This is a genomic window from Candidatus Villigracilis saccharophilus (genome assembly GCF_016711665.1).
Map to the genome: position 1 here is coordinate 1 of NZ_JADJSO010000050.1, position 56,398 is coordinate 56,398.

Below are 56,398 nucleotides of genomic sequence, written 5' to 3' on the forward strand. Positions count from 1 at the left end.
TTTATTCGCGTTGGCGTGGCAAAAAATTACAGCGTCAGCGATGTGTCCTGTTGAAGCATGCGTACGTGAAGATTTGAATAAAACATCCTACGCCGTATGGCCGTCATCAAACCTGAAAGTGGTGATCGATAATTATCCCGATGGCCAAACCGAAGAGATGGACGCGGTCAATAATCCAGAAGACCCGAATGCTGGCACGCGTAAAGTTCCGTTCTCGAAGGTGCTTTACATCGAGCAGGATGATTTCTGCGAGACTCCCGAAGTATATCGTCTGTTCCCGCAGCAATGAAGTGAGACTGCGCTATGCGTACTTCATCAATGCACGCACGTTGTCAAAGATGACAAGGGCGAAGTGACCGAAGTCCATGCCACATACGACCCCACACACGCGGCGGTGACTCAGCCGATGGGCGCAAAGTCAAATCAACGATCCATTGGGTTTCAGCGCAAGACGCCAAAGAAGCGGAGAGATTCGGCTTCTATGACCGCCTCTTTACAAGGAAGATCCGAGGAAGGCGATGAAGGTTCCTTGCGCATCAACCCGAATTCGCTGATCATATCCACTGGATATGTGGAACCGTCTCCTCCTTGATTTAGAGAGCGTTATCCAGTTTGAACGCCGGGATATTTCTGCGTCGACGCCGACTCTCGACATCGAGAAACCAGTTTTCAATCTGACAGTGAATCTCAAGGATGCATGGTCGAAGATCGAGAAAAAAAGGAAATAGCCTGACACTCATCCTGCTCTAATGTAAACTGACAGCGTAATTAAAATCTAACGAAAGGAGCGCGCTTCAAAATGCAGAAACATATCATCATAGCTAAACGTAATCCAAACTGCATCCATCTCGAAGTGCGCCTGTAGACCGTTAAAGGTTCACCTTCTTGTGCCTTAGCCACGGTGCACTTCTGCACCGTGGCTTTTATTTGTAGACACGCAGGGCGACCCGTCAGGAAATGACCAAGTCGCTTGACCAACATTGGCGGGTCGCCTTACATTACCGAAAACATCATGAAACATATCATTCAAATCTTATTGGAACTTACTCTCCGACCACATCCGCCCGCAAAAGGGACGGTTCATCCTGCTGGCTATCTTGATGTTCGGTAGTATCGGTCTGCGCATCTATGCGCCTCAGATCATGCGGGAATTTATTGACTCCGCGTTGGCTGGCGTAGCTTTGCAAACACTCACATGGACAGCGATCGCTTTTATCGGCATCGCATTGATTCAACAAGCAGTTGCAGTGAGCGTGACCTACCTCGGCGAAAATGTCGCATGGACAGCCACCAATGACCTCCGCGCAGAATTGGCAGAACATGCCTTGAACCTAGATATGAAATTTCACAATGACCATACGCCCGGTGAACTGATCGAGCGCATTGACGGAGACGTGACTGAGCTGGCGACCTTCTTCTCGCAGTTCGCATTGAACCTGATCGCGAATGGACTGCTCCTCATAGGAATTTTGATCGCCTTATTCATTGAAGATTGGCGAGCGGGTCTGGCTTTTACTGTTTACTCATTCCTAACCATCACCATTCTTGGTCGTCTCAAGGATATTGCAGTTCCGCACCAGAAAGCCCGCCAGAAGCAGAAGCGCACTTATACGGTTTCGTCGAAGAGCAACCTTGGCCGGCACAGAAGATATCCGCTCCAGCGGCGCAGTGGATTTTTCCATTCGCGAGTTGTTCCGCCACCAAAGTACGATCCTTGGGCATAACCGCAAGGCGCACTTCAAACGCTGGATCATCGAAAACGCAATGGGCTTTGCGCTCACCCTCGGCAGCCTGCTCGCCATCACCAGCGGATACTGGCTTTTCTCCGCAGGCTTGGTCACCATCGGCACAGTTTATTTATTTGTACATTACATCAATCTGCTTGAAGAACCTTTCTGGGCAATGACTCATGAGATCGAAAGTTTCCAAACCATCGGCGCGTGTGTTGAGCGCCTGACCGAGTTCCGCAATTTCAAAGCGGAAGTGGTCAATGGTGTGGGCGTTGAAATCCCTTCCAAACCGCTTTCTCTGAGTTTGAGGGTGTATCTTTCTCCTACAACGGAGGGACTCTAGTTCTCAGCGAACTTTCCTTTGACCTGAAACCTGGTTCCATCCTTGGGCTGCTCGGCCGCACAGGCAGCGGCAAAACCACACTTGGACGATTGATCTTCCGCCTTTACGATGTCAACGCTGGCAGGATCAAAGTCAACGACTCAGATTTGCGTGAAGCGCACCTCGAAACATTACGGCGTAACATTGCCATCGTCACTCAGGATGTGCAACTCTTCCGCGCCAGCATCCGCGATAACCTGACCTTCTTTGACCGTTCGATACCTGATGAAATAATCGTCACGACTCTCGAAGAATTGGAACTCGGCGATTGGCTGCGGAATCAGCCCAAAGGCTTGGACACTGAACTCGACACAGGATCAAGATCCCTGTCCGCAGGTGAAGCGCAGTTGCTTGCGTTCACGCGAGTCTTCCTGCGAAATCCAGGACTGGTGATTCTCGACGAAGCTTCGTCGCGTCTCGATCCCGCAACAGAACAAAAACTCGAGCGAGCGATCGACAAGTTGCTGCAAAACCGAACCGCCATCATCATCGCGCATCGACTGGACACGATCCATCGCGCCGACGAGATCATGATCTTGGATAACGGTAAAGCAAGCGAATACGGCGAGCGTAAACAATTAGCCGCAGACCCGACCTCGCGTTTTTATCAACTGCTGCAAACTGGCATGGAAGAAGTATTGGCGTAATATGACCATCAACCGTGGACGGTAGGCCCGTTCAACATCCGCCCCGTCCACCATGGAGAAATTATTATGGAAACAACCTTCACACAAAAAATACCCGCGCTCCCCGCATGGAAAGTCATTTGGGAAATGCTGCGTTTTCGACCCTGGCTTTGGTTTATTGATCTAGTCAGTGTGTCACTCATTCGCTTCTGTTGGCAGGTCGCCCCTGCGCTCATCATCAAAGCCTTCTTCGACATGGTCACGGGCGAAGCGCAATTAACCTTTGGCATCTGGGCCATCGTCGCATTTTTAGCCGCCACATGGATCGGGCGCGTCATCGCAAGCTATGGCTTTTATTATGCCGATGTGCCCATCTTCGCCGACATGAACACCCTGCTGCGCAGAATCTTTTACGCTATATCTTGAAGCGGCCCGGCGCGTCACAACTTCCCGATTCAGCGGGCGAAGCCGTCAGCCGTTTTAAAAAGGATGTGGATGAAATCCCTTTGTTCGTTATTTTGATCAACGATGTCATGGTTGGGCTTGTCATCATCGCTGTCGCCATTATCCTCATGACACAGATCAGTCCATCGGTCACGGTCATGGCGCTCATTCCGCTTGTGATCGTCGGCGTCATCGCCAATGTCGCAACGAGCCGCATCGAACATTATCGCCGCACATCGCGTCAGGCTGGCGGCAAAGTGACTGGTTTCATCGGCGAATTCTTCGGCGCGGTACAGGCTGTCAAAGTTGCAACTGCCGAAAAGAATGTCATCGGCTATTTTCACAAGCTCAACGATGAGCGCCGCATCCTGACCATCCGCGAAAAACTTTTCGACGAAGTGCTCGGTTCGATCTATCGCAACATGTCCACGCTTGGCACGGGTGTCATTCTCGTCCTCGTTGGCCAGTCCATGCGCACGGGCAATTTCACTCTCGGCGATTTTTCGCTCTTCGTTTATCTGCTTCAAAGCATGGGTGATCTCACTACTTTTGGCGGTATGTTATGGGCGCGTTACAAACAACTCAACGTCTCCGTCCAGCGCATGTATCACCTCATGGAAAATGCACCGCTGGATGCCTTGGTCGAGCATAGCCTCATTAATTTGGAAGGTCCACTGCCCGAAGTGATCTACCCGCCAAAGAGCGCATCAGACCGACTGAATGAACTGGTCGCTGACCATCTAACATTTCACTACACTGGATCATCGAACGGCATCAATGACATATCGCTCAAAATAAAACGCAACACGCTGACAGTGGTCACAGGCCGCATAGGCTCTGGCAAGACAACATTGCTGCGTGCCCTGCTCGGATTGCTTCCGCTTGAATCAGGAGAGATACGCTGGAATGAAAACATACTTACATCCCCCGGAGATTTTCTCATCCCGCCGCGCTGCGCATACACCGCACAAGTTCCGCGACTGTTCAGCAATACCCTGCGTAACAACATATTGCTCGGCCTGAACAAAAGCGATGATGAAATTTACATGGCAACAAAACTAGCCGTCATGGATCGTGACCTGGAGCAGATGGACGACAATCTCGAAACTCTGGTCGGCGCACGCGGTGTGAAACTTTCGGGTGGACAAGCGCAGCGAGCTGCGGCCGCGCGCATGTTCATCCGTGAACCTGAACTCATCGTCTTTGACGATCTCTCCAGCGCACTGGATGTCGAAACCGAACAGCAGCTCTGGGAACGCATCTTCGAGAAACAGAATTTGACTTGTCTTGTTGTCTCCCACCGCCGTCCGCTGTTACGACGCGCAGACCATATCATTGTGCTGAAAGACGGCAAAGTCGAATCTGAAGGCACGCTGGATCAATTACTCGAAATCAGCTCAGAAATGCGCGAGCTGTGGAAATTGGAAGAAAATGGAATATCGTAGGGGCGAAGCATGCTTCGCCCCTACTCAAGGAAAATACATCATGGACATTATCACTGGCAAGATTCTAAAGTTAAACAACTGGCCCGACGGAAAAATTATCGGGATCGCAAAGACCATCTCGGCGCAGCTGGCAGCCCAAGACGTGGAACGCGACGCGATCCTCAACCAGCTCGATGCAGTTCGGCAGGAGCCCAGTCCTTTTCTCGCCGATCCCCTCATGGCAGGCCTCGCACGCGAGTGTATTCGGCTTAACAAGAAGGATGAGCCTTCAATAGACACACTGCTTGAAAGCCCAATCCCCTTCCCAATTTGGGGGCGGGAGCATATTGACGATGAAGCCGTCAAACAAATGGACAGTGCCATGCGCCTGCCTGTTACAGTGGCGGGCGCGTTGATGCCTGATGCCCACGTCGGCTACGGGCTTCCGATTGGTGGCGTACTCGCGACTGATAATGTGGTCATCCCTTACGCGGTTGGAGTGGACATTGCCTGCCGCATGAGACTCTCTTTGTATGATGTCTCACCGCATTTACTTGGACAAAAGAAAAGTGTTTTCGAAAATTCCTTATGGAACGAAACCGCATTTGGAATGGGCGCAAAATGGACAGGAAGTAAGAAGGCACAGCACGAGGTCTTGGACGATGACTCATGGTATGCCACTCCTCAACTTAAGATGTTGAAGGACACCGCCATGAATCAACTTGGCACAAGCGGCACGGGCAATCACTTTGCTGAATGGGGATCGTTCCACTTGACCGAGCCGATGTTTGGGCTTGAACCCGGCGTTTATCTTGCACTGCTTTCACACAGCGGCTCAAGAGGCGTCGGCGCAAAGATCGCAGACCGCTATAGTAAGTTGGCAAGAGAGAAGCACCCTGATCTCGATGCCAGCGTGAAGTATTTGGCATGGTTATCTTTGGATTCAGAAGAAGGTCAGGAATATTGGCTTTCGATGGAACTCGCGGGCAGATTCGCTTCGGCCAATCACTACATCATTCACCAACGGGTTGCCGCCGCAGTTGGCCTCAAGGAAGTTGGCGTGGTTGAGAATCACCACAACTTCGCATGGAAGGAAAAAATGGTGGACGGCAGAACGGTCATTGTGCACCGCAAGGGCGCGACGCCTGCCGGTGTTGGTGTGCTTGGAATCATCCCCGGCTCGATGGGCGATGCGGGCTATCTCGTGCGCGGCAAGGGAATCGCATCTTCGCTTGAGTCCGCTTCACACGGAGCAGGCAGGCTAATGAGTCGGAGAAACGCGTTGAACTCGATCAGCAGGTCGGCGCGGGAAGAGTATCTCAAGACGAATAACGTCACCCTGCTCGGCGGCGGCATGGACGAATCACCGCAAGCATACAAGCCGATCGAAGCCGTCATCAAAGCTCAGACCGAGCTTGTGGATGTACTCGGCAAGTTCACGCCAAGGATTGTAAGAATGGCGGATGAGCCGGGCGATATTTAATAAAAGCGGGCTGCGTTATCATCTTAACGCAGCCCGCTTAATACAACAGGAAAATAAAATGAGCATTGAACCTGACTGGGAAAATATTTTGTTCGAAGCGAGGGTTGCCATAACAGACAATCCGCGATTTAATGACTGGTACGGAACCTTACCATCTCTTGTTCGCCAGCTTCTCGATGAGATTCTGGATCACGAAGTCACTCCGGCGATCATCTGCCTCGCACAAGAATGCTCAGAGGAAGACTGGGAGAAGAATATGTTCATTCAAGCGCTTGGGAATGGGAACCCAAGCCCCACCGCAGCCAATGACCTGACCGACGTTGTGCTCGGTCTTGTGCCGTGGAGTCTTGGCTGAGCAATTTCCCCCATTGCACAAACCTGGTGTTTTGGGTTATGCTCAAACTGACAAGGATGAACTTATGAGCGAAGAAAAATATAAACACTTTCAAGATTTGATCCTTCAGTTCGCCCGCGAAACAACAGCCTCAGGCAGACAAACACTTGAAGAACACCTGTGGGAGGAGTTCGGCGCAGAACGGGTGGTCTTTGTTCTGGATATGTCCGGGTTTTCATTGCTCACCCGTAAATACGGAATCATCCATTACCTGTCCATGGTTTCCCGCATGCAGTTGATATCCGAACCGATCATAAAAACATATGGCGGCAGCCTGATCAAATATGAAGCGGATAATTGCTTCGCAGTTTTTCCCGACACACTTTCTGCGATTCACGCGGCAATCACATTGCAATTGGCATTCGAGGCCTCCAACCTGTTGACGTCCGATGATCTTGACGTTCACATCTCATGTGGAATTGACCACGGCAGGATTCTGATCGTCGGCAACGAAGATTGTTTTGGCGACGCCGTCAATCGGGCATGCAAATTAGGCGAAGATGTTGCCGCCAAAGGAGAGATCCTTGTCACAAAAGACGCCATTGATACCATCTCAACAGACTTGGAGTTCAAGACAAGCGAGGTAAACATATCCATCTCCGGATTAGCTATCTCAGCTTATTCCATTGACTACCGTTCACGTAACTAATTCAGGTCTTGTTTAAGTAATTTTGACAGTTTTCTTGTAGAATAATATTAACGATCCAATTATTAGAAAAGGAGATAAACCATGTTCATCTATTTGTCCGTTGCCGCGGGCGTCGCGGTAAGTGTCATCCTGCCTTTAATCCGCCCTATGCTTCCCAAACCCCTGAATATGCGAAGTGCTCCCGCAGATTTTTGGGCATATGCAAAGCCATACCTAATCACAGCTTTGTTCTCCCTGATCGTCGCCCTCATTCTTGTCGCCTTTTTGGGAGAAACGTTAAACACCTGGCAATCGGCATTCCTTGCCGGCTACACTGCCGACTCAACTCTGCAGAAGATCACGACCGGAAACACATAAAGTCAGCCCATCGAATCAAAAATCCCCTCGTGATTATTGCACGAGGGGATTTTTGATTTTATAATCTTAAATTTTCTTCAAAATCTCGACCGAATTTTTTATCCGCGCAAGACATTTTTCTCTGCCAATGATCTCCATCGACTCAAAGAGCGGTGGACTGACCTTTTGCCCCGTCGTGGCTACCCGCAAGAGACCAAAAACTTGATTCGCATTCAATCCACTTTCCTCAACATAAGCCCGCAATGGCGGCTCGCATCTTTCGTGACTGATATCTGGCTGTGCCGCGAGAATATCATACGCCTTTTGAGCGATCTCTGCTGACTGACTCGCGTCCAATCCTTTCGCGATCAAATCTTCGGGAGCAGGCGTCACATCATCTTTAAAAAAGAAACTTCCAAATGAAAGGCAATCATCCAATGTGACAAGTCTCTCGCGCAACAACGGGACAATTTTTAGCAAAACCTCATCATTAACGTTCAATCCCTCACGGGTGAAATAAGGCTTGATGCGCCCGGCCAGATCCTCGGTTGTAAGGAGGCGGATATGCGTCGCATTGAAATGATCCAGTTTCTGAAAATTGATCGCCGCGGGTGAAGGAGTTAAATGGTCAATTCCGAAACGCGTGATCATCTGGTCGAGGGTCATCACGTCGTCTTCGGCAACACCCCAACCCATCAACGCGATCCAGTTGAGCACGCCTTCGGGAGTGTATCCGAGTTCTTTCATATCCCCAAGAAAAATGGAATATCCATCTTTCATGGCGTCGGCACGGTCGCGCTTGCTCATTTTGCCTTTGCCGCTGGGTTTGAGGAAAACGGATAGATGGGCGAAAACAGGCTCGTCCCAGCCAAAGGCACGGATGACATGGATGTGCAACGGCATGGACGGAAGCCACTCAGAACCGCGAATGACATGAGTGATCTCCATCTCGTGGTCGTCCACCATTGCAGCGAGGTGATATGTAGGCAAGCCATCGGACTTTAAGAGGACGGTATCATCAAGCGCAGAGTTTTCCGTTGTGATTGAACCACGCAGAAGGTCGGTGGTAGTGATCGAGCCTTCTTTTGGCATCTTGAAACGGATCACATATTTCTCACCCCCGTCCACGCGCTGCCGTGCTTCTTCGGGAGTAAGTGCGCGGCACAAACCGTCGTAACGCGGATTCTGTTTGCTCTTCAATTGCTCTTGACGCACATTTGCCAGTCGTTCGGAAGTGCAAAAACAAGGAAAGGCCTTATCCTGTTCCACCAATTTCCAGGCATGTTCGTGATAGCTGGCGCGTCGTTCGGTCTGGCGATATGGCCCATGCGCCCCGCCGATATCGGGACCCTCATCATAATTCAGGCCAAGCCAGTGCAATCCGTCAATCAATTCTTGTTCTGCGCCAGGCTCATACCGTTTCTGGTCGGTATCTTCAATTCGAAGGATGAACGTACCACCTAAACGGCGCGCAAGCAGGAAGGGATAGAGTGCTGAACGGGCGTTGCCGATATGCATACGCCCGGTGGGAGAAGGCGCAAAACGAGTACGAACGGGTTTGGTAGACAAAAGAAAATACTCCTTAATTTAAAATTCGGTTTGGGAATGGCGCATTACAACGCTTTCAACAAGTCCAATCCCAATCATAAGCGCGGTCAGGCCACTGCCGCCATAACTGATAAATGGAAGCGGCAAACCCGAAACAGGAAGTACATTCAGATTCATACCAATATTTACGGCAGCCTGAAAAAAGATCAGCGTCGCAACTCCCATGGCAATCATCGAGCCAGCTACATCGCGGGCTTTTTGCGCCGCGCGAACACAACGCCAAACAATAATCCCAATGTAATAATGATCAGCGCGCCCCTGATCATACCAAATTCTTCGGCACTGGCAGCAAAAATGAAATCAGTATGACGGACTTTAAGAAAACGCAGCTGAGTCTGAGTCCCATGCCCATACCCCTGACCAAACACACCGCCCGCGCCAACAGCGATCAATGCCTGTCTTACGTTATAGCGATTGCCGTAGGTGTCATTTGGGTCTGGCACAACAAAATTCACAATGCGTTCCTGCTGATACGCCTGCAAAAATGGAACCCGCACACCAAGCACCGAGAGCGCCACCAAACTTGCCATGGCAATAGCGCCGATCGCAACCGCAGAGAGCACATGCTTAACCTGCACTCCATTAATCCACAACATCACCGCAAGAATAACAGATAGCAGTAACACGTTACTCAAATTGGGTTGTAGAAGAATCATGAGGATGATTCCAGACGCCCAGAGAACTGCGCCAAAAACCCATTTTAGATCGCGAGGCTGATATTGAACAACTTCAAAATAGCGCGCCAAAATAATGATCGCAACGATCTTGGCAAATTCAGTCGGTTGAAGAAAAAGAACACCCACTTGAAACCAGCGCTGTGCACCAAATGCAGATTGGCCAAACCCGGTCAACGTCACCAGGAAGATCATAATTCCCAAATAGATAGGGCGATACAAAGCCAGCCAGTAACGATAATCCACTGAAGCAACCAAAAATATAAGCACAACACCCAGCAAGGCAAAATAAACCTGACGCGTAATGAGCGGCTGTAAAACCTCATTTCCCGCGACAGCGGAGCGGATCATCGCTGTGCCAAAAGAAGACGCAAGCACTACTGCGCCCAATAAAATAAAATCAAAATTACGCCAGGAAAGTCCACGAGTCATAAAATAAAAACACGGATGCAACCAGAAATCATCTCAGAGGTTGATCCGTGTCTCCAAATGTAAATAAGATCAACCAGTGCGATGACGGGATACGCCTCGCAAAGGAATATCCGCAACCAGCCGTTGAGAACGGCCATCTCGTTCCAGTCCAATTTGGACCGCATCCGGGTCGATGTCAATATAATTCGAGATCGCCTTAAGCAAATCATTTTTCAAGGCATCAAGCTGAGCGGGGGTCAAGTCAGTCCGGTCATGCACCAAGACAAGCTGCAAGCGGTCTTTTGCGCTTTCAGCGCTTCGCTTTTTCTTAAAAAAATTAAACATTATTTCCTCCCAGTAAATCGCTGTAACGCCGACCATAAAGCGTTTTTTTGCTCCAGATCCATGAAAGGCACGTCCTGACCTTGAATACGCTTCGCAATATTTCTGAAAGCCTGCCCAGCCCGACTTTTTGGTTCTGTCACAACTGGCGCCCCGCGATTGGAGCCAATGATAACAGCCTCATCCTCGGGCACAATTCCAATCAATTGAATCCCAAGCAAATCGAGAACATCATCCGCAGAGAGCATGTCATTATTTCTAACCAATGCCGGGTTTAGCCGATTAAGGATCAGGGCCGGGCTGCCTTTTTCCTCGGCTTCGAGAATACCCACCACACGATCCGCATCCCGCACCGCGCTGACCTCGGGGTTGGTCACGATCAAGACACGGTCTGCCGCAGCGATGGAATTTCGAAAACCGCGCTCAATACCGGCAGGCGAGTCTATCAGAACAAAATCAGCAATCGGGCGTAGTTCCTTGCAGATGCGCACCATGTCTGTTGGTGAAACCGCGCTCTTGTCGCGCGTCTGCGCAGCGGGAATCAAATACAACTCGGGATAATGCTTATCGCGAATCATCGCCTGCTTTAATTTACAACGTCCTTCGATCACGTCCACGATGTCGTACACAATTCGATTTTCAAGTCCCAGAATGACGTCCAGATTTCGTAAACCAATATCGCCATCAATACAGACAACTTTCATACCATCAGCGGCAAGGGCGGTGGCAAGATTGGCAACAGCGGTGGTCTTGCCCACGCCGCCTTTTCCGGATGTAACTGTAATTACTTGAGCTGTCATATTCTATTCCTATAAATGGATTAACCAGTGTGCCAGCGTTCTGCTTGTAAACGGCCTTCACTATTAATACTGGCTACTTCGGGCTTCGGGTCTTTTTGGGGTTTAAGCGTCGCCGAAATTTCATTGGCAATGCGAAGTTGATTTGCAGAAAGATCAAGCGCACAAATAAATGCCGACCGATTTCCTTTTGATCCAGCATGAATCATGCCCGCACACGTCCCCAAACGATGACATTTCCTTCCGCAACGATCTCGGCGCCTGGGTTAATATCGCCCATCACCACCACATTACCCGGATATTCAACCCGTGTTCCGGAACGAAGTGTCTTGTTGATAAACAAGGCGGTTTCATCGGTGATAGTGTTCGTAAATTGTCTCTGTTCTTCCGGTCGAGGTTTCGAGATGCGGGTCGCCAGGCCAAGTAATTGAGAAGTCTTCTCAGTGGTCGGTGATTCGCTCACGACAGCCCATAAAACGACATTACGCTCCGAAAGTCGATCACGCAAATCAACCAGATCATTCACTTTCAGCACTTGCGAACCAACATCCATCGCGAGGCGCGCACCTTGAAAGAAGGCGGACCGCTCATCAATTTGCGCAAGCAAAGCGGCACATTGGTCTTCCCAAGACGCATCCAAAAATGATGCGAGAAGTCCATCGCGTATGCCTTTGATCTGAACGAGCGAGGTTGTTTGCTCCATAATTATTTTTGCACAAATTATACCTGACGCCGTATGTGAAATGGCGGTATTGTTATAAAATCCCGATTCAATAATTCAAGACTACTGCCCATCAGATGGATTTTCTTTCGAAATATCAATGGATTTCAATTCAAAGTACGCCTTAATGACCCTCTCAACGATCGGACCTGCCACGCTTGCACCCTCGCCGCCATTGTATGCAAAAGCAACCACGATAATCTCAGGGTCCTCATACGGTGCATATGCCAAAGTCCATGAATGGGTTGGCCAAGCACCGAAATTACAACGGTTCGCCTTGCGGGCAACATCATCACAATATTCCGCGGTACCGGTCTTGCCTGCCACAGCAATGGGGAAACTTGAGAACAACTCATTAAGTGTTCCACGTGAATCCGTGATCGAAAGACGAGTACCACCACGCACGGCTTCAACCGTCTCAGGATCCACGATCTTTAATTTACTTTCATCCAGACTGCAAACACTACCGTCACAAGAGTAATTTGCGATCTTCGGAGTAACCGTAATATCCCATTTCAAATTTGGTGTGAAAGGTGATATCTGATAACTGCCTGGAGTCTGTTCCGGAGAAACCGTAAATTGTTGCGGGTCAGGATTGAACCACATTTCAACTGGATTCCCCTCGCCATCGGTCACTTCGCGCACGATCGTTGGCTGCATCAATTTACCGCGATTTGCAATCGTCGCACCGGACATCAATATCTGCAACGGGGTCGCGAGCACATATCCCTGCCCCACGCTCGCGATGTATGTGTCACCGGTTGACCAGTTCTCACCGGTATTAATACGTTTCCATTGCGGGTCAGGAATTAATCCATCTGCTTCGCCTTTTAACTGGATACCTGACCTTTGATCATACCCGAGCGCCCGGGCGTATTGCTGGAGGCGTTCAATGCCCAGCCCCTGCTTGATCTCGTCTTCGAAGCCGCCGCCCAGCTTATAGAAACAAACATTACTGGAATACGCGATGCAATGTTGAAAATCAATCTGCCCAAAACCGTCGGGGTTTTGTTCAAAGATCCAATCCACGAAGGGTCGTGTGTTGCTGTCAGTACAGGTATCATTCGGATTGAATTTTTCACACAGGAGCAATTGTCCCGGTGCTTGAATGACCGTATCCAACTCAACGACATTTTCATTATAAGCGCCAGTAGCTGTGGATAATTTGAACACTGACCCTGGCGGAAACTCAGCAGCGATCGCATTATTCAATAAAGGATTGCGCGCATCCTGACTTAATTGTTCGTAATAATAAGCAGGGATCAAACGCGCGAAACGATTATTCTCATAAGACGGATAGGAGACCATCGCAAGAATTTCACCAGTTTTCGGATTCATCGCGATCACCACACCGCTGGAGATACGCACTGTTCCAAAATAGGTATTCCAAAAGTTAATCTCCTGAACCAAGGACGCTTCAGCCACTGCCTGTAATCTTGTATCGATGGTGAGATACACATTTTGCCCTGGCACTGTAGGCCTGGGCGGTTCAAGATTACGAAGTTCCTGCCCGGCCACATCAATCTCGACAACACGTAAGCCATTCCTGCCAGCCAGAATATCCTGCAAAGAATCCTCGACGCCAGCATATCCGATCTTGTCGCGGTTGGGAATAAACCCTTTATCTCGATATTCCTTTTCAAATAGCGCCGGAATCGGACCCAGAAATCCCACAAGACTGGCTGTCAACGAACCTGTCGGGTAGTCACGAATCGGATCGATCTCAACAGACACACCGGGCCAATCGATCGACCTCTCCTCAACAACGCGGGCAACATCTTCAGAAACGTTGCACTTCAATTTTACCGGGCTATATGGAGCGAGCGTATCTTGTAGAGCAACAAGCTGGGCTATTCCTGGCCCAGGCACACAAGCAGCAAAAAGTTTCGCTTCTTCCAGTGACGCGTCTGTCACCACCCCGCCAACAGGGACATCGATCAGGTCGGATAATTGTCGATAAATGCGCTGAATATCTGATTCATCATCAGGCAAATCGGCAGGGGTGATCACTATATTATAGGAAGCCACATTGCGCGCAAGGATATAACCATTGCGATCATATATAATTCCACGCGGAGCCGGCACGTTCACTTCATTGGTGTAATTATCGATCGCCTGAGCCGTCCAGTCGGATTCCTGTAAGACTTGTAAATTGACAAGCCGCATAAGCAGCCCAGTAAATGCCAGCACCAAGACTATATAAATGGCTGCAATCCGCCATGTTTCAAAACGGGCTGGTCGTGGTATCGAACCAGTACTCATTCAATCTCCTCTAAAGGATAAACCCAACGCGCCAAATCGCGCATAAAAGTATAAACCGGAATCGAGAAAAGCATATTGAGCAGCAGGCTGGGCAACACAACCACCCCGACAACATCGCTAAATGGTAGAGATGTACCGAGGATTTGTAATGCAATGAAAGACAATAAATTCATAAACAAGGTGCCAATAAAAGTGATACTGAACATCGCCAATAAAGGGGCCTGCCACACCCGTTTTTGTAATGCCCGGGCCGCAATCACGATGGCCAGGTAACCGACCAACAGAACGGGCCAGGGCATTTTCGAAACAATACCTAACATTGCGCAGGCAAGCACAGCCCAATGCCACGCGGATTTAACCCGTTCCTGCAATGCCCATGCCGCAATCAAGATCAAAGGCAAATCAGCAAAGCCGGAGAGTAATTTAACCTGGCTGACAACCGAGGATTGCAGGATAACAGCCAGCGCGAGCAGCGGGAACGCAACAAGATTTCGCATGGCAAATATGATTATGGAACGATTTGGGGTTCAAGCGGAGCGATATCCACAGGACTGAAGTTAGTGATGACAAGAACGATCGCAAGGCGGGTAAAGTCAACGGCTGGCTGGATGGTCGCCTGCTGAAACAGTTCAAATTCAAGGCTGCGGATCGTAAGTACCTGACCGATGGGAATATCAGAAGGATAACCGCCACCCAATCCTGAGGTCAAGACCAAATCGCCCGCCTGAACCACTACATTCTGCGAAATCATATCCAGAGAAATATCGCCAGTTACCGACCCAAATGTGACGGCGGTCGTTTTTGCATTTTGGAGGGAACTATTGATGGCGGACCCTGGATCAGTAATGAGTTGGACACGGGCGGCATCTGCAATGACAGCATCGATACGCCCAACCAATCCCTGGTTTGTGACCACAGGCATGCCGCGTAGGATCTCATCGTTCGAGCCGCGGTTAATAATGATGTAATGTAAAAATGGAGAAGGGTCACGGCCAATAACCGCCGCAGCTTTATAAGTGCTTTCAGGATTGGTCCGGGAAAAATCAACAAGCGCGGCGAGAATTTCTGTCTCATTCACGCGCTGTTGCAATTCGATCACTTGCGCCTGCAATTGCGAAACCTGAGTCTCAAGTTCAACATTTCGTGTTCGCAATGAGACAATATCACGAGGCGCTGTGAAAAAATCTTGAACACCAAGGAAACGAGCGGACATCCATGTTTGAATTTCAATAAACACCGAATTAAATTGTCTTGAGGCGGATCCAAAGAAACCACCCAAGGCCAGGGCTAGGATGCCACCGACCACAAGGAAGATAATCGTTGTTTGTAAAGAACGGGAGTTCATAATTTACAAGACCTGAAAGATATGCGGGAAACCTTGATCAATAAACAATACATTTCATGTGCGCATTTTTTCTCATCAGATCGTTTATGGGATTTACCAGATATGAAATTATCCAATTATATGTCGCGTACTGCCGCGTTCCAGTCCGACCAGATAACGTCCAAGGGAATCCAGATCTTCAAAGATCATTGCCGCGCCGCGCGCCACACAAGTCAGCGGATCTTCCGCAACCCAAACGCGCAGCTTCATTTCATCAGTCAGACGTTCGGCAAGCCCTTGAAGCAGAGCGCCACCACCAGCAAGACATATACCAATATCCATTAGGTCTGCCACAATCTCAGGCGGGATTTCATCCAGCGCATCGCGCACAGTGTCAATAATCACCTGAACGGATGCGCTCAAGGATTCTCGAATTTCAACTGAAGAAATTTCAACTGTTTCAGGTAAGCCACTCACCAAATTACGGCCACGCACCTCCATGGTCTTTTCCGGTTGTAATGGATAAGCTGAACCAATTTGCCATTTGATCTGCTCGGCATTGCCTTCACCGATCAGCAGATTATATTTATTGCGAAGATACTGCACGATATCCTGATCCATTTCATCGCCAGCGACACGCAGGGAACGTGAGGCAACGACACCGCTCATGGACAACACCGCGACTTCAGTCGTCCCACCGCCTATATCAACCACCATCGAACCACGGATCTCTCCGACGGGCAGACCAGCTCCCAGCGCAGCCGCGATCGGTTCCTCAATCAACATGGCCTGACGCGCGCCAGAGGCCATGACTGCGTCATAGACAGCACGCTTTTCGACTTCCGTCACACCTGTGGGCAACCCAACGATCACGCGCGGGCGCGGTAATGGAACCATACTTTGTTCATGTACCTTGCCAATAAAATATTCCAGCATGACCTGCGTCACGTCAAATTCGGCAATCACGCCATCGCGAATAGGACGCACCACCATAACATTACTTGGTGTGCGGCCGACCATTTCTTTTGCTTCGAGACCAATGGCAACAGGCTGGCGCAACTTCTTATCGACAGTGACCCAGGATGGCTCATTAATAACTATTCCCTTACCGCGAACGTGAACTAAAGTGTTCGCAGTGCCAAGGTCTATGGCGATATCCAGAGAAAAAAGGCCTAACAGCCAGTTAATAGGGTTGAAGGCCAAAATAGGCTCCTAAGTGAGGGTTCATGCGAGGTGAGGGTAACAAAAAGAATTATACCATGAGCCTTAATAACAGCTTTTCTCCAAGCGCAATCCCCCACTAGGGTAAAATTGCCCGAATATCACATTCCATTGTTCGGAGGAAGTAATGTCAAAATTTGCAGTTGTCACAGACAGCACAGCTTATATCCCCACAGAGTATGTCGGGAAGCACAATATAACGGTCGCCCCGCAGATATTAATTTGGGGAAACGAAACTTTTCGTGACGGGATCGATATCCGCTCGGATGAATATTTTAGCCGTTTAAAAACATCGAAGGTAATGCCATCCACTTCGCAGGTCTCTCCTGCCAGCATGCAGTCCATTTTCCAGCCCCTGGTGGATCAGGGATTTGAAGTGTTGGGAATTTTTATTTCATCCAAACTCTCCGGGACTCTGCAATCTGCCATTCAAGGGAAAGCGTCAATGGGAACCGCTGGAGAAAAAGTGACCCTGGTAGATAGTCAATCTACGGCCATGGCACTCGGATTTCAGGTACTCGCCGCTGCACGCGCACTGGAAGCTGGCGCCGGTATAAAAGAAGTCGCTGCACTGACCGAAAAAGCTCACGAAAAGACAGGTGTTCTTTTTGCTGTGGATACGCTGGAATTCCTGCACCGCGGCGGGCGCATTGGCGGAGCGCAAAGGTACATCGGCGCAGCGTTAAATCTAAAGCCGATCCTTGCACTCAAAGAAGGAAAAGTGGAAGGAATCGAACGAATCCGAACCAAAGGCAAGGCACACGACCGAATCCTTGAGCTGGTCGCAGAGAAAACAAAGGGCAAGTCAAATGTTCGGATCGCCTCGCTGCATGCGAATGCCGCTGATGATGCAAAGATATTGCTGGATGCTGCCGCGAGGAAATTAAATCCTGTGGAAACGCTCTCGACAGAACTCAGCCCCGTTGTCGGTACACACACCGGTCCCGGCACGGTAGGACTGGCGTTTATGTTCGACTAGTACATCTACATGATCGACTCGAATCAATTAAAGCGTATCTCACTGTCCCTGCCCATGCTCCAGCAGGCGGACTCCTTGTTTATACGTGAGTTCCAACAAACGGCTTTTTTAGCTCACGTCCCCGCTGGTCACGATGTATTCCTTGAAGGCGACCGTGTCGAAGCGATCGCCCTGTTGATCTCAGGTGTGGTGCGTGTCTACAAGATTGGCGAGACAGGTCGTGAAATTACCCTGTATCGTTTTGGGAACGGCTCATCGTGCATCTTGACCGCCAACGCCATTTTGAGTCAAAAGACATTTCCTGCCATAGCCACAGTTGAACAGAACGCAGAGGCTGTAATGATCCCTGCAAGTTCATTTCGTGATTGGGTTCAGCGCTATGATATGTGGCGGGAGTTCATCTTTGATCTATTATCTCAAAGGCTTTCGACCATGATGGCGGTTGTGGACGAAGTGGCTTTCCAGCGCATGGACCGACGTGTTGCTTCCTTACTGGTAAAACAGGCGCAAACTAAAAACCCATTGCATATCACCCATCAAGAGATCGCAGCTGAATTGGGTAGTTCGCGCGAGGTCATCAGTCGACTAATGGAAGATTTTGTCAGCGAAGGAAGTATCCGCTCCGGACGGGGCACAGTCGAGATATTGGATTTTGAATTATTAAAATCCCGCTCATATGTGTGACATTGTCACGGACGGAAATTGAGCCATCCACTATACTGTGGTCATCAAACCAATTGACCAAAGGAGATTTTCAATGAAAACCAATTTATCCAATATTGATCGTGTCGTTCGTGTCGTTCTTGCGGCAGTGTTTGCCTATCTGTATTTTGGCGGAATCGTCACAGGAACCCTTGGAATCGTGCTGGTAGTTCTCGGCGTGGTATTCCTGCTCACTGCCGTAGTTTCATTCTGCCCGTTATACGCAATCTTCAAATTCAGCACCAAATAAATTGCTGCGACCAAATAGAAATCAGGGCGAATGAGAGATCATTCGCCCTGATTTCTATTTGGCTAAAAACTCACAGATCGCGATTCATTTTGGTTGGCCGGTTACGGATAAAATTAAAGCAAAAAATACCGGTCATGGACTATAATCGCGCTTATGAATCATAATAGTCCGCTGGTGATCGGCATCGCAGGCGGGTCCGGCTCCGGCAAAACGACTGTTGTACGGGAAATTCTCAATCGCATTGGCGCTGATCGAATTGCATACCTCCAGCACGATTCGTACTACAAGGATATGAGCGGATTTCCTTCCGCCATGCATTCGGAAATAAATTTCGATCATCCCAATTCACTTGAAACTGAACTCTTAATAAAACATGTTAAATCCCTGCGAAACCTGGAAGCTGTTGAGGTCCCGATCTATGATTTCGCCACTGACAGTCGCACTGCGGAAACCTTCACAGTTGCACCGCGCGGCGTAATTTTGGTTGAAGGTATTTTGATCTTTACCGAACCAGACCTGCGAAAATTATTTGACATTAAAATCTTTGTGGATACAGACGCAGACTTGCGTCTAATTCGCAGATTACATCGTGATATAACAGAACGCGGGCGTTCAACCGAATCAGTTATCAAACAATACGAAGCCTCGGTGAGGCCCATGCACCTTGAGTTCGTCGAACCTTCAAAACGATACGCAGACATCATCATCCCGGAAGGCGGATTCAATGCAGCTGCGCTGGATATGGTCGTGGCCAGAATAGAATTGCTATTACAATCAAAGTAAATGACATGTTTATCTAAATAACCCAATTAAGGAGATTATAGAATGGCAAAACAATGGACAACACCACCCGAAATGCAGATCGACCCAAAGAAAACCTATAAAGCCAGTATGGAAACAGACAAAGGCACAATGGTTATCGAATTATTCGCTGCCAAGACACCCATAACGGTCAATAATTTCGTATTCCTTTCCCGCGAAGGCTATTACGATGGCGTTATCTTCCACCGTGTCATTAATGATTTTATGGTTCAAGGCGGCGACCCAACTGGCACCGGTAGAGGCGGACCCGGGTATAAATTCGGCGATGAATTCGATTCAAGCCTGAAACACGACAAGCGCGGAATCCTATCCATGGCAAATGCCGGCCCAGCTACAAATGGATCGCAATTCTTCATTACGCACGGCCCCACTCCCCACCTGAATGGAAAACACACCGTCTTTGGCCAGGTTGTGGAAGGTCTGGATGTACTTATGGCCATTCCCGCGCGCGACCCAGGCAACATCAATGCGCCTGCAGTGAAAATCATCAGTGTCACCATCGAAGAAAGCTAATCGGCAGAATGCGAAGTCACGCAATCAGGTGGACGCCGTAAATAAAGAACGAACGTCAATTCAAGAACAAAAAAAATCGGGGATTGGCGTTTTTATTTTAAGGGTGCTTGCGCTGACTGTGGTCATTGGGATAACTGTCTATATTTTCAGTATTCGCGATCATGTGCAGGATTTTGCAGGTTACGGTTATCCCGGCATCTTTCTCGTGATGCTGCTGGCAAATGCAACAGTAATCATCCCCGCGCCTGGCGTGGCAGTGGTGTTCGCGATGGGAAATATTTTCAATCCTTTTTGGGTCGCGCTCGCCGCAGGGACAGGCGGCGCCATCGGCGAGTTGTCTGGTTACCTGGCGGGATTCAGCGGACAAGCCCTGGTGGAAAATACGCGGGCATACAACCGCGTAGCGCCCTGGGTACAAAAATATGGAGCCTGGGCAATTCTTACGCTATCCGCATTTCCCAACCCGTTCTTTGATCTGGCGGGAATCGCAGCAGGCGTGGCCAAAATTCCTGTTTGGAAATTCCTGCTCTTCTGTTGGATAGGACAGATCATCAAAATGGGACTATTTGCATTTGCCGGCGCTTATTCAATAGACTGGATCGCAAACTTCTTTCAATGACTTCCAATTAAAAAGGAGACCATCATGGATGATTTCAAAAAAATAGACGCATATTTGTATAAAAATTTTAATAAAAGCGTCGCAGAACTTTCACGCTATGTTGCCCAGCCAAGTATTAGCGCGCAAAATATTGGATTAAAAGAATGCGCTCAACTTGTAAAAGAAATGTTGATGGCGCGCGGCTTTAAGGCCCGAGTCATGGATACAGACGGAGCGCCGGTTGTATTCGCAGAAAGACAAGGCAAAAGCGACAAGACACTGCTCATCTATAATCACTATGATGTCCAGCCGCCAGAACCGCTGGAGTTATGGGACTCTCCTCCTTTTGAGCCAAGTCTGCGTGAAGACAAACTGTACGGCCGCGGAGTCAGCGACGATAAAAGCCATCTGACTGCGCGCCTGTTTGCGATCGATGCAATTTTAGAGAATGACGGCGACCTGCCTTGCAACATCAAATTTATCATTGAAGGCGAGGAGGAAACCAGCAGTGTTCATCTTCATGATTTCATCAAAGAAAACCTGGGCTTGCTGAAAGCCGATGCCTGCATTTGGGAATTTGGCGGTGTGGATCATCGCGGAGTCCCAATGCAATATCTTGGTCTGCGTGGAATTTGCTATGTTGAGTTGAGTGTCGAATCCCTTGGAACAGATGTGCATTCGGGGTTGGGTGGCAGTATCCTGCCCAACGCTGCGTGGCGTCTCATTTGGGCACTGAACAGCCTCAAAGGGTCGGACGAACATATCCGCATCCCGGGCTTCTACGACAATATCGTTCCTCCATCTGCCCGTGACCGCGAGCTTATGGATGCTCTTCCAGATGTGGCAGACGAATATAAAAAACGCTACGGCGCAAAGGAATTTATCAAAGGCTTGACCGGCGGCACGGACCTCAAGATGGAAGAAGTTTTCACACCGACCTGCACGATCTGCGGTTTGACAAGCGGATATCAAGGCCCGGGTTCGAAGACAGTTCAACCCGCGTTTGCGTCTGCCAAAGTTGATTTCCGACTCGTCCCCGGCCAAATGCCGGAAGACATCGTCGCGAAACTTCGCAAACATCTTGATCATGAAGGTTTTGATGATGTGAAAATTAATTTCCTGGGCGGAGAGCCAGCCGCGCGTACCGACCCGGATGACCCATTCATCAAGATCGTCGTGGAAACAGCTGAGGAGGTTTTTGAATCGCCAATGGAGATCGTCCCAATGATCGGTGGATCTGGACCCAACTACCCGTTCGTGCATGACCTGGGACTGCCCGTTGCGACGATGGGACATGGCTACCCCGATACGAAAGCACACGCACCCAATGAAAATATTCGCCTTGACCTGTATCTTAAACACGCACAGCATATGGCACGAGTTATAAAAGAATTTGCAAAGTGACCTTATTCACTCCAATTTCGTGACTTTCTTTTATTCAAGTCCGTTTATAATCGACTTGTAACAAATTTCACGAACAAGGGCTTTTCCTGTTCTGTTAATCCATTGGAGGTAAAAATGTTCGTCGGTGAAAGAATGTCCCATCCTGTTATAGCGGTGTCTCCAGAAATACCCGTTCATGATGTACTGGTCATGTTCAAGAAAGAGCACATCCGCCGTGCGCCGGTTATGAAAGATGACAAATTGGTTGGCATCGTCTCGGAACGCGACCTGCTCAACGCATCCCCATCCCCAGTCACCAGCTTGAGCGTATGGGAAATGAATTACCTGATCAGCAAAGTGACCGTGAAACAGGTCATGAGCAAAAAGGTCAAGACCATTGACATAGACACCCCAATCGAAGAAGCCGCCCGCATCATGGCTGATTCCAAAATTGGCGGTATGCCTGTGGTTCGTTCCGGCAAAGTCGTCGGCATGATCACAGAGACCGACCTGTTCAAGATCTTCCTTGAGTTAATGGGCGCGCGCACAAAGGCAATTAGAGTCACAGCGGAAATTGAAGACCACCCCGGTCAGCTGGCCAAGATCACAAAAGCCATCGCTGAAGAAGGCGGCAACTTTATTTCCTTCGGCCAATTCTCAGGAACCGACCCCAGCACAAAGATACTCACCTTCAAAATCGCGGGGATCAAAAAAGATAATGTTCAAAAAGCACTTTCGAAATATGTAAAGAAATTCTGGGATATCAGACAGAGCTAATCAAGACGATCATAGAAAAATCCACTGCCCGAAACGAGCAGTGGATTTTTCTATTTCAACGGCGTTTGGTACGCGGACGATCCGTACGCTCAACCCCGGTCTTTTCTCTGGTGGCAGGCTGCTCGCCACGACTGCGATTTAATGGGCGAGGCTTGCCGCCTGAAACACGTTTTCGTTTATCGGTTGGATGAAGACGGTTATCACGAGGCCGCTCCCTGCGGCCTTCTGCTTTCGTAATTTTCTCGCCTCTTAACTCCTTGACCTCATCCTCAGTCAAATGACGCCATTGGCGAGGCTTTAGACTGCCCAATTTCAATGTACCTATCCGCAAGCGGATGATCTTCACGACCGGCAGCCCCAACCGCTTCCCCACTTCACGAATCTGACGTTTCTTGCCCTCACCCATGATTACACGGATCCAAGCACCTTTTCCTGCCATCGAAAGAGTAATAACATCAGCAGGTGCGGTTTTATCACCGTCTTCGAGCACAACGCCGCGCCGCCAAGCCTCCAATTGTTTCTCATCGGGGCGACGGGCCAACAAAACCCGGTATTCCTTCTGGTGACCATAACGCGGATGAGTTAATTTATTCGTCAACTCACCGTCATTGGTCATCAGGATCAAGCCTTCGGAATCAAAATCAAGGCGGCCAACAGGATATAAATGTCCTTCCAGCGGAATCAGATCGCGCACCGTTTGGCGGTCATCCTGACCTTCCGCTGCTGACAACACGTTCCGAGGCTTATAGAGCGCGATATAAACATAATTCAAAGCCTCTGCTTTCGGCAAAGCCCTGCCGTCCAGCGTAACCTTGTCGACGGTGAGGTCAGCCTTCTGACCAAGCAATGCCACCTCGCCATTCACACGTACGCGGCCTGCTATAATAAATTCCTCACAGGCACGGCGTGACCCATGACCAGCCTGAGCAAGTAGTTTTTGTAAGCGTTCCTGCATATTTACAACTATCCTTTTAATAACACGTTATGTTCGCCATTTTCTTCGACAGGTACGGCTAGCGGAGGCAATTCAGCGATCGAGCTCAGGCCAAAATGCTGTAAGAATTCTGGTGTCGTGGAATATAAGATCGGACGGCCAGGGCCTTCTGTGCGGCCTGATTCCTGGACAAGCCCCTTACTTAACAGGCTCTTCATCATTCCATCACTGTTAACGCCGCGGATCGAATCCACTTGCGGACGGGTAACGGGCTGCTGGTAAGCGATGATCGCCAAGGTCTCGAGCGCGGCACGGCTTAGGTGCGTGATCGCCTCGAGCCCAAGGAAAAGCTCAACCAGTTCAGCCAATTCAGGCGCGGTTGTCAATTGCACACGCCCGGCATTTCGCTGCAAACGTAATCCGCGCGTTACAAGGGATTCATCCAATTCTTTCAACCCGCGCTCGACCACTGAAGCAGTGACATCCAACGCCGCAGCCAGCTGCCCAACGGGAACGGGCTCGGCAGAAACAAACAACATTGCCTCTATTTTCGCCGAAAGGGTCACATCGACGTTTAAAGTGGATTGAGAGTCGCTCATGCTATAATTACTCCGCTTAAAAAATTACTTTCAAAAGAAAAATCATGAAAACTAAAAATTCCTATCTTACTTTCTTCTTAACACTTTTGCTTGCTTCCCTCGCCTGTTCCATCTCGGCCGGTGGGCCAGACTACCCGGCTGAGGGCATCCCAGTTTCTGCGGATGAAGTACAAACCATGCGCACGCAGATCGAGCAGGCCTTTATTGACGGCGCAGAAACCGGCCTTATCACCTTACAGATCACTGAAAGCCAACTCACATCCTACATTTCGCAAAAGATGCTGGAACAATCCAACCCGCCATTCACTGATCCGCAAATCCTTCTTCGTGACGGTCAAATGCAATTGTACGGCAAAGTTGCAAGCGGCATGTTCAATGCGAACATCTTAATCACAATGAATGTTGGCATTGACGAAATCACCGGCCTGCCAAAAATAGAAATTACATCCGCAGACTTTGGGCCCATCCCGGCGCCAGAAGGATTAAACACAGCCATCAGCGCCATCATCGACGAGGCCTTCACCGGTTCACTCGGACCAGTCGCGACCGGCTTCCGTTTGGAAACGATCACGATCGCAGACGGCATCATGACGCTCACGGGTCGGATCAAATAGCGGCTGGATTATACCCGACATGCACTACGCTCCGCTTCGCATTCACTCGAAACTGGTTTTGTTTCTATTTGCATTCGCATGGCTGACAACTTCATGCCGCTCCCCGCAAATTGGCAGCGAAATCAAGATCAGCATTAACGCAGATGGAAACACAAGCGAAGTTAATGTGGCAGCAGGAAGCACGGTTTCACAAGCCATGCAATCTGCCGGCATCATCACAGGGAAACTAGATCGTATCGAACCACCGTTATACACGACCCTAAGCGACGGGGACAAAATCACCATCACGCGCGTGGAAGAAATATTTGAGACAGAACAAAGAATCATTGCCTTTGAGCGTCAGATCGCGCGCAACGAGACACTTCCCGAAGGTGAAACAAGAATTGTCCAAGCCGGCGTCAATGGATTGGAAGAAATAACTTATAGAACAATTCTTGAAGACAAAGTTGAGGTCAGCAAATCGGCAGTCAAGACCGTCACACTAAACGACGCGCTTCCAGAGATCGTCATGGTCGGGGCGCAATCATCTTTCACGCCGTTAAATATACCCGGCACCATAGCCTACCTGGCCGGCGGCAATGCCTGGATCATGGAAGATTCAACAGCCAATCGCCGTATTATTGTCAGCAGCGGCGATTTGGATGGACGAATTTTCTCGCTGTCCCCAAATGGCGAATATTTGATCTTTACCAGGAAATCCAACAAACCCGCTGATGAAGAGATCAATACGCTATGGGCGGTGCGGACAAAAAATCTCGAACCCAAGCCTGTTTATTTACAGGCTAAAAATGTTGTGCACTTTGCGGCCTGGATACCTGGTACAAACTCCGTCGCTTATTCCACAGTCGAGCCGCGCAGCGCCATTCCCGGCTGGCAGGCAAATAACGACCTGTACCGCGTAAGCATTACGGGCGGCGGTCCGCGTAAATTGTTGGACGCGAACAGCGGCGGTGTCTATGGCTGGTGGGGGATGTCATTCGCGTTCTCTGCAGATGGCAGGCTGGCATATTCCCGTCCAGATGAGATCGGGCTGGTCGATCAGGACGGCGGTTACCTAAAACCATTGCTGGAGATCACGCCGCTCAACACGCACAGCGATTGGGCGTGGATACCACCCATCACCTGGGGAGCCGATGGAGAGAGTTTATATTTCGTAGCTCACGCGCCGGCACCGGCACCGGTCACAGCGGAAGAATCGCCTTTTTTTAACCTATCAGCCACCTCGTTCAGCAGCGAAGCGACCGTCTCCATTATTGATGCAACCGGCATGTTCGCTTATCCAGCGGTTTCAGAAGTAAAGCTTGAAGGACGGGAAAAATCCTATCAAGTAGCATACCTGCAATCGATCTTTGTTGAGCAAAGTGAAACCAGCCGTTACCGATTATTTATCATGGATCGTGACGGTTCGAACAGAAAAGCGCTTTTCCCACCTGCAGATTTAAGCGGGCTTGAGCCACAAAATGTCGTATGGTCGCCAGGCTTGATCGAGGGACAAACAGGCGATTTTATTGCAGTGAGGTATCAGGGAAACCTTTGGCTCGTGGATAGTGGAAATGGTGATGCGTATCAAGTCACTGGAGATGGTTTGATCAGTGGAATTGATTGGAAATAATTTTTGGAGGATGGTAAATAAATGAGAATATTGATCACAGGCGCAGCCGGATTCCTCGGCTCACATCTAAGCGACCGTCTGCTGGGAGACGGCCACGAAGTCATCGGCATGGATAATTTTGTCACGGGCAGCCCGGATAACATTGCCCATCTGGCAAACAACGAAAGGTTTTCGTTCTACAAACGCGATGTTTCTAATTATATTTTTGTGCCCGGCAAAGTGGATGCGATCCTGCATTTCGCTTCACCCGCCAGCCCAAACCCACTTTCAAAATCAGGATACTTCAACCTGCCCATTCAAACCATGAAAGCGGGCGCGCTGGGAACGCATAACTGCCTTGGAATCGCGCGCATTCAAAATGCAAGATTCCTGCTTGCTTCGACCAGCGAGATCTATGGCGACCCGGAAGTGCATCCGCAGGTTGAAACCTACGCGGGGAATGTAGATCCGGTCGGCACACGCGCTGTGTACGATGAAGCCAAACGGTTTGCTGAATCATTAACCATGGCTTACCACCGTTTCCATAACGTGAACACAAGCATTGTCCGTATCTTTAACACCTACGGCCCACGCATGGATCTGGAGGATGGTCGTGCCCTTCCAAATTTACTAAAGCAAGCCCTGCTCGGACAGTCGCTCACAGTTTATGGAGATGGAAGCCAGACCCGTTCATTTTGTTTTGTCGATGATCTGGTTGACGGGATCGTAAAACTTCTTTATTCAGACGAGCATTATCCAGTCAATATCGGCAATCCAGTCGAAATGACCATCCTGCAATTTGCAGAAACCATCAATAAAGTCACAGGTAATACCGCGGGGATCACCTATATAGACGATGCCCGCAGCGCGCGCGATCCGCAACGACGGAGGCCAGATATCACCCGCGCTCATGATTTATTAAATTGGGAGCCAAAGGTGAATCTTGAAGAAGGCGTTCGCCGCACGATCCCATTCTTCAAACAAAGATTGGGAATTGAATGATCCTGACTGACACAAAAGAACGTACAAGATTTTATAAATTTGCACTGGTGGGCGCACTCGGCGCGGCAATTGATTTCGGGGTCATGAACCTGTTGTCACATTTCACAAGCCTCTCCCTGGTTTACGCAGGCACAATTTCGTTTACCTGCGCTGTCTTTAGCAACTTCATCTGGAACCGTTTTTGGACATACCCAGAATCGCGTTCGCGCACGTTACTGCATCAACTTGGGATGTTCTTTCTCGTCAACACAGCCGGTGTGGCGATCCGCATTCCCACTTTGCATTATCTTGAGCCGCCCATGCTCCGATTTTTTGAAAGCGTATTCCACGCATCCCATAAAACAGCGGAGTTTTATGCCAATAACGTGACCCTTGCAGCCGCGGTGGGAGTCGTGATGATCTGGAATTTTTTCGTCAACAGATATTGGACGTATAATGACATTGACATTACATCATGAGGTAGTCAATGAGCAATCCACAACGCGCAGCCATTCCCATTTACACAACAAATGGCGACCCGGAAGCATTTTTAGCATATCCATATTTGTTCAACAGGAACGGTGACTGGATCGGATTCGTAACTGCAAATCGCGAGGTCTACTCAGTGATCGGATTTTTCGTAGGCACATTGACCAATGATCCGCGCATTATCCGTAAGAAAGCGACCTCCACGATCAAACCCCGCCTGAAACCGCTTCCCAAACCCCAGAGAATTCAACCACCCGCTACAATCCCACTTCCACCCATGATGCCCGAATTAAGTCACTCGGTCATTGACGTATTACTGGATGCTCCCGAATTGCTGCACACAACAGACAGCGGAGATCAAAGACAAGATATGGATTAATTGACAAGATATGAATTTTTTAGGTACATAAGATGACAAAAAATTTTTCACCAAAAACCATCAGCGCATCCCGCATTCAGCTTGCCCAATTGATGCAGCCGGAACATGCCAATAATCACGGCAACGTCCACGGCGGATGGATCATGAAACTTGTAGACGAGGCCGGAGCGCTGGCATGCATGCGCCACTCTCAAAGCAAAGTCGTTACCGTCGCCATTGACTCCATGACCTTCCGCAATCCCATCCGCATTGGCGACCTTGTGATCCTCAATGCAGAAGTTTCATTTGCAGGCCATACTTCAATGGAAACAGAAGTAGAGGTTATCGCCGAAAACCCGATCACCGGCGAACGCACTACAACGAATAAAGCCTATCTGGTATACGTCGCCCTTGGCGATGATAATAAACCCCAGCCAGTCCCACATCTGCTCGCAGAAACGGAAATACAAAAACTGCGTATGGCACAAGCCAAAGAAAGACAAGCCTACCGTATCGCAAAAAAATAACTTTTCATCTTGCAAAAAATCCGCAAACACCCGATCTATATTCTATTGATAATCAACATCGCAGTGGGGTTATTCACCTTCCGCGATTACGGTCTGTCATGGGACGAGCCACTTTTTTACGATTACGCCAACGCGCTCGGATATGCCTACACGCCGCGCGAATGGTTTAGCGGAAATTTCAATTTAGAGAATGCGTTCGGATCCAGCGCAACAGACCATGCCAATCGCGGCCCAGCCTATATTCTTCTTGCACATCCTATCGTATCAATTATTACATCGTTTGACGTAGATCATGCCTCCGCATGGCATTTGGTGAATTTCCTTACCTTCCAGCTCGGAGTGTATATCCTATATCGACTCGTCAGAAGGTGGGTAAATCCATCCGCGGCGCTGGCAGCAACCGCATTATTCGCGTGGCAGCCACTCCTATGGGGGCATGCTTTTATCAACCCGAAAGACCCGCCATTCCTGGTTTTCTTCCTCGGAGCAGTTTGTTTTGGATTTGAGATGATCGATAAAATCATACAAACCGCCCCAAGCAGCGCACATCCCAGCAACTTTTATGAGTCAGGCAAAAAAAATATGGCAGCCCTGCTGCTCGCGGCGTTTTTTCTCGGTGTTGCCACCTCGATTCGTATTCTGGGACCGCTGGCAGGGATATTGGTGGGTATGTACGCGCTTGGCAAACTCAACAGGTCCACGGCAACTACCCTGGCAAAATATTTATCAGGCTACCTCGTTGCAACTACACTGATCGTATTTATAACCTGGCCGTATTTATGGACAAATCCGCTTCAAAAATTCATTGAAGTCTTTGGATTCATGTCCGATAACCCCACACAGCTGCCTGTACTTTTCAACGGGCAAATATATCAAGCGGATAAACTGCCCAGAAGATACCTACCCTCACTGCTCGGCTTAACATTGACTGAACCCGTCTGGCTCTTATTTATCCTTGGATTGATAATCGGATTTTGGAAATCGAACAATCAAAAGCGATTATTACTCGCCCTCACTTTGCTTTGGTTCATCATTCCCGGCGCATATGTTATATTACGAAAACCACCGATGTATGATGGTTTTCGCCATTTTCTATTTATCCTGCCGCCAGTTTTTATCTTTACAGGCTTCGCGTTCGAAAAATTATTCCTGGCTACAAAAAAACAATGGGGCGTCATCGCCATCATCCTATTTGCCCCCGCTATTTTGGGATCCATCAAACTTCATCCCTACGAATACACATACTACAACTTATTCACAGGCGGAACCAGCGGTGCTTTCCGAGTTTATGAAACAGAATACTGGCTTACATGCTATAAAGAAGCTGTGCAGGGATTCCAAGAACAGGACGCACAGCTTTTCATCAAACGCGAACCTTACATCGCAGAATATTACGCAAATAAAAATATCACCATCCGCGATTATCGTGTCGAATTCAACAAGATCCAGCCCGGCGATTTCGTACTTGTAAACTCACGTACAAACGAAGATCTCAAAACATTCAAGGACGCTCCCATTGTCCTTTCCATTCAACGTGGAGATGCTGTGTTTTGCGCGATCAAGAAAATTCCCTAACTACAAAATATAAACAATGCAAATTCTTCGCGCAAAACTTTCCCGTCCCATTGTTCTATTTTCATTCATAACGCTACTTGGTTATGGATTGCTCCTTCCATTCACAGGTTTTTATTGGGATGATTGGCCTTTCGCATGGATCACAAAATTTCTCGGCCCTTCTGAATTTATTCAAGCTTTTATGCCGTTTCGCCCATTTTTAGGACCAATCTTCTACGCGACCACCAGCCTTATCCCGCCCATCCCGCTTTACTGGCAAACCTTTGCACTGATCATCCGATTCCTTATCGGATTTTCGGCATGGTGGACTTTCAGCCAGATATTCCCAACCCGGCCACGCATCGCGCTAACCATCGCCCTGCTCATCACAGTATTTCCTGGATACAGCCAGCACTGGGTGGCATACACGCACATCAATCAGGAATTAATTCCTTTTCTTTTTTACACACTTTCCTTCGGATTTACTTTCAAAGCCTTGAGGGCCGCCCGCCCACTTCCGTATTTCATCCTGGCCATCCTTTTGCAAATATGTGGAATTTTTCCAACCGAATATTTTTTTGGTCTGGAAGGCATGCGCGTGCTCTTAATTCTGTTCTTCCACAAGTTGGATGGAAATTTCATTCTCCGAGTTCGCTCGACGCTCAAAATCTGGCTGCCCTATTTATTAATTTGGATCCTCAACGCATTGTGGTTAATCTATTATTACAAATTTGGGCCGTACAACTCGTATGAAGTTTCAGCGGCAAAAGATGTGACCAATGCCAATTTACTTCTTGAAATTGCAGATACGCTATGGAAAGTGTGCTTCTATATATGGGGGCAGGTGCTGGTGTTGATCTCTTCCAATATTTTTTCGCCAACATCCTTGCTCACCCTGGTATTGATCTTCCTCACCTTTATATCTCTCTTTTTTTTCATGCACTTATTCGATGGAGAAACTTCACATCGCAATTTTGCTATATCCCTAATCTTCGTCGGTTTGATCGGCATCCTGCTCGGACGATTACCATCCCTGGCCGCAGAACTACCCTTCAGACTTCAAAGCAGCTATGACAGATTTTCCATCTCGATGATGATCGGAGGAAGTTTTTTCACCGTCGGCCTGATCGAATTACTGTTTCAGAATTCAAAAATACGAACTTTTTCCCTCATGGCGCTCGTCGCATTAGGCGTGGGACAGCAATTCTTCAATGCGAATATTTTTCGCCGTGACTGGGAACAGCAGCGCAAGATCTATTGGGAATTATCATGGCGAATTCCAGCACTCAAACCCAATACAGTGCTGCTCACGAACCAAATGCCGATCGACTATGAAACCGATCTTTCTTTTACAGCCCCCGTCAACTGGCTTTACGCAAGCAAAATCACACCTCCCAGCCTGCCATACGCATTGTTGTACACAGAAAAGAGACTTGGTGGTCCAACGCTGCCATCGCTTGATCTGGATACCGGTATTTCATTTGCCTATCGCACTTTGAATTTCAACGGTTCGACATCACAGGCTGTCGTGATCTACATGCCGGCAAATGGATGCCTGCGCGTCCTTGACCCTTCACGCGGTGACGCAGAGATCTACGCAAACCTGCCTGATTCGCTAACGAACGCGATTCCCCTCTCCGACCCGTCGCTGATCATCACCGACTCTACGAAAAGCGCATCTCCGAGATTTCTACTTGACGAGCCCAAACATACCTGGTGTTATTATTTCACCAAAGCAGAACTTGCATTTCAAGTGGGCGATCTCGAAAAAGTAATCGCTCTTGAAAAACAAGCAACATCAAGCGGATACGCTCCGGAAGATTTGAACGAATGGCTGATATTCATTGAGGCACAAGCATTGACCGGTGAAATGGATACTGCCCAGAAATTGTCTAAAAAAATATTAGATGGGGATGTAAAAATGCGGCGAGGGGTATGCGCAACGTGGAAACAGATCCAAACCCGCATGCAAAAGGATGCGTCAATGATCGCCACGATACGATCAACTATGGGCTGCAACCAGTAAGGCCGTCCCTCTTCGTCTGCTATAATTTGCTCTCTATGATTCCTTCACCACGCTTGTTATTAACAATTGATTACGAATCCTGGTATGCGCCTTCGCGAAGGTATGATTTTCTCTCTGCAGAGGAGCGACGGGGCTTGGACGACGGCTTCGCGCACAATGCCATTGACCCACTGCTTGAGCGACTCAAAAATGTAAAGACAAGCGTATATTTGGTCGGCGAACTGGTGGAGTGGTATCCAGAATTGCCGCAAAAAATAATTGACGCGGGGCATGAAGTCGGTTTTCATTGTCAGGTACATCGTCCGCTTACCACCGTTAAAGATATAGAGCTCGATTTGCAAAGATCAGCTGAATGGCGGCGCCAATACCATGTACGCGGATTTCGCGCCCCGATGATCAACACCATCGAGGAAGTTTACCCGATCCTGGAGCGAAACGATTTTATATACAGTTCCTCGCTCTACGCGCCGACCGGGACGATTTTACGCAAAGGAGCGATTTGGGAAGTACCTGTCAGCACTTTTCCGTTGCTAGGGCGACCAGCCAAAATCCAGGCGCCACGCAGAATGAACCTGCCGCTTGTGCTTGGCGGTGAGTTTCCTTACGGCTCAAGCATGATGAGCGGACTTTTTACGAAACTGGTTTTTAATATTATTGAAAGAGAATTGAAGGCGGGGGCAAGCCCTGTGATCTTTCTGCATCCATATGAGATCATTCCACCCGAAAGATGGCCCGCACGTTTCACGCGCGATCTGCTGTCCAACCCACTGCTCTACCCTTTTACATTTAGCAAATCGAATTTCCTGAACGACCTGCTGCGGTCATTTCCAATGTCCACCCTAGCAGACTTTGTCAAAGAGAGCTCGCAATGAAAGTTCAAAAGGTTGACTCGCTGGATTTTTCTGGAATTGAAAAGCAATTAAGTTTTTCAGGTCTGGATACCTGGACGAACTTTGTTCGATCTGTTTATGATTTCAAGGTTCATCGCTATGTCGTGTTGGAAAACTCAATTCCTTTGGCGGCGTTGTCTCTTACCGAGGTAAAACACCCAATTTTTGGGCATTATTTGACCACAGATCCATTCGGAAGTTATGGTGGATTTGCCTTTGAAAACGACACTGCGCGCGATCTGTTGCTTGATGAAATGCGGAGCTTGGCAAAACAAACAAAAATCGAATACATCTCGATCCACCACGGAGGCGGCGAGTCAATTCCACCCGATAACTGGATTCAACATCCCACATATTGCACGTACCTGATAGACCTTCCATCCACCCCGGAAGAACTCCTCAAGACTTTTGGAGCAGATCATCGTAATCATGTGCGGAAATCAATCAAAAAGGGATTCAAGATCCGCTTCGGGCATATCGACCTGCTGGACGATATTTATGAAGCATTAGCCCAAAGCATGCACGAACTCGGCTCGCCGTATCATACAAAAAAGTACCTGCAAAAAATGGCGGAATCGCTTGGAACCACGCTTGAGTTTGCCGTACTTTATGACCCACAGGGAAGCATCGCCGGCGGAGGTGTTTTTATTTATCAAGGTGATACGATCTTCAATTTACACGCCAATATTCTAAGACGTGTACGTTCCGCCTATGCCGGAGAATTCCTTTACTGGACCATGATCGAACGCGCCATCCAAAAAGGGTTGAAAACTTTTGACCTGGGGCGTAGCTTGATCGGGTCGGGCAATGAGACATTCAAAATGAAGTGGAATCCCCGCAAAAAACTTTTGGCTTACTGGTACTTGCTTGCACCAGGCCAAACCCTGCCGGCTTTGAATCAAAAAAACCCAAAATTTCAATTGGCGATCGCAATTTGGAAACGACTACCGTCATTTATTGTCCGCCCGCTGGGCACATATCTTGTGCGGGGACTGGCATAAGAAGCGTTCATGAATTACACAATTCACAATCTGACAGAACTTCCTGACGCACTCCTGCCAAGGCTAGCCGAGATCCACATGGGAGATCGCGGATTGCTTTCCAAATTGGGCTATCCCTTTGTGCTGCGCTATTTTGAAGCCGCGCACAAAGATCCGCGCGTGATCGGAGTCTACGTCCAGGATAATGATTCCTCGGACGTGATCGGTTATGGCATCGCTTCTCCCGAGCCAGAATCATTGACATCCCAACTCACAACAGATAAAGGCTGGTTCATCAAACAAATCGTAAAATTATTATTTACCCGTCCGCTTGTGTTTGTTCAATTGACCATTTCAAGCATCACCATCAAGGGGCAAATGAACCAAACCGACTCGATCGAATGTGTTTATTTTTCAGTTGACCCAAATTTTCGTGGTCAGAAAATCGGGCGGACAATCCAAAAAGCACTCATGGACGGGGCGCGAAAAGCGGGGTACAAAAGGATGTTCGCCAGCATAGAAACCTGGAACAAAGCCAGTCTTTCGGCAACATTATCAAATGGCTTTACAATAGCCAAAACATTCCGCGAAGGACAATATCACAGACACCGGATGGAAAGCAAACTTTAAACCATGACCACACATCGAGAACGAATTCAAACCTGCCTGCGCGGCGAAACATCAGACCGCACACCCATTGCGCTTTGGCGGCATTTTCCAGTTGACGACCAGAATCCTGAGACCCTAGCCGCGTCCACTTTGCACTTTCAAAACACTTACGATTTCGATATCGTCAAAGTCACACCCGCTTCCTCTTTCGAAGTAAAGGATTGGGGCGTGGAAGATCAGTGGACAGGCGACACAGAGGGTTCACGGCGATATACAAAACGAATCATTCAGGAACCCGGTGACTGGGAAAAGCTTCCTGAGCTGGAGCCAACATCTCCGCATCTGGCTGGACAACTGGCTTGTCTCCGTTTAATTCGGCAGAGTCTCAGCCCGGAGACTCCCATGATCCAATCCATTTTCAGTCCGCTTTCACAGGCAAAAAATTTAGCCGGCAACGAGACTTTGATCACACATATCCGAAAATATCCGGAAGCCGTACTTAAGGGTCTGGATACGATCGCAAAAACAACTGCAAGATTTGTAGAAACCGTCTGCGGAACTGGCGCGGATGGAATTTTTTATGCGGTTCAACACGCACAGGCGGAATTGCTCTCCCTGGAAGAGTATAAAACCTTCGGCGTCCCGTTCGATCACATGGTTCTTGAACGGTCAGAGGACCTATGGTGCAACATGATCCATTTACATGGTAAAAACATTCATTTTTCCCTGCTGGACATGTACAATTTTCAGATCGTCAACTGGCATGACCGCGAAACGTATCCGTCACTAACTGAGGGAATGGGGCTTTTCAAAGGCACGCTGTGCGGAGGATTGAGACAAGATACACTCGTTTTCGAAGACCAGATCAGGGTTGAGGATGAAGCGCGAGACGCCATTCTCCAAACAAAAGGCCAGCATTTTATCCTGGGAACAGGGTGCGTTGTACCGGTGATCGCATCGCACGGAAATTTACTGGCGGCGCGAAGGAGTGTCGAATGACCTTGCGCGTGATCTCGGGAAGCGCCAAAGGGCGAAAATTAAAATCTGTACCCGGCGATACCACGCGCCCGGTCATGGATCGTGTAAAGGAAGCCTTATTCAATATCCTGGCTGGCGATGTGCTTGATTCAAATTGGTGGGACCTATTTGCGGGCACTGGCGCGATCGGAATTGAAGCGTTAAGCCGCGGCGCAATGTTCGTACGATTTTCCGACCTTAACCGCGCGCCGATCGAAACGATCAAGGAAAATGTGGAAAACTGTGGATTCAGCAAACAATCTGAAATCCGCAAGGGCGATGCCTTTGGCATGTTAACAGCACAAACCGATAGAAAGTTTGAATATATTTACATCGCGCCGCCGCAATATCAGGAAATGTGGTCTAAAGCCTTGAAGTTAGCTGATGAAAACATAGGCTGGCTGACAGACGACGGGACCGTGATCGTACAAATTGACCCGACCGAATATGAAGAGATCGGATTAAAAAATCTTGAAGAATCTGAACAAAGAAAATACGGAAGTACTCTAATCATTTTTTACGACCATAAACACTGAATCAAAAAGAGCATTCTCTCGCGAATGCTCTTTTTGATTCAGATGTAAATTTATGGAACGGAATTTGAATTAGCGTTTGTGTTACCGTTCGAAGAGTTGGAATTCGAATTATCGTCTGAGGAATTATTGTTTGAATTGGTATTGGAATTACCCGCAGTCTTGACACCCTTGGCCTCGATTTTTGAAGCCAACATGGTCATTTTATTGTATTTCACTTCAACTTTATCGCCTGCCTGCAGATCGGCTGCGCTCACAGTCTTACCATTTCGTTTGACGCGGGTAGTCCCATCCATAGTGACCGTAATTGGCGCGCCGCCATTTTTTGGGGTAATGGTCAGGCTGCCTGATCCTACCGATGCGATCACACCTTTCACCTCACCCTTCGATGAAGAATTGGAATTACCTGATGTTGTTTTCGCTTTGGCATCAACCTTTATAGCCAGAAAACTTATTTTGTCATATTTCACGTTAACTTTGTCACCCGTTTGCAAATCGGCTAAAAGAACGGTTTTGCCATTTCGCTTGATGCGTGTCGCCGTGTCAACTGTAACAGTCAGGTTCGCACCGCCCTTCTTGGGAGTAATAGTAAGTGAAGCGCTGCCTACAGCAGAAATACTGCCTTCAACTTCACCTTCTGACTTGGAATTGCCTGAGGCAAAAGCATGAGATGTTGTTGTGAAGAATAATACGAATGCAATGAACATAACAGTAATAAAGTGGAAAAATTTTTTGGACATTTTTTATCTCCTTTATTTATTAGTCATAGATGTCGATAAAAGGTTACTTTTCACCCCAGCTTTCTAATCCAATTCTCACAAACCAGCTGAATAATTAGATTCAGTTTCACTTCCAGGGCGCGGTAATCAAAGGGGTTTCAATATCCGCCGCATGACCAAGGAAGGGCAAATCCCATGCTTCAGAGATCGTTTTCAAGATCGAGTAATGTGAATATGGCGTGGCATCCTGAAAATTTTCTTTCGCTTGCGGGGAGATGAAAACAGTAGCCACCCGCCCACCTGCCAGTTGCGGCAGCCCGCAGCATGAATGTTCGCCCTGACCTTCGTCCCAGGTAAGGATAATGAGATATGGTTCATGTGTGGATTCCAAGGCAGGGTAAATTTTATCCATTTGCTCCTTCAAAAATCCATCGGCTAGGTCAAGGGGACAGTCATGAGCTGAGTAACAGATATCAGGCGTAATGAAAATAAAATTTGCGAGGTTGTTCGCGGCTAGATCAACATCCATCTGCGTGAGGGGAACAATTCCCTGTTGACACCGTTCAATGTTCAAACGGATCGGGTCAAAGAAAATGAATGGATTATGTTTTCTGACATAGCGCAAGGTTTCGCCTTGGAAACAAGGCTCCGGCATGTCATCCTGGTACGTTCTCCAGGTGCGTCCGCTGGCTTCAATGAGGTCAGGCAGGCTTGGCGAGTTGATGTAGCACTCTTCAAATCTGATGCAATTATCTGCGATCCCAAATGTATCCCCGCCGATGAGCGAGAGGTAATTGGGAAGACTGGGGTGCGTGACTGCGTAATGTTGAGTCAATAAAGTATGCGAACCTGCCAGCAAATTAAAATATGCCATATCGCTATTTCCGACCACGCTGCCAAATTCCTTGTTTTCGAAAATGATGACCACGATATGAGAGAAATTTGGGACGAGCGACCGAGGTGTGGATGTTGGTTGTATCGTCGGCGTTGGCTCGGGTGTTTTGGTCAAAACGGGCAGGGGCGGGAGCGTAGGGAGAGACTGAGCAGGCGCCGGCGCGGTCAAAGCGGGCTGGCAAGCTGAGGCAAGCAAAGAGGCGCAGACCGCCAACCAAACCAACATATATTTAATATTCATCATATGTCAAGGATAAATGTTTTGAAACCGCAATATCAAAACCACAATGTTATTGCTACAATTCAATTTGTAAAATAACAGGAACGGATTCCATTTTTTGATAAATAAATTCAGGAAGAATTATTTTATGACCACAACTACAATACGAACCCCAGCAAAGATCATCCCGCACGCTTTCCCGGGCATTAAGCCTGACGAGGTGGAGGAGATCATTGCAAACAGCCGTATAAAAACATATCCACCAAAATCAGTGATATGTAAAGAAGATGCGATCGAGCATACATTTTACATGATCCTTGACGGAAATTTTGAAGTTACAAAAACGATCAACAACTCAAATAAACGATATTTGAAAACACTCGGGGCCGGGGATTTTTTTGGGGAGATGGCGTTGATCCATAGCGCGCCGCGCGCCGCAACGGTTACATCTGTATCTGACGCGATCCTGCTGGAATTGGATGATGAGGGATTTAATCGGGTCTTAAAACACAGTTCCAGTGTTGCCATGGCGATGGTCGGTGAGATCAGCAACCGTCTTCGTCAAAACGATGAAATGGCGATCGAGGATCTGCGCATGCGGGCATCCGAACTGGCAGACGCGTATGAAAAGCTTGCCGAGCAGGAACTGGCGCGGCGTGAGTTCCTGTCGAACATCGCACATGAATTAAGAACTCCATTGATGATCGCCAGCGGATATTTACACATACTTAATAAAGGTGTGCCTACAAAAGAACAGCTTGCCACTTCCATGGAAACGATCACGCGCAATGTAGATCAGATCGTGACCCTTACGAACGACATCCTCTTCCTGCAGGAAATGGATCTGGTCCTGCCCGAATTTCAATCTGTGAACATCGTTGAAGTTGTAAATTGCGTCCTGAACAAATATAAGGATAAGGCTGGCGCCCGTCAGATCAGATTGACCCACACCGTCAATCATAATATTTCAAACATCCGCGGCGACGCTAAATCATTGGAGCGTGCGATTACAGCGCTCGTAGATAACGCAATAAAATTCAGCAGGAATGGCGGGGAGGTTGAGATCAGCTATTCAGAGACGGGAACTCAAGTCGGTATTTCTGTACAGGACCACGGTATTGGGATTGACCCTGAAATCCTTCCACGCATCTATGACCGCTTCTTTCATCTCGAAAAACATGGGGACGAACTTTACAGCGGTGTCGGTATCGGGCTTTCGATCGCGCGGCAGGTGATCCTTCAACATAAAGGGACACTGGATACGGAAAGCACGCCAGGTATTGGAAGCAAGTTTAGGATGAACTTGTTGAAGTGGAAGTAAAAACAACTATCAATTTATCGTTTTCATCATAATACGAGCGCGCTGAAAAGGGCGGATCGCCGCGTTGCATTTGATGGATTCGGTCAAGCAGAACGGGCAGATCTTCGACTACAGGAAGATGAAGAATCGCATCCTTTTTCACCCATTCAATTGCTCCTTCTGCGCCGGCTTTGACCTCACCCTGAACATTCTCCCCGCAAAACATAAACAGACAGATTCCCGCTGAGGCGTCTCCAGCGTCTACAATAACCGTGCCGCACAGCCACAGGTCCGCGAGCAAACCAGTCTCTTCAAGCAATTCACGCTGTGCCGAAAAATGGATATTCTCGCCGCGCTCCACATGACCGCCAACTCCATTATATTTCCCAGCCCATAACCTTTTGGTCGGTGCGCCTTTAATTAACAAATACTCATCCCCGCGGCGGACAAAAATCGCCGTGCGGGGGATGAGCATGTATCTATCTTTTGTTACACCCTGGTCAGTTTTTGGCATAAAATTGCAGATCACCAAATCCAATAACCATAAATCACCACTAAATTACCAACTGACGCACTTCATCGAGATGACCGGCAGAGCCGAGCTTCTCGTTCTTGTCGGCAATGAATTTGGCATATTCACTCATAAAGATCTTGCCAACCGGGCGCAGGTCAAACTCAGAAGGCTTATCACGGAAGAACTCTCGATGAACGCGAGTCCACACCAGACGGCCATCTGTGTCAATGTTGATCTTGGTCACGCCCAATTCGGCGGCACGCTTAAACTGAGTGGCATCAACACCTTTTGCGCCCTTCAAATCACCGCCTGCCGCATTGATACGAGCCACTTCTTCCTGCGGCACGGAACTGGAACCATGCATCACCAGTGGGAAACCAGGCAGGTTCTTCTGGATATCTTCCAACACGCCAAAGTGAAGCCCTTGTGAACCGCTGAACTTGAACGCGCCATGGCTGGTACCGATGGCACAAGCCAGCGAGTCAACACCGGTCAAGCGCACAAATTCCTTTGCCTGCACGGGGTCTGTCAATTTTGCATTAGCTTCATCCACACTGACGTGTTCTTCCACACCGCCCAGTTGACCGAGTTCCGCTTCCACAACCAATCCCTTCGCGTGCGCAGCATCCACAACACGCTTGGTGATTTCCACGTTCTTATCAAAGGATTCGTGGCTGGCGTCAATCATCACAGATGAGTAAAAACCGCTGTTGATACAGTCGTAGCAGGTTTCTTCGTCACCATGATCGAGATGAACGGCAAAAATCGCATCAGGAAAGACTTCATTGGCTGAAGTGATCAATCCCTCCAGCATTTTCTTGTGGGTGTAGGAACGCGCACCCTTGCTGATCTGGATAATGAACGGCGCCTTGCTTTCGATACAACCGCGAAACAATCCCATGGCCTGCTCAAGGTTGTTGATGTTATAAGCACCGATGGCATATTTTCCATACGCCGCTTCAAAGAGTTTTTTTGTTGTGACTATCATGTTAACCTTCCTTTTGGGTAAGAATATGGCGCAAGATCCCGCAGCCTAAAAACATTGTCCAGTTATACTACTTGGTTTCGAATGTTTTCTTGATTATAACCACAAACTCAGGCTATAATGAGTGAGACTTAAAGCATCAATTCCCGTATATTACGGCAGGAGGCTCACATGAGTGATTTTTTTGAAAAAGTAAAAGGACAGGCCGATCCATTCAAGAAACTGTTATCGTACATTCCCGGTTTCAGCGGATACATTGAAAGACAGAACCGCCGCGACGCAGATAAGATCCTGCGTGACACAGTAGCGCGCCGCTTCGAGGAACTTTGGGGACGCGCATCCAATCTGCAAGTCGAACTTGTCAACAACGGCATGATCAAATATGTCGATGACATGGAAAAGGCTGCGCTGGCGCTGCGCACATTCATCGACAAAATATCCAAAGCGGCGCGTGGATACTCCGGATTATTCGATGCGACCAAGATCAACGAAAAGGAACTCGAAGCGATCTATCAATTCGACGTCGCGTTCTTCACGCTCGGCGATCAAGTCAGCGGCGCGCTCGACAATGTAGAAGCCAGTCTGGGTGATGAAACCGCCCTGCCGGCAGCCATCCGTAACCTGACATCCCTTGCCCGTTTGGCCGTGGAAACCTTTGAGCGCCGCTCTGAGGTTGTTACGGGAAACGGACAATAAATTTACATTGTAGGGGCGGGACGCATCGCAGTCCCGCCCCTACAACATTGAATCCTATGTGGCACGAATACACCAACGCAAAATCCATCGAGCAAGTCATACAAATTTTAGGGGATAAAAAAGAGCGAGCCCGCGTCGTTGCGGGCGGCACAGACCTAATCCTTGAACTTGAACGCGGCGTGCGCAAAGGGCTGGACACCCTGATTGATATCACCCGCATCCCAAAACTGGACCAGATCACCATGGATGAAGATGACATCATCCACCTGGGGGCATTGGTAACACATAACGATTGCGCCGGGTCAAAATTGATCCGTACCCGCGCATATCCTTTGGCACGCGCCGCTTGGGAAGTAGGCGCGCCGCAGATCCGCAATCGCGGGACTGTAGCCGGCAACCTCATCACAGCATCCCCTGCAAACGACACCATCACACCGCTGATGGCGCTTGGAGCAAGCGTGACCTTGCTTTCCACACGCGGCGAACGAATTATTCCCTTAAGTGAATTCTATACAGGAGTTCGTAAATCTGTGATGCAGGCGGATGAAATGCTGGTGGATATTTCCTTTCCTGCTTTGAAGGATACACAACGCGGAACATTCATCAAGCTGGCGCTACGGCGCGCACAAGCCATTTCACTGGTCAACGCGGCGATCATCCTTAACCTGAAAGATAATACCGTCAGATCGGCATCCATTACTCTTGGGGCAGTGACGCCGATCATCACACACGCCGTGGAAGCTGAAAATTTCCTCCTCAGGAAAAAACTCAACGAGAAAAACATTGCTCATGCCGCTGAACTCGCCATGCAAGCCGCGCGTCCAATCGACGATGTGCGCGGTTCCGCGGCCTATCGTCGCGAAATGGTACGCATCATCACCATGCGGGGGCTGACAGCGATCCGTGACGGAAATGAACAAGAAGGAATGCCAAAGAAACCGATCCTCCTAGCAGGGAAAAAATGGAAATCTGAAAGCGCAACCCAGATGGCGGCGGATACATTCCCAGAGAAAGCCATTGAAACCACAATTAACGGAAAGAGTTACTCCTTCAACAGCGGGCATAACAAAACATTGCTGCGCCTGCTCCGCGAAGAAGGCATGTTAACCGGCACCAAGGAAGGCTGCGCAGAAGGTGAATGCGGCGCCTGCACCATATTTCTGGATGGCAAGGCGGTCATGGCCTGCCTCGTCCCCGCGCCGCGCGCGCATGGCGCTGAGATCACTACAGTGGAAGGGTTGTCAAACGGCAGTAAACTCCATCCGGTACAAACTGCCTTTATTGAACACGGCGCAGTTCAATGTGGGTACTGCACGCCAGGCTTCATCATGTCCGGCGCAAAATTACTGGAAGAAAAATCCAATCCCACGCACAATGAGATCGAACAAGCCCTAACGGGAAATCTCTGCCGATGCACAGGCTATTACAAGATCGTCAAAGCCGTTGAAGACGCGGGCCAAAAAAAATCCAATTGAGGTAACTCATGGGCAAGTATTCAAGCTCCTTCCAAAAACCAATGGCACAAAAATCCGACGGTCCGCACGTTATCTGGCGCGGCATTGGCTGTTTGATGATGTTGATCGTCCCCGCAATCTCGATTGCCGCGGGAATCACGACCATTAATTATGGATTGGCGCACAACTGGCCAATTCCGTACCAGTTACTGGTCAGTCTACGCCTGCCTGATTTTTTTTATAAATCAAGCGGCTTGGTAATTATTTTTTACCCACTCACGCAAATCCCAAATCTTTTTGCGTATGTTATCGTCAGCCTTCTATACATCGTACTCATTGGCGGCGTGATCTCAGTGATTTACGCTTTCATCTATCGCGCCGTTGGACCGTCACGCTATGGTCCGCTCGACGAACCACCGCCAAAAATTAAAACAAAACGCTATACACGATAGGAACCTATGTCAAAACAATCTGTCGGCAAATCACATCCACGCATTGACGCTCGCGGCAAAGTCATCGGCGAAACACTGTATTCCGGCGACTTAAAAATGGACGGAATGTTGTTCATGAAGATCCTTTTCGCCGAGCGCCCGCACGCACGCGTATTAAACATTCAGACTGCCAACGCAGAGAAATCATCAGGTGTCGTCGCAGTCTATACAGCGAAAGACATCCCTGTCAATGAATATGGATTACAGATCCCAGATCAACCCGTTTTATGCGGACCTGGTTCAAGCAAGCCATATACAGACATCGTCCGCTTTGTGGGCGATCAGGTCGCAGTTGTAGTAGCCAAAACCGAAGGAGAAGCGGAAGCGGCTGTCAAATTGATCGAAGTGGAATATGAAGACCTGCCGCTTCTCTCCGACCCGACCATTGCATTGCGCGCCGACGCGCCCATCCTGCATCCTGACAGGGGCGATACCAACGTTTGCGTCCATTACAAGATCCGCAAAGGTGATGTTGAAGATGCTTTTGTGAAAGCAGATGTGATCGTTGAGGATGAATATCACACACCAGTGCAGGAACACGCCTATTTACAACCTGAAGCAGGCCTTGCCTACATTGACAATGAAGGCCGCATAACAATTGAAGCTGGCGGACAATGGACTCACGCAGATCGTGAAACGATAGCACACTCGCTCGGTCTGCCCGACGAAAGGATCCGCGTCATCTACCCAGCCATTGGGGGCGCATTTGGCGGACGCGAAGATATGTCTGTGCAGATCGTGCTGGCATTGGCGGCGTGGAAGCTAAACCAACCAGTCAAGATCATCTGGTCACGGCGCGAATCCATGATCGGTCACGGAAAACGACACGCGGTTTCCATCAAAGCAAAGTGGGGCGCAACAAAAGATGGGAAACTGATCGCCGCGGAGAATGAATTGATCGGCGACGGCGGCGCTTACATGTACACCTCCAACAAGGTGCTTGGCAACGCAGCCATCACATCAACAGGTCCATATTTCATCCCGAACACAAAAGTGGATGTGTATGGGGTATACACAAACAATGTCCCCGGGGCAGCATTCCGCGGATTTGGCGCGCCGCAAGCCTTGTTTATGGCAGAATCACAAATGAACAAAATAGCGGAAAAACTAGGCATGGACCCGGTTAAGTTCCGTTTAAAGAACGCATTTCGCGAAGGCGACCTGATGAGTTTTGGCACACCTGTGCCAAGTCAGGTCAGCATAGTGCAATGCATTGAAGCTGCCCGCGATCAATTTAATTGGAAAAAAACCAAAAAGAAGAATTCAAAACCCCACCTTGCGCGTGGACATGGTTTCGCGGCTGGATTCAAAAACGTGGGATTCTCTTTTGGTTACCAGGAAAATTGCTGGGCTAAAGTGGAAATACATGGCAATGGAAATATCGAACGCGTCATTGTCCATCAAGCCGGCGCGGAAGTTGGCCAAGGCACCCATACAGTGATGATCCAAATGGCGGCTCATGCAGTTGGCGTGTCAGTAAACAAAGTGGAATTACGCACATCGGACTCCGCGCATCAAGATAACTCAGGATCAGTTTCCGCATCACGTATGACCTTCATGGCAGGCAATGCCATCAAAGGTGCGGCGGAAGCGGCTCTGGAAAAATGGAAAGCGGAAGAGCGTCCCGCCATCGCGGAATTCAAATATCTCGCGCCGCGCACCACGCCATTTGATCATGAAACGGGCTACTCCACTCCCAACTTTGCCTACGCTTATGTGGCTCAGGCCGCCGAAGTTGAAGTGGATACGGAAACCGGTCACGTGCGCGTCATCCGCATTGTTTCCGCAGACGATATCGGCAAAGCCATCAATCCAGACCTGGTGGTAGGTCAAATCGAAGGCGCGGTAGTCCAAGCTCACGGATATGCTGTGCTTGAAGATTACAAGACGAAAGACGGGCGCGTACTGACCGATCAATTAAGCACATATTTGATACCAACCATTCGAGATATACCCGAATCAGTGGAGTCGGTTCTCGTGGAGATCCCCGATCCGAACGGGCCGTGGGGTGCACGCGGATTAGGAGAGTTACCCTTCCTGCCCGTCGCGCCGGCTATCGCCGCCGCAATTCACGATGCGACCGGTGTATGGCTCAATGAATTCCCATTCACCCCAGAGCGGGTTTTGCGCGCTCTGGGAAAAATATAGAAACTTTATGAAAGCCCTGACAGGACACTACGAGACCTGTCAGGGCTGCATAATTTATGTCTTTCCCCTATTTAGGCGAAACAAAAGAATTAAACGAAACCACACGCAAAGAAGCGAATGGATCCTTTATCACGCTTCCTTGCGGCGTGACGCATTACGAATTACAGGGACCTGAAAACAGCTCAACGGTCACGCTTGTGCATGGCTTTTCCGTCCCGTATTTTATATTTGACTCAACCTTCGAATTTCTTGTCAAAGCAGGATTTCGTGTTTTACGGTACGATCTTCTCGGGCGTGGATTCTCAGACCGGCCGAATGTCGATTACAACATTCACCTCTTCACCCAACAGCTCAAAGACCTGCTTGACGCGCTTGGACTCAAATCCACAAATCTGCTTGGACTTTCCATGGGCGGCCCGATCACGGCAGCATTCATCAGCCGGCATCCTGGCTATGTTGATAAACATGTTTTGATAGACCCAGCCGGCGCAGAACGGGTCGCGCTTTCTCACCTCCTTGAAGTAGTGAAAATGCCTATTCTTGGCGAGCTGGCGCTCGGGTTGTTTGGAAGCGCGAACATGGTCAAAAATATAGCCAGCGATCTATTCGATCCGAAATCGGTGGAACATTTTCAAGAGCAATACAAGATCCAAATGCAGTATAAAGGCTTCAAACGCGCCATTTTATCCACAATGAGAAGTGATATGTTAGAGTCGTTCCTGGAGACTTATGTTGAAGTCGGGAAATTAAAAAAAACCAGCCTGCTCATCTGGGGAAAGAACGACAGGACGGTACCGTTCGAGAACAGCAAAATCATTCTGAAGGCATTACCACACACGGAATTCCTTTTTATTGAGAACTGCGGTCATATCCCACATTACGAAAAACCTGAGGTTGTCAACCCGATCCTATTGGAGTTTTTATCAAAATGAACAAACAAGATATACAAACACTATACAAATTCAATCACTGGGCAAACATGCGAATTTTAAATGCCGCGTCCAAATTAACAACCGAACAATTTCTTGCAGGCGCAGTATTCCCACATAGAGAATTACGAAGTACTTTGACGCATGCGCTCTTAGCGGAATGGATCTGGCGCACGCGCTGGCAGGGAGAAACACCAGCAGCCCGCTTCAAGCCGGAAGATTTCCCGAACCTTGACGCACTCCGCACGCGATGGCTAGAGGAAGAAAAAAAACTGGATACGTTCATCAATAACTTGAATGATGAATCAGTAAACGCCACATTCCAATACAAAACCAAAAATGGAGAGATCAGGGAGAATGTGCTCTGGCAGGCGATGATACATGTCGTCAATCATGGCACGCAGCATCGCAGTGAAGCAGCGGCCATACTTACAGAATTGGGTCACTCTCCAGGTGATCTCGACCTGATGTTGTTTTTAAATGAGCAAACCTAATGATTGACAAAATAAAGGACTTTATTTACCGAAACAGGCACAGCATCGCTGTTTTTATATTGCTAAATGTTGCCTGTCTGGTCTGTATCTTGCTTGTCGCTGCCAGGGTGGCGTACACTGATTCGAGCCGGCACACAGGCTTAATCTGGAATCTATTCCTGGCGTGGATACCATTTATCCTGGCTTACATTGCCCACACTGTTTCATGGAAACGCATCTGGTTATACCTTGCCATTCCAGTCATTGCATTTCTCTGGCTCATTTTTTTCCCAAACGCGCCTTATATGCTGACCGACCTGCAAGACCTCGCGCGCGCGGGCGGAGTAGGTGCTCCGCTTTGGTATGATGTGCTCATTGTAGTCTGGTGTTCCTGGACAGGTACCCTGCTTGGTGTTATATCGCTGTATCTGATGCAGGATATTATCTCACGCACGTTTGGACGATCGATCGGCTGGGTCTTCGTTTTTATTATTTCCGGCTTAAGCAGTTTTGGTATCTACATCGGCCGATTTGTGCGCCTGAATTCGTGGGATATTCTGCAAAACCCCGCTGAAACAGCCGTTGAAATCCTCGGTCTCGTCATTGACCCGAGTATGCGCCTGGCTGCATTTACCATCTTATACACGTTCTTCTTTCTGTTCCTGTTTGTATTATTGTATTCATTCAGTCATATGCTCCAGGAACAAACCGTCCGAGCTCAAAACACACCAGAAGCGGTCGAATCTACACAACAAACAAAATAAAATAATATCCCTGTACGGCACCAAAAGGACAGTCCATGATTCCTCTCATCCTCATCCGCGGCGGCGGCGACCTCGCAAGCGGGGTCGCATTGCGTTTGTATCGTTCTGGTTACAAGGTCGCCATTCTTGAATTGGAAAAGCCCCTGGCGGTTCGCCGCACTGTGTCGTTTTGTGAAGCAGTATACGAGGGGGCACATACCGTCGAGGGTGTAACAGCGCGACTCGTTTCAGCAGACCAGTTTCAAGATGCGCTCGATGCAGGTGAAATTCCCGTGCTCGTGGATCCAAACGCCAATATCCTGCGAAATCAATTCCTGACAAGTCCGCGATCCACATTTATCATTGATGCAAGACTGATTAAAACGACTCCCAAATCCCTACCAGTAGATGTCGCGCTTCACATCGGACTTGGACCTGGCTTTCGCGCAGGTGAGAATTGCCACGCTGTGATAGAAACCCGCCGCGGACACACCCTCGGCAGAGTCTACTGGAGCGGCTCGGCCCAGGCTGACAGCGGACTGCCCGAGGGCGATATTCGCCGTGTTTTACGCGCACCTCATAACGGCAAATTAATCGCTCACGCTAAGATAGGCGATCTACTTGAAGAAGGCCAGATCATCGCTGAGATCGATTCGAAAATTGAAAACCGAAGATCGAAAATCATCAGCCCGTTCAAAGGCATCCTGCGCGGACTTATTCGTCCCAATATTGAGATCACTGATAAGATGAAGATCGGGGATGTTGATTTGCGTAACGACCCTGTTCTTAACACCCTTGTTTCTGACAAGGCGCTGGCTATTGGCGGCGGCGTGCTGGAAGCAATACTAACTCGTTATCCTGTATTTCGTGAAATAGACCAGATCTAAAATTCCGACTCTAGCCACAGGGCTGTCTTAAAAAATTAAATTCCCACGGAGAACCCCATGAGCAAAGGACGCTTGGAAGCATTTAGCGATGGCGTGCTTGCCATCATTATCACCATTATGGTTTTGGAATTAAAGGTGCCTGATGGAGCAGACCTTTCCGCACTACAGCCGCTTATTCCAGTATTCGCCAGCTACACTCTCAGCTTTGTCTTCATTGGTATTTATTGGAACAACCACCATCACCTATTTCAGGCGGTTCATAAGATCAACGGCAATGTCTTATGGGCGAACATGCATTTGCTTTTTTGGATATCGCTCATTCCTTTCACTACCAGCTGGATGGGCGAAAATGAATTTTTAGCCTGGCCAGTTGCTTTCTACGGCATCTCTTTATGGATGTCTGGACTGGCTTATTTCATCCTCGTTCGCACGCTTCTCGCAATTCATCCGGAAGACTCGCCGCTGGCGATTGCGATAGGCGGCGACACCAAAGGATATGTCTCACTAGCGTTATACACTGCCGCGATCCCACTTTCTTTTGTTTCTGCAAGATTTGCTTCCCTGCTTTATGTCGCAGTGGCAATCATCTGGTTCATCCCAGATCGAAGGATCGAAAAGACCCTCGCCAAATAAGATCCGTCTTCCCGCCACAGGCAGATCTACTGTTAAAAATGGACATTGGCAAAGGAGATTAATTAGCACGGAGTTCGCAAAGCGGTACGGTTTTTTCTTGAGAGTTGCGATTCAAAAAAAAACGGATGTACAAAAGTAGGATTTGGTCTACAATCAACCTATGCTACTATCTGATGCGCTTCGATTGAAAACTCCGCAATCGGTCAGTTTCTCTGGCGCGGGCGGAAAAACAACTGCCATATTTCAACTTGCGCGCGAATTTCCACAAGCCATCGTGACCGCCACCACCCACCTCGGCTCGTGGCAAACCTCCCTTGCTGACCGGCACATCGTTGCAATAAAATTCAGTGATCTTGATGAAATCACCTCAGAAGGTGTCACACTGGTTACAGGCGAGATTGAAGAAGGAAGAACAAAACCTGTAAGCCAAGACGTCCTTTATTGGTTACGCGAAGTCAGCGGCGAAAAATATGTTCCCCTCTTCATTGAGGCAGATGGATCTCGTCAAAAATCACTTAAATCCCCGGCAGACCATGAACCACCCATCCCGGAATTTGTAGATACTGCTGTCGTTGTCGCAGGACTAAACACACTGGGAAAACCGCTCACCGATGAACACGTCCATCGTGCCGGGTTATTTTCACAGATCACCGGTTTGGACATCAACCAGCAGGTCACCCCTGATTCGGTTACGCGCATGCTAACCCATCCACAAGGTGGCCTCAAAAATATCCCACCAACAGCGCGGCGCATCGCGCTGCTGAATCAGGCCGACACGCCCGAGCTGCAATCCACTGGCGGCGGGATGGCTCAAGACCTACTCGATCATTTTGACTCCGTGATCGTTGGTTCATTAAATCACAATAGTTTCCAAACATTCGAACATACGGCAGGTATTGTCCTTGCCGCAGGCGCATCGACCCGTTTTGGCGCGGCAAAACAATTGCTGGATTGGAAGGGAAAATCTTTCGTGCGGCATGTGGCAGAAACCGCGCTTCAGGCGGGACTTTGGCCTGTTGTAGTGGTCACAGGCTTTCAGTCAGAAGAGGTTGAGTCCGCACTACATGGACTTCCTGTAAACATAATCTACAACCCAGATTACCGGCAAGGACAAAGCACATCCATACGGACCGGAATCAACTTCTTAAAGCCGGGCAGATCGCATGATTCAATTGGTTCAGCTATTTTTCTGTTGACAGATCAACCTCAGATCCCTGTAGAAGTGATCCGCACGTTAGTGGAATCACATACCCAGAAAATGCAGTCCATCGTCGCACCGCTGGTGCTTGAAAATCGCCGCGCAAATCCGGTATTGTTTGACAGGGTAACATTCCCCAACCTTTTACAGCTTGAAGGCGATATCGGCGGGCGGGCCATTTTCTCAAAATACAAAGTAGAATATATTCCATGGCATGACGATATGCTTTTATTGGATGTTGACAACACTGAAGACTACAAGAGGTTAATTGATATTGAAAATAACAAGTGAGAACTCATGATCACTGCGATCATTCTCGCCGCGGGCGAATCCAAACGAATGGGTGAACCGAAGATGCTTATGCCCTGGGGAAAAAGCACGGTATTGCAAACGGTCATCTCCACATTTCAGGCGGCCAGTGTCAAGGACATTCTGGTCGTTACGGGCGGAGCGCACCAGCAGGTCGAGGCATTGATCGGTAAAACGGTCGAGACCGTTTTTAATGAAAATTACCAAATCGGGGAAATGTTGAGTTCCATCCAACTAGGGTTGTCTGTAAAAATGCGCGAAGCGAGCGCCGCTCTCATTTGTCTCGGCGACCAGCCGCAGGTCGAAGAGAGAAGCGTGCGCCAGATATGCAACGCCTTCCTCGCACAAAAATCACAGATCGTAGTCCCGAGCTATCAAATGCAGCGCGGACATCCCTGGCTTGTCGCCCGTCCGCTCTGGGATGAACTGATCGCAATGAAACCGCCAAAAACGCCGCGCGATTTCTTATTAAAACACTCCCGCGAAATACACTATGTAGTCGTGGATTCCCCCAATACGCTGGTAGACCTCGACACTCCTGAAGATTACTTGAAATATAAATCGTAACGTGCTATTGTAAATATAGACAAGGAGGCTGATATGTCTGACATGACCTTGATCGCCGAGGATATCATTCACACAATGCAAGCCGTGGAAGAAGCGTATCATGCATCGAAGAAACTACAAAAAGAAAGCGACACCATTGCGTTTGACGCTTTTCGAGCCAAGATGCTCGAACTGCACGACCATCTCAGTAAACTAAAGATGGTACTAGATAATGAAGAGGCATTCGCAATGGACGAACTGATGGATGCAATGAGCGTCGCCTATTCCGGGCATCGCACTGAATATCGCAAAACACCGCGTATGAACGAGTAATTCGATTTGACAATCTGAGTCACAGAAGATAAACTCGCTCCCATTCCAAACTGGGAGCACACTGTGAAATATTACATCATCGTCAATCCAACTTCGGGCCGCGGGCTTGGCGCGAAATCTATTCCACACATCGAATCCAGTCTGCGTGAAAGCGGGCTGGATTTTACGCTTGTACAAACAGAGCGTGTCTGGCACGCTTATGAACTGGCAGAACAGGCCGCGCGGGAGGGCTACGATGTGATCGTGTGCGCGAGCGGTGACGGGACCATCAACGAAGCCATCAACGGAATCATGAAGGCGCGCAAGGATGGTTTCACAAAAAGCGTGTTTTCCGTTCTCGCCATCGGCACGGGCAATGATTTCTCAGGTGGGACAGGCATTCCCACAAATCTGAACGATGGCTTGAAAGCGCTGACCGCGAATAAGCGCAGAAAAATCGACATCGGTCTGGTCAAGGGTGGAGATTATCCCGAAGGCAGATATTTTGGCAACGGCATCGGCGTCGGCTTTGACGCGGCTGTCGGCAATGAAGCCATCAAGATCCGCTGGACACGCGGCTTGCCAGCCTATCTGATCGGGGTGATCAAAACTGTTTTCCTTTATTACAATCCCCCAAACGTTGAGATCGTTCTGGATGACAGTGAAACCATTAATCAAGTTTCACTGATGATCTCAGTAATGAACGGCAGGCGCATGGGCGGGGGCTTTCAAATGGCGCCTGATAGCAAACCCGATGACGGTCTCTTCGATCTTTGTATCGCGGAAACTGGAACAAAGGCGCGTATTCTCGCGCTTATCCCCCACTTCATTCGCGGAACACAGGCCACTCAACCCGAAGTCAAGATGCGGCGCGCTAAAAAAGTTTCGATCAAGTCTCTGGATAAGACCTTTCCCGCCCACGCCGATGGAGAATTTATTTGCCTGAATGGTTCAGCGCTGACCCTGGAACTGCTCCCGTCTGAATTGGAAATTATCTGCGCCTGAAATTTTTCGTAACAAACATGAACTGGCTTATCAACTTCCTCATCCGTATTTACACGCGCATCACCTGCCGCATTGACGCGCCTGACTTTCAAAATTTTCCAGCCACAGGACCTGTGATCGCGATCTCGAATCACACAGGTCAGATCGAAGCGCCCCTACTTTTCGCCCATCTCCAGCCGCGGCGAGTCACGGGCTGGGCAAAGGCTGAGACGTGGGACAATTGGTTCCTGCGCTGGGTCTTCAACACCTGGGGCATGATTCCCATCCATCGCGGCGAAGCGGACATGCACGCGCTGAAAGCGGCTTTTCGAGCGCTTGAGAACGGTATGATCTTTGGCATCGCCCCCGAAGGGACTCGCAATTACACGGGTCGTTTAAGACGCGCCATGCCTGGGACGGTCATCGTTGCAATTCGGTCAGGCGCACCGATCATTCCCATCGCACACTGGGGCGGCGAGAATTTTATGAAAAACTTTAAACACTTCAAGCGGACAGATTTCCACATCCGCTTGGGAGAACCATTCAAGTTGAATGTGGAAGGTGTGAAGGTAACGGGAGAAATCCGCCAGGAGATCGCAGACGAGATGATGGCGCAGATCGCTAAATTACTGCCCGAATATTATCGCGGGGAATATGCGGATACGAGCAAGTGGACTGAGAAGTATATTCAGAAAGTCTCGTTATAATTATTCTTTCATTGCGAGGCGGTATCACGAAGCAACTGCTGAGTAGCGGGGGAAAATTCGATAAGTTTGTTCTCAAATTTAAGAGGAGATTGCTTCAGCCGCATTGCTCCTTCGGAACGACATTAGAATAGTAAAAGAGAGAAAACATGACACAACTTTTGACAGTACAGGGATACGGCTCGGTATCCGCTACACCCGATCAGGCGGTGATCAGTTTTGTCGTCGAACATCAGAATAAAGAGTACGCCAAATGTATTGACGGTCTCAATCGTATGGCGGATGAATTCTTTAAATCCATCAAGTCAGCGGGCATCAAGGAAGACCAGGTCAAGATGTCCAACTTTGAGATACGAGACAAGGATCGATACTCGGAGGAAAGCAAGTCCAGAATATTCTGGGGATACGAAGCATCCTATTCATTCAAACTTCGTCTGGATCTGGATCACAAAACCATCAACCGCGTGCTTAATGCCGTCACGCGCACATCCGGGTTTATCAGAATTGACCTTGGTTTTACCGTGAAAGACGAGGAGGGGCTCAAGAATCAGGCTTTGGAAAAGGCTATTGCAGACGCCAAAATCAAAGCGGAGATTATCGGCAAAGCCACCGGGGTACAACTCGGAAAGATCCAGCACATTAACTATGGCAGGGAGATCATGGAAATTACAAGCAGGCACATGCCTTTGGCCATGTCTGAAAATTTCGCAACATTTTCAGAGGAGAGGGAGATCAATCCGGAAGATGTCGATACGCACGACTACGTGAACATCACCTGGGAGATCGAAGGATAAGCAAGGAACATCCCAAAGGCTGCCATAAGATCCTTGAACGACTCGGATCAAACCTTTGGGACGATAAAATTAAATAATTTAGAACTTATATTGATACGCGTTCGTTTCGCGTTTTTTAAACCCCATTCTTTGATACAACCTGTTCGCGGCCTCGCGCATTGGATTGCAAGTCAGTGAAATATTGCTGGCGCCTTTTTCACGCGCGACTTCAATGGCGTGTTTTATTAATGCTTCACCAATGCCCTGTCCACGCGCAGAGTTGTCCACAATGACATCTTCGATGATCGAGCGGATTCCTGTCGGCACGCGGTAGACTGTCAACGTGAGCGCACCGATGATCTCGCCGTGGTCACTGCGCGCCACCATCAGCACGGACGATGGATCTCGGACGAGAGCGGTCAGATCGTTAAGAGAAGGGGGCGGGTTGTTATTGGTCAGTTGCGGGACGAGGCGCTGAAACGCTTCATAAAGCTCATCATCCGCCTGAGAGATGAGTTCAATTTGCATGGACTTTATTCTTTGGGATCACACTTAGGATCAAATAATATCCGACATAAATAAATGAAGCCCAAACCACCCACTGCGGTTGGTTTGGATATTGAAGCAAGCCCCAAATTCCAATCGCGCCGTAAAGATAGGTGAGAACAAGTGTGAGCGTGCGCAAATAACTATTGCGGCTCGGATAAATATATTTAATGGGAATGAAAACCATCACATTGAACAACATCAGAAAACCAAAGTTCACCCATTGCGGCAAATTCATCAGGAGCATATAGAGCGCAGCGACGTTCCAATATGATGGAAAACCTTTGAAATGATGATCGTCGGTCTTCGCATCGGTCTGTGTGAATTGATATGCAGAAGTGAGCAAAATAGAACTCGCGGCCAGCAAACGCACGCTCTCAGGCAGAACATCCGCTTTGACCAAAAACAAAGCGGGCACCATCACATAATTTAAATAATCAAGAATGTTATCGAGCAAAGCCCCGTCAACGCCGTTGGCATATTTTTTTACATCTGCCCAACGCGCCAACATGCCGTCAAAACCATCCACCAGCATGGCAATGATCATATACACGATCATCATTTTCCAATTTTTTTCAAAAATGGACAGGATCGCGAGCAAACCAAAAACCGCCCCGGTTGCGGTGAATAGATGCACGCCCCAGGCGGCGATCACTCGAAAAATATTTGGTTTATTTTCTGAAAGCATAGAATTTGTCATATTGATCCTTTGGCGCAGATAGTGATATGCAGTGAATTATAAATTAAAAAGACTTCGGAAGTTTTGAAACTTCCGAAGTCTGCCAGTTCTTTCAACTTTGTGAGCTACGCTTTTTTAATTCCAACCTTGACCTTCTCGGCTTCAAACTCATCTTCAACTACCGACGAATCTTCAGGCGGAGTCGTAAAGGATAAATTGGAGGTAAGTGTTTCAGAGGTGATGTACTCCTGATGCGCCTCAATCGCGGACCTCAAACCTGGTGTGGTCTCAACGAACATCTCTATACGGTCGGCAACATCCAACTCAGCGGCCTTGCGCAGATCCTGTACACGGCGGACAAATTCACGCGCCAAACCTTCTTGCACGAGTTCGGAGGTCAGTTCAGTAACGAGTGCGGCGACGTATGCGCCATCTTCTGCGACGGCAAAGCCTGATTTGGCTTGCGCTTTCACTTCCACTTCTTCAGAGATGATCTGGAAGGTCTCGCCACCAGCGGTTACCTCGAGCGCTTTGCCAGCCATGAATGTGGAAGCGACTTCTTCCGCATTCATCGAGAGAATCGCCTTTTGGATGGCGGGGAATTTATTGCCGTATTTCTGTCCGAGTTGTTTCGAGAAAGGTTTGATCGTATGCGAGACAGCCTCTGTTGCAGAATCAAGCAGACGCACTTCTTTGACATTCAATTC

General features: G+C 48.8%; 66 protein-coding genes and 2 pseudogenes (1 of these 68 cut by a window edge). 48 read left to right on the top strand and 20 right to left on the bottom strand.

All coding sequences use genetic code 11. The features are described 5' to 3' along the window. From IPL17_RS15595 to IPL17_RS15645, 11 genes and pseudogenes are all read left to right on the top strand, one after another. A pseudogene (locus tag IPL17_RS15595) lies at positions 1-289 on the top strand (hypothetical protein); the annotation flags it as partial. Positions 290-352: 63 nt separating this feature from the next. Further along, the gene (locus IPL17_RS15600) at positions 353-592 is read left to right on the top strand and encodes a hypothetical protein (RefSeq protein WP_345308003.1); all 240 of its coding nucleotides are present in this window, start codon (positions 353-355) and stop codon (positions 590-592) included. Positions 593-1,094: 502 nt separating this feature from the next. Then, on the top strand, positions 1,095-1,724 hold the full coding sequence (locus IPL17_RS15605) for an ABC transporter transmembrane domain-containing protein (protein WP_345308087.1): 630 nt from the start codon (positions 1,095-1,097) through the stop codon (positions 1,722-1,724). Further along, positions 1,669-2,073 carry a hypothetical protein gene (locus tag IPL17_RS15610; protein WP_345308004.1) on the top strand — a complete coding sequence of 135 codons (405 nt, stop codon included), beginning with the start codon at positions 1,669-1,671 and terminating at the stop codon, positions 2,071-2,073. The genes IPL17_RS15605 and IPL17_RS15610 overlap by 56 nt, the downstream gene beginning before the upstream one ends. 14 nt (positions 2,074-2,087) lie before the next feature. Then, a pseudogene (locus IPL17_RS15615) lies at positions 2,088-2,759 on the top strand (ABC transporter ATP-binding protein); the annotation flags it as partial. Between the two features lie 66 nt (positions 2,760-2,825). After that, positions 2,826-3,164 carry a hypothetical protein gene (locus IPL17_RS15620; RefSeq protein ID WP_345308005.1) on the top strand — a complete coding sequence of 113 codons (339 nt, stop codon included), beginning with the start codon at positions 2,826-2,828 and terminating at the stop codon, positions 3,162-3,164. Further along, complete coding sequence (locus tag IPL17_RS15625) at positions 3,161-4,627, top strand: ABC transporter ATP-binding protein (RefSeq protein ID WP_345308006.1); 1,467 nt, start codon at positions 3,161-3,163, stop codon at positions 4,625-4,627. Before IPL17_RS15620 ends, IPL17_RS15625 begins: the two co-directional genes overlap by 4 nt. Positions 4,628-4,667: 40 nt before the next feature. Then, positions 4,668-6,089, top strand: coding sequence for an RtcB family protein (locus IPL17_RS15630; RefSeq protein ID WP_345308007.1), 1,422 nt, complete (start codon positions 4,668-4,670; stop codon positions 6,087-6,089). Between the two features lie 58 nt (positions 6,090-6,147). After that, positions 6,148-6,444: a hypothetical protein gene (locus IPL17_RS15635; RefSeq protein ID WP_345308008.1), complete on the top strand. Its 297-nt coding sequence runs from the start codon at positions 6,148-6,150 to the stop codon at positions 6,442-6,444. 64 nt (positions 6,445-6,508) lie between these two features. Beyond that, a complete protein-coding gene (locus IPL17_RS15640) occupies positions 6,509-7,132 on the top strand; it encodes an adenylate/guanylate cyclase domain-containing protein (protein ID WP_345308009.1) in 624 nt (207 codons plus the stop codon). 81 nt (positions 7,133-7,213) lie between these two features. Continuing rightward, complete coding sequence (locus IPL17_RS15645; protein ID WP_345308010.1) at positions 7,214-7,489, top strand: hypothetical protein; 276 nt, start codon at positions 7,214-7,216, stop codon at positions 7,487-7,489. Positions 7,490-7,555: 66 nt separating this feature from the next. Here the strand turns inward: IPL17_RS15645 and gltX are convergent, their stop codons facing one another. The 11 genes from gltX to IPL17_RS15700 all read right to left on the bottom strand — a co-directional run bounded on the left by gltX (position 7,556) and on the right by IPL17_RS15700 (position 16,810). Next, a complete protein-coding gene (gltX, locus tag IPL17_RS15650) occupies positions 7,556-9,037 on the bottom strand; it encodes a glutamate--tRNA ligase (RefSeq protein WP_345308011.1) in 1,482 nt (493 codons plus the stop codon). Positions 9,038-9,055: 18 nt separating this feature from the next. Further along, positions 9,056-9,250 carry an FtsW/RodA/SpoVE family cell cycle protein gene (locus tag IPL17_RS15655; RefSeq protein WP_345308012.1) on the bottom strand — a complete coding sequence of 65 codons (195 nt, stop codon included), beginning with the start codon at positions 9,248-9,250 and terminating at the stop codon, positions 9,056-9,058. Between the two features lie 8 nt (positions 9,251-9,258). Beyond that, positions 9,259-10,182: an FtsW/RodA/SpoVE family cell cycle protein gene (locus IPL17_RS15660; protein WP_345308013.1), complete on the bottom strand. Its 924-nt coding sequence runs from the start codon at positions 10,180-10,182 to the stop codon at positions 9,259-9,261. Positions 10,183-10,251: 69 nt separating this feature from the next. Further along, entirely contained in the window at positions 10,252-10,506 is a 255-nt protein-coding gene (gene minE, locus IPL17_RS15665) for a cell division topological specificity factor MinE (RefSeq protein WP_345308014.1), read from the bottom strand. Next, positions 10,506-11,303 carry a septum site-determining protein MinD gene (minD, locus tag IPL17_RS15670; protein ID WP_345308015.1) on the bottom strand — a complete coding sequence of 266 codons (798 nt, stop codon included), beginning with the start codon at positions 11,301-11,303 and terminating at the stop codon, positions 10,506-10,508. Before minD ends, minE begins: the two co-directional genes overlap by 1 nt. A gap of 20 nt (positions 11,304-11,323) precedes the next feature. Further along, positions 11,324-11,509, bottom strand: coding sequence for a septum site-determining protein MinC (locus tag IPL17_RS15675; RefSeq protein WP_345308016.1), 186 nt, complete (start codon positions 11,507-11,509; stop codon positions 11,324-11,326). After that, positions 11,506-12,003 (bottom strand): septum site-determining protein MinC, encoded by a 498-nt coding sequence (locus IPL17_RS15680; RefSeq protein ID WP_345308017.1) that lies wholly within the window; start codon positions 12,001-12,003, stop codon positions 11,506-11,508. Before IPL17_RS15680 ends, IPL17_RS15675 begins: the two co-directional genes overlap by 4 nt. An 81-nt stretch (positions 12,004-12,084) precedes the next feature. Continuing rightward, positions 12,085-14,283, bottom strand: coding sequence for a penicillin-binding transpeptidase domain-containing protein (locus IPL17_RS15685; RefSeq protein ID WP_345308018.1), 2,199 nt, complete (start codon positions 14,281-14,283; stop codon positions 12,085-12,087). After that, the gene (locus IPL17_RS15690) at positions 14,280-14,780 is read right to left on the bottom strand and encodes a hypothetical protein (RefSeq protein ID WP_345308019.1); all 501 of its coding nucleotides are present in this window, start codon (positions 14,778-14,780) and stop codon (positions 14,280-14,282) included. Before IPL17_RS15690 ends, IPL17_RS15685 begins: the two co-directional genes overlap by 4 nt. Positions 14,781-14,791: 11 nt before the next feature. Next, entirely contained in the window at positions 14,792-15,628 is an 837-nt protein-coding gene (gene mreC / locus IPL17_RS15695) for a rod shape-determining protein MreC (protein WP_345308020.1), read from the bottom strand. 108 nt (positions 15,629-15,736) lie between these two features. Next, positions 15,737-16,810, bottom strand: coding sequence for a rod shape-determining protein (locus IPL17_RS15700; RefSeq protein WP_345308021.1), 1,074 nt, complete (start codon positions 16,808-16,810; stop codon positions 15,737-15,739). A 145-nt stretch (positions 16,811-16,955) separates the two neighbouring features. Between IPL17_RS15700 and IPL17_RS15705 the strand changes: the two genes are divergently transcribed. The 8 genes from IPL17_RS15705 (at position 16,956) to IPL17_RS15740 (ending at position 22,852) form a co-directional block, all read left to right on the top strand. Beyond that, positions 16,956-17,807, top strand: coding sequence for a DegV family protein (locus IPL17_RS15705; protein WP_345308022.1), 852 nt, complete (start codon positions 16,956-16,958; stop codon positions 17,805-17,807). 9 nt (positions 17,808-17,816) lie between these two features. Further along, complete coding sequence (locus tag IPL17_RS15710; protein ID WP_345308023.1) at positions 17,817-18,491, top strand: Crp/Fnr family transcriptional regulator; 675 nt, start codon at positions 17,817-17,819, stop codon at positions 18,489-18,491. Positions 18,492-18,564: 73 nt separating this feature from the next. Further along, positions 18,565-18,759 carry a YgaP-like transmembrane domain gene (locus IPL17_RS15715; RefSeq protein ID WP_345308024.1) on the top strand — a complete coding sequence of 65 codons (195 nt, stop codon included), beginning with the start codon at positions 18,565-18,567 and terminating at the stop codon, positions 18,757-18,759. A gap of 153 nt (positions 18,760-18,912) precedes the next feature. Then, entirely contained in the window at positions 18,913-19,542 is a 630-nt protein-coding gene (udk, locus tag IPL17_RS15720) for a uridine kinase (protein ID WP_345308025.1), read from the top strand. A gap of 42 nt (positions 19,543-19,584) precedes the next feature. Further along, on the top strand, positions 19,585-20,094 hold the full coding sequence (locus IPL17_RS15725; RefSeq protein WP_345308026.1) for a peptidylprolyl isomerase: 510 nt from the start codon (positions 19,585-19,587) through the stop codon (positions 20,092-20,094). Then, complete coding sequence (locus tag IPL17_RS15730; RefSeq protein ID WP_345308027.1) at positions 20,072-20,713, top strand: VTT domain-containing protein; 642 nt, start codon at positions 20,072-20,074, stop codon at positions 20,711-20,713. The genes IPL17_RS15725 and IPL17_RS15730 overlap by 23 nt, the downstream gene beginning before the upstream one ends. A gap of 24 nt (positions 20,714-20,737) precedes the next feature. Continuing rightward, on the top strand, positions 20,738-22,096 hold the full coding sequence (locus IPL17_RS15735; RefSeq protein ID WP_345308028.1) for a M20/M25/M40 family metallo-hydrolase: 1,359 nt from the start codon (positions 20,738-20,740) through the stop codon (positions 22,094-22,096). Between the two features lie 114 nt (positions 22,097-22,210). Further along, the gene (locus IPL17_RS15740; RefSeq protein WP_345308029.1) at positions 22,211-22,852 is read left to right on the top strand and encodes a CBS and ACT domain-containing protein; all 642 of its coding nucleotides are present in this window, start codon (positions 22,211-22,213) and stop codon (positions 22,850-22,852) included. Positions 22,853-22,907: 55 nt separating this feature from the next. On the opposite strand, the gene IPL17_RS15745 is transcribed toward IPL17_RS15740, so the two are convergent. Both IPL17_RS15745 and scpB read right to left on the bottom strand, forming a co-directional pair. Continuing rightward, entirely contained in the window at positions 22,908-23,807 is a 900-nt protein-coding gene (locus IPL17_RS15745) for a pseudouridine synthase (protein ID WP_345308030.1), read from the bottom strand. 8 nt (positions 23,808-23,815) lie between these two features. Next, positions 23,816-24,385 carry an SMC-Scp complex subunit ScpB gene (scpB, locus tag IPL17_RS15750; protein ID WP_345308031.1) on the bottom strand — a complete coding sequence of 190 codons (570 nt, stop codon included), beginning with the start codon at positions 24,383-24,385 and terminating at the stop codon, positions 23,816-23,818. Between the two features lie 44 nt (positions 24,386-24,429). Between scpB and IPL17_RS15755 the strand changes: the two genes are divergently transcribed. The 13 genes from IPL17_RS15755 (at position 24,430) to rsmD (ending at position 36,557) form a co-directional block, all read left to right on the top strand. Continuing rightward, positions 24,430-24,999: a hypothetical protein gene (locus IPL17_RS15755; RefSeq protein WP_345308032.1), complete on the top strand. Its 570-nt coding sequence runs from the start codon at positions 24,430-24,432 to the stop codon at positions 24,997-24,999. A gap of 19 nt (positions 25,000-25,018) precedes the next feature. Continuing rightward, the gene (locus IPL17_RS15760) at positions 25,019-26,611 is read left to right on the top strand and encodes a G5 domain-containing protein (RefSeq protein ID WP_345308033.1); all 1,593 of its coding nucleotides are present in this window, start codon (positions 25,019-25,021) and stop codon (positions 26,609-26,611) included. A 21-nt stretch (positions 26,612-26,632) separates the two neighbouring features. Beyond that, the gene (locus tag IPL17_RS15765) at positions 26,633-27,592 is read left to right on the top strand and encodes a UDP-glucuronic acid decarboxylase family protein (RefSeq protein WP_345308034.1); all 960 of its coding nucleotides are present in this window, start codon (positions 26,633-26,635) and stop codon (positions 27,590-27,592) included. After that, the gene (locus IPL17_RS15770) at positions 27,589-28,050 is read left to right on the top strand and encodes a GtrA family protein (RefSeq protein ID WP_345308035.1); all 462 of its coding nucleotides are present in this window, start codon (positions 27,589-27,591) and stop codon (positions 28,048-28,050) included. Before IPL17_RS15765 ends, IPL17_RS15770 begins: the two co-directional genes overlap by 4 nt. A gap of 8 nt (positions 28,051-28,058) precedes the next feature. Beyond that, positions 28,059-28,439 carry a hypothetical protein gene (locus IPL17_RS15775; RefSeq protein WP_345308036.1) on the top strand — a complete coding sequence of 127 codons (381 nt, stop codon included), beginning with the start codon at positions 28,059-28,061 and terminating at the stop codon, positions 28,437-28,439. A gap of 32 nt (positions 28,440-28,471) precedes the next feature. Then, positions 28,472-28,945, top strand: a complete 474-nt coding sequence (locus IPL17_RS15780) for an acyl-CoA thioesterase (RefSeq protein WP_345308037.1) — start codon at positions 28,472-28,474, stop codon at positions 28,943-28,945. 9 nt (positions 28,946-28,954) lie between these two features. Continuing rightward, positions 28,955-30,520: a hypothetical protein gene (locus tag IPL17_RS15785; RefSeq protein ID WP_345308038.1), complete on the top strand. Its 1,566-nt coding sequence runs from the start codon at positions 28,955-28,957 to the stop codon at positions 30,518-30,520. A 16-nt stretch (positions 30,521-30,536) separates the two neighbouring features. Beyond that, the gene (locus IPL17_RS15790) at positions 30,537-32,525 is read left to right on the top strand and encodes a hypothetical protein (RefSeq protein ID WP_345308039.1); all 1,989 of its coding nucleotides are present in this window, start codon (positions 30,537-30,539) and stop codon (positions 32,523-32,525) included. Between the two features lie 134 nt (positions 32,526-32,659). Continuing rightward, complete coding sequence (locus tag IPL17_RS15795) at positions 32,660-33,397, top strand: polysaccharide deacetylase family protein (RefSeq protein WP_345308040.1); 738 nt, start codon at positions 32,660-32,662, stop codon at positions 33,395-33,397. After that, a complete protein-coding gene (locus tag IPL17_RS15800; protein WP_345308041.1) occupies positions 33,394-34,416 on the top strand; it encodes a GNAT family N-acetyltransferase in 1,023 nt (340 codons plus the stop codon). The genes IPL17_RS15795 and IPL17_RS15800 overlap by 4 nt, the downstream gene beginning before the upstream one ends. A gap of 9 nt (positions 34,417-34,425) precedes the next feature. Continuing rightward, positions 34,426-35,025 (top strand): GNAT family N-acetyltransferase, encoded by a 600-nt coding sequence (locus IPL17_RS15805; protein WP_345308042.1) that lies wholly within the window; start codon positions 34,426-34,428, stop codon positions 35,023-35,025. A gap of 3 nt (positions 35,026-35,028) precedes the next feature. Next, positions 35,029-36,003, top strand: coding sequence for a uroporphyrinogen decarboxylase family protein (locus IPL17_RS15810; RefSeq protein WP_345308043.1), 975 nt, complete (start codon positions 35,029-35,031; stop codon positions 36,001-36,003). Next, positions 36,000-36,557, top strand: a complete 558-nt coding sequence (rsmD, locus tag IPL17_RS15815; RefSeq protein ID WP_345308044.1) for a 16S rRNA (guanine(966)-N(2))-methyltransferase RsmD — start codon at positions 36,000-36,002, stop codon at positions 36,555-36,557. The genes IPL17_RS15810 and rsmD overlap by 4 nt, the downstream gene beginning before the upstream one ends. 50 nt (positions 36,558-36,607) lie before the next feature. Here the strand turns inward: rsmD and IPL17_RS15820 are convergent, their stop codons facing one another. After that, on the bottom strand, positions 36,608-37,294 hold the full coding sequence (locus IPL17_RS15820) for a DUF5666 domain-containing protein (protein ID WP_345308045.1): 687 nt from the start codon (positions 37,292-37,294) through the stop codon (positions 36,608-36,610). Between the two features lie 106 nt (positions 37,295-37,400). Continuing rightward, on the bottom strand, positions 37,401-38,408 hold the full coding sequence (locus IPL17_RS15825; protein ID WP_345308046.1) for an alkaline phosphatase family protein: 1,008 nt from the start codon (positions 38,406-38,408) through the stop codon (positions 37,401-37,403). A gap of 127 nt (positions 38,409-38,535) precedes the next feature. Between IPL17_RS15825 and IPL17_RS15830 the strand changes: the two genes are divergently transcribed. Next, a complete protein-coding gene (locus tag IPL17_RS15830; RefSeq protein WP_345308047.1) occupies positions 38,536-39,708 on the top strand; it encodes an ATP-binding protein in 1,173 nt (390 codons plus the stop codon). On the opposite strand, the gene IPL17_RS15835 is transcribed toward IPL17_RS15830, so the two are convergent. Then, positions 39,680-40,201 (bottom strand): NUDIX domain-containing protein, encoded by a 522-nt coding sequence (locus IPL17_RS15835; protein ID WP_345308048.1) that lies wholly within the window; start codon positions 40,199-40,201, stop codon positions 39,680-39,682. The two genes, IPL17_RS15830 and IPL17_RS15835, sit on opposite strands and share 29 nt — an antisense overlap. Positions 40,202-40,241: 40 nt before the next feature. Then, positions 40,242-41,189: a ketose-bisphosphate aldolase gene (locus IPL17_RS15840; protein ID WP_345308049.1), complete on the bottom strand. Its 948-nt coding sequence runs from the start codon at positions 41,187-41,189 to the stop codon at positions 40,242-40,244. Positions 41,190-41,357: 168 nt separating this feature from the next. Here IPL17_RS15840 and IPL17_RS15845 point away from each other — a divergent pair, with 168 nt between their 5' ends. The 15 genes from IPL17_RS15845 (at position 41,358) to IPL17_RS15915 (ending at position 54,487) form a co-directional block, all read left to right on the top strand. After that, positions 41,358-41,882, top strand: coding sequence for a hypothetical protein (locus IPL17_RS15845; protein ID WP_345308050.1), 525 nt, complete (start codon positions 41,358-41,360; stop codon positions 41,880-41,882). Between the two features lie 56 nt (positions 41,883-41,938). Then, positions 41,939-43,357 (top strand): FAD binding domain-containing protein, encoded by a 1,419-nt coding sequence (locus IPL17_RS15850; protein WP_345308051.1) that lies wholly within the window; start codon positions 41,939-41,941, stop codon positions 43,355-43,357. An 8-nt stretch (positions 43,358-43,365) separates the two neighbouring features. After that, positions 43,366-43,788 (top strand): hypothetical protein, encoded by a 423-nt coding sequence (locus IPL17_RS15855; protein WP_345308052.1) that lies wholly within the window; start codon positions 43,366-43,368, stop codon positions 43,786-43,788. A 6-nt stretch (positions 43,789-43,794) separates the two neighbouring features. Further along, positions 43,795-45,975, top strand: coding sequence for a xanthine dehydrogenase family protein molybdopterin-binding subunit (locus IPL17_RS15860; protein WP_345308053.1), 2,181 nt, complete (start codon positions 43,795-43,797; stop codon positions 45,973-45,975). A gap of 56 nt (positions 45,976-46,031) precedes the next feature. Further along, positions 46,032-46,907, top strand: a complete 876-nt coding sequence (locus IPL17_RS15865) for an alpha/beta hydrolase (RefSeq protein WP_345308054.1) — start codon at positions 46,032-46,034, stop codon at positions 46,905-46,907. Next, positions 46,904-47,398, top strand: a complete 495-nt coding sequence (locus tag IPL17_RS15870) for a DinB family protein (RefSeq protein WP_345308055.1) — start codon at positions 46,904-46,906, stop codon at positions 47,396-47,398. Before IPL17_RS15865 ends, IPL17_RS15870 begins: the two co-directional genes overlap by 4 nt. Then, positions 47,398-48,141 carry a DUF1361 domain-containing protein gene (locus IPL17_RS15875; RefSeq protein ID WP_345308056.1) on the top strand — a complete coding sequence of 248 codons (744 nt, stop codon included), beginning with the start codon at positions 47,398-47,400 and terminating at the stop codon, positions 48,139-48,141. The genes IPL17_RS15870 and IPL17_RS15875 overlap by 1 nt, the downstream gene beginning before the upstream one ends. Before the next feature lie 35 nt (positions 48,142-48,176). Continuing rightward, the gene (yqeB, locus tag IPL17_RS15880; protein ID WP_345308057.1) at positions 48,177-49,007 is read left to right on the top strand and encodes a selenium-dependent molybdenum cofactor biosynthesis protein YqeB; all 831 of its coding nucleotides are present in this window, start codon (positions 48,177-48,179) and stop codon (positions 49,005-49,007) included. 57 nt (positions 49,008-49,064) lie between these two features. Beyond that, positions 49,065-49,640, top strand: coding sequence for a TMEM175 family protein (locus tag IPL17_RS15885; RefSeq protein ID WP_345308058.1), 576 nt, complete (start codon positions 49,065-49,067; stop codon positions 49,638-49,640). A 160-nt stretch (positions 49,641-49,800) separates the two neighbouring features. Beyond that, positions 49,801-51,129, top strand: coding sequence for a selenium cofactor biosynthesis protein YqeC (gene yqeC / locus IPL17_RS15890; RefSeq protein ID WP_345308059.1), 1,329 nt, complete (start codon positions 49,801-49,803; stop codon positions 51,127-51,129). 6 nt (positions 51,130-51,135) lie between these two features. Then, a complete protein-coding gene (locus IPL17_RS15895) occupies positions 51,136-51,714 on the top strand; it encodes a nucleotidyltransferase family protein (protein ID WP_345308060.1) in 579 nt (192 codons plus the stop codon). Between the two features lie 33 nt (positions 51,715-51,747). Continuing rightward, positions 51,748-52,026 carry a hypothetical protein gene (locus IPL17_RS15900; protein WP_345308061.1) on the top strand — a complete coding sequence of 93 codons (279 nt, stop codon included), beginning with the start codon at positions 51,748-51,750 and terminating at the stop codon, positions 52,024-52,026. Between the two features lie 63 nt (positions 52,027-52,089). Then, positions 52,090-53,010 (top strand): diacylglycerol kinase family protein, encoded by a 921-nt coding sequence (locus IPL17_RS15905; protein WP_345308062.1) that lies wholly within the window; start codon positions 52,090-52,092, stop codon positions 53,008-53,010. Between the two features lie 17 nt (positions 53,011-53,027). Continuing rightward, entirely contained in the window at positions 53,028-53,696 is a 669-nt protein-coding gene (locus IPL17_RS15910; protein ID WP_345308063.1) for a lysophospholipid acyltransferase family protein, read from the top strand. Between the two features lie 146 nt (positions 53,697-53,842). Next, positions 53,843-54,487, top strand: a complete 645-nt coding sequence (locus IPL17_RS15915) for an SIMPL domain-containing protein (RefSeq protein ID WP_345308064.1) — start codon at positions 53,843-53,845, stop codon at positions 54,485-54,487. A gap of 78 nt (positions 54,488-54,565) precedes the next feature. On the opposite strand, the gene IPL17_RS15920 is transcribed toward IPL17_RS15915, so the two are convergent. The 3 genes from IPL17_RS15920 to ileS all read right to left on the bottom strand — a co-directional run. Continuing rightward, positions 54,566-54,994, bottom strand: coding sequence for a GNAT family N-acetyltransferase (locus tag IPL17_RS15920; protein ID WP_345308065.1), 429 nt, complete (start codon positions 54,992-54,994; stop codon positions 54,566-54,568). Continuing rightward, positions 54,984-55,712 carry a CDP-alcohol phosphatidyltransferase family protein gene (locus IPL17_RS15925; protein WP_345308066.1) on the bottom strand — a complete coding sequence of 243 codons (729 nt, stop codon included), beginning with the start codon at positions 55,710-55,712 and terminating at the stop codon, positions 54,984-54,986. The genes IPL17_RS15920 and IPL17_RS15925 overlap by 11 nt, the downstream gene beginning before the upstream one ends. A gap of 104 nt (positions 55,713-55,816) precedes the next feature. After that, on the bottom strand, positions 55,817-56,398 hold the final stretch of the coding sequence (gene ileS / locus IPL17_RS15930) for an isoleucine--tRNA ligase (protein WP_345308067.1). It continues 2,565 nt past the right edge of the window; the window shows 582 of its 3,147 coding nt (coding positions 2,566-3,147); its start codon lies off the right edge, out of view — the gene reads right to left on this strand; its stop codon occupies positions 55,817-55,819.

What these genes read in the sequence shown, in the direction of transcription:
- IPL17_RS15630 (WP_345308007.1), top strand. Translation starts at nt 4,668, where the DNA reads ATGGACATTATCACTGGCAAGATTCTAAAGTTAAACAACTGGCCCGAC.
- IPL17_RS15900 (WP_345308061.1), top strand. Translation starts at nt 51,748, where the DNA reads ATGTCTGACATGACCTTGATCGCCGAGGATATCATTCACACAATGCAA.
- IPL17_RS15725 (WP_345308026.1), top strand. Translation starts at nt 19,585, where the DNA reads ATGGCAAAACAATGGACAACACCACCCGAAATGCAGATCGACCCAAAG.
- IPL17_RS15655 (WP_345308012.1), bottom strand. Translation starts at nt 9,250, where the DNA reads ATGATTGCCATGGGAGTTGCGACGCTGATCTTTTTTCAGGCTGCCGTA.
- IPL17_RS15870 (WP_345308055.1), top strand. Translation starts at nt 46,904, where the DNA reads ATGAACAAACAAGATATACAAACACTATACAAATTCAATCACTGGGCA.
- IPL17_RS15790 (WP_345308039.1), top strand. Translation starts at nt 30,537, where the DNA reads ATGCAAATTCTTCGCGCAAAACTTTCCCGTCCCATTGTTCTATTTTCA.
- IPL17_RS15710 (WP_345308023.1), top strand. Translation starts at nt 17,817, where the DNA reads ATGATCGACTCGAATCAATTAAAGCGTATCTCACTGTCCCTGCCCATG.
- IPL17_RS15765 (WP_345308034.1), top strand. Translation starts at nt 26,633, where the DNA reads ATGAGAATATTGATCACAGGCGCAGCCGGATTCCTCGGCTCACATCTA.
- IPL17_RS15845 (WP_345308050.1), top strand. Translation starts at nt 41,358, where the DNA reads ATGAGTGATTTTTTTGAAAAAGTAAAAGGACAGGCCGATCCATTCAAG.
- IPL17_RS15740 (WP_345308029.1), top strand. Translation starts at nt 22,211, where the DNA reads ATGTTCGTCGGTGAAAGAATGTCCCATCCTGTTATAGCGGTGTCTCCA.
- IPL17_RS15645 (WP_345308010.1), top strand. Translation starts at nt 7,214, where the DNA reads ATGTTCATCTATTTGTCCGTTGCCGCGGGCGTCGCGGTAAGTGTCATC.
- IPL17_RS15685 (WP_345308018.1), bottom strand. Translation starts at nt 14,283, where the DNA reads ATGAGTACTGGTTCGATACCACGACCAGCCCGTTTTGAAACATGGCGG.
- IPL17_RS15675 (WP_345308016.1), bottom strand. Translation starts at nt 11,509, where the DNA reads ATGATTCATGCTGGATCAAAAGGAAATCGGTCGGCATTTATTTGTGCG.
- IPL17_RS15875 (WP_345308056.1), top strand. Translation starts at nt 47,398, where the DNA reads ATGATTGACAAAATAAAGGACTTTATTTACCGAAACAGGCACAGCATC.
- IPL17_RS15760 (WP_345308033.1), top strand. Translation starts at nt 25,019, where the DNA reads ATGCACTACGCTCCGCTTCGCATTCACTCGAAACTGGTTTTGTTTCTA.
- IPL17_RS15755 (WP_345308032.1), top strand. Translation starts at nt 24,430, where the DNA reads ATGAAAACTAAAAATTCCTATCTTACTTTCTTCTTAACACTTTTGCTT.
- IPL17_RS15915 (WP_345308064.1), top strand. Translation starts at nt 53,843, where the DNA reads ATGACACAACTTTTGACAGTACAGGGATACGGCTCGGTATCCGCTACA.
- IPL17_RS15820 (WP_345308045.1), bottom strand. Translation starts at nt 37,294, where the DNA reads ATGTCCAAAAAATTTTTCCACTTTATTACTGTTATGTTCATTGCATTC.
- IPL17_RS15635 (WP_345308008.1), top strand. Translation starts at nt 6,148, where the DNA reads ATGAGCATTGAACCTGACTGGGAAAATATTTTGTTCGAAGCGAGGGTT.
- yqeB (WP_345308057.1), top strand. Translation starts at nt 48,177, where the DNA reads ATGATTCCTCTCATCCTCATCCGCGGCGGCGGCGACCTCGCAAGCGGG.
- minE (WP_345308014.1), bottom strand. Translation starts at nt 10,506, where the DNA reads ATGTTTAATTTTTTTAAGAAAAAGCGAAGCGCTGAAAGCGCAAAAGAC.
- IPL17_RS15850 (WP_345308051.1), top strand. Translation starts at nt 41,939, where the DNA reads ATGTGGCACGAATACACCAACGCAAAATCCATCGAGCAAGTCATACAA.
- minD (WP_345308015.1), bottom strand. Translation starts at nt 11,303, where the DNA reads ATGACAGCTCAAGTAATTACAGTTACATCCGGAAAAGGCGGCGTGGGC.
- IPL17_RS15770 (WP_345308035.1), top strand. Translation starts at nt 27,589, where the DNA reads ATGATCCTGACTGACACAAAAGAACGTACAAGATTTTATAAATTTGCA.
- IPL17_RS15865 (WP_345308054.1), top strand. Translation starts at nt 46,032, where the DNA reads ATGTCTTTCCCCTATTTAGGCGAAACAAAAGAATTAAACGAAACCACA.
- yqeC (WP_345308059.1), top strand. Translation starts at nt 49,801, where the DNA reads ATGCTACTATCTGATGCGCTTCGATTGAAAACTCCGCAATCGGTCAGT.
- IPL17_RS15830 (WP_345308047.1), top strand. Translation starts at nt 38,536, where the DNA reads ATGACCACAACTACAATACGAACCCCAGCAAAGATCATCCCGCACGCT.
- IPL17_RS15780 (WP_345308037.1), top strand. Translation starts at nt 28,472, where the DNA reads ATGACAAAAAATTTTTCACCAAAAACCATCAGCGCATCCCGCATTCAG.
- IPL17_RS15775 (WP_345308036.1), top strand. Translation starts at nt 28,059, where the DNA reads ATGAGCAATCCACAACGCGCAGCCATTCCCATTTACACAACAAATGGC.
- IPL17_RS15735 (WP_345308028.1), top strand. Translation starts at nt 20,738, where the DNA reads ATGGATGATTTCAAAAAAATAGACGCATATTTGTATAAAAATTTTAAT.
- IPL17_RS15680 (WP_345308017.1), bottom strand. Translation starts at nt 12,003, where the DNA reads ATGGAGCAAACAACCTCGCTCGTTCAGATCAAAGGCATACGCGATGGA.
- IPL17_RS15640 (WP_345308009.1), top strand. Translation starts at nt 6,509, where the DNA reads ATGAGCGAAGAAAAATATAAACACTTTCAAGATTTGATCCTTCAGTTC.
- IPL17_RS15910 (WP_345308063.1), top strand. Translation starts at nt 53,028, where the DNA reads ATGAACTGGCTTATCAACTTCCTCATCCGTATTTACACGCGCATCACC.
- IPL17_RS15885 (WP_345308058.1), top strand. Translation starts at nt 49,065, where the DNA reads ATGAGCAAAGGACGCTTGGAAGCATTTAGCGATGGCGTGCTTGCCATC.
- IPL17_RS15810 (WP_345308043.1), top strand. Translation starts at nt 35,029, where the DNA reads ATGACCACACATCGAGAACGAATTCAAACCTGCCTGCGCGGCGAAACA.
- IPL17_RS15705 (WP_345308022.1), top strand. Translation starts at nt 16,956, where the DNA reads ATGTCAAAATTTGCAGTTGTCACAGACAGCACAGCTTATATCCCCACA.
- IPL17_RS15620 (WP_345308005.1), top strand. Translation starts at nt 2,826, where the DNA reads ATGGAAACAACCTTCACACAAAAAATACCCGCGCTCCCCGCATGGAAA.
- rsmD (WP_345308044.1), top strand. Translation starts at nt 36,000, where the DNA reads ATGACCTTGCGCGTGATCTCGGGAAGCGCCAAAGGGCGAAAATTAAAA.
- mreC (WP_345308020.1), bottom strand. Translation starts at nt 15,628, where the DNA reads ATGAACTCCCGTTCTTTACAAACAACGATTATCTTCCTTGTGGTCGGT.
- IPL17_RS15840 (WP_345308049.1), bottom strand. Translation starts at nt 41,189, where the DNA reads ATGATAGTCACAACAAAAAAACTCTTTGAAGCGGCGTATGGAAAATAT.
- IPL17_RS15660 (WP_345308013.1), bottom strand. Translation starts at nt 10,182, where the DNA reads ATGACTCGTGGACTTTCCTGGCGTAATTTTGATTTTATTTTATTGGGC.
- IPL17_RS15800 (WP_345308041.1), top strand. Translation starts at nt 33,394, where the DNA reads ATGAAAGTTCAAAAGGTTGACTCGCTGGATTTTTCTGGAATTGAAAAG.
- IPL17_RS15825 (WP_345308046.1), bottom strand. Translation starts at nt 38,408, where the DNA reads ATGAATATTAAATATATGTTGGTTTGGTTGGCGGTCTGCGCCTCTTTG.
- IPL17_RS15895 (WP_345308060.1), top strand. Translation starts at nt 51,136, where the DNA reads ATGATCACTGCGATCATTCTCGCCGCGGGCGAATCCAAACGAATGGGT.
- IPL17_RS15925 (WP_345308066.1), bottom strand. Translation starts at nt 55,712, where the DNA reads ATGACAAATTCTATGCTTTCAGAAAATAAACCAAATATTTTTCGAGTG.
- IPL17_RS15920 (WP_345308065.1), bottom strand. Translation starts at nt 54,994, where the DNA reads ATGCAAATTGAACTCATCTCTCAGGCGGATGATGAGCTTTATGAAGCG.
- IPL17_RS15855 (WP_345308052.1), top strand. Translation starts at nt 43,366, where the DNA reads ATGGGCAAGTATTCAAGCTCCTTCCAAAAACCAATGGCACAAAAATCC.
- IPL17_RS15690 (WP_345308019.1), bottom strand. Translation starts at nt 14,780, where the DNA reads ATGCGAAATCTTGTTGCGTTCCCGCTGCTCGCGCTGGCTGTTATCCTG.
- IPL17_RS15715 (WP_345308024.1), top strand. Translation starts at nt 18,565, where the DNA reads ATGAAAACCAATTTATCCAATATTGATCGTGTCGTTCGTGTCGTTCTT.
- IPL17_RS15805 (WP_345308042.1), top strand. Translation starts at nt 34,426, where the DNA reads ATGAATTACACAATTCACAATCTGACAGAACTTCCTGACGCACTCCTG.
- scpB (WP_345308031.1), bottom strand. Translation starts at nt 24,385, where the DNA reads ATGAGCGACTCTCAATCCACTTTAAACGTCGATGTGACCCTTTCGGCG.
- IPL17_RS15860 (WP_345308053.1), top strand. Translation starts at nt 43,795, where the DNA reads ATGTCAAAACAATCTGTCGGCAAATCACATCCACGCATTGACGCTCGC.
- IPL17_RS15835 (WP_345308048.1), bottom strand. Translation starts at nt 40,201, where the DNA reads ATGCCAAAAACTGACCAGGGTGTAACAAAAGATAGATACATGCTCATC.
- IPL17_RS15745 (WP_345308030.1), bottom strand. Translation starts at nt 23,807, where the DNA reads ATGCAGGAACGCTTACAAAAACTACTTGCTCAGGCTGGTCATGGGTCA.
- udk (WP_345308025.1), top strand. Translation starts at nt 18,913, where the DNA reads ATGAATCATAATAGTCCGCTGGTGATCGGCATCGCAGGCGGGTCCGGC.